At 71.3% G+C, this 57,671-nt stretch carries 47 protein-coding genes and 2 pseudogenes (2 of these 49 running past the window's edge); 28 read left to right on the top strand and 21 right to left on the bottom strand.

Annotated features, from left to right (window positions below):
• On the top strand, nucleotides 1-38 hold the end of the coding sequence (locus PV682_RS15150; RefSeq protein WP_319729852.1) for an NPP1 family protein. It extends 769 nt beyond the left edge of the window; 38 of the gene's 807 nt are visible here — the last part of the coding sequence; its start codon lies off the left edge, out of view; its stop codon occupies nucleotides 36-38.
• Between the two features lie 73 nt (nucleotides 39-111).
• On the opposite strand, the gene PV682_RS15145 is transcribed toward PV682_RS15150, so the two are convergent.
• The 3 genes from PV682_RS15145 to PV682_RS15135 form a co-directional block, all read right to left on the bottom strand.
• Nucleotides 112-879 carry a mechanosensitive ion channel family protein gene (locus PV682_RS15145; protein WP_319729849.1) on the bottom strand — a complete coding sequence of 256 codons (768 nt, stop codon included), beginning with the start codon at nucleotides 877-879 and terminating at the stop codon, nucleotides 112-114.
• Between the two features lie 299 nt (nucleotides 880-1,178).
• Nucleotides 1,179-2,735: a hypothetical protein gene (locus PV682_RS15140; protein WP_319729847.1), complete on the bottom strand. Its 1,557-nt coding sequence runs from the start codon at nucleotides 2,733-2,735 to the stop codon at nucleotides 1,179-1,181.
• Between the two features lie 103 nt (nucleotides 2,736-2,838).
• Nucleotides 2,839-3,996 carry a PP2C family protein-serine/threonine phosphatase gene (locus tag PV682_RS15135; protein ID WP_319729844.1) on the bottom strand — a complete coding sequence of 386 codons (1,158 nt, stop codon included), beginning with the start codon at nucleotides 3,994-3,996 and terminating at the stop codon, nucleotides 2,839-2,841.
• Between the two features lie 122 nt (nucleotides 3,997-4,118).
• Here PV682_RS15135 and PV682_RS15130 point away from each other — a divergent pair, with 122 nt between their 5' ends.
• A complete protein-coding gene (locus tag PV682_RS15130) occupies nucleotides 4,119-4,541 on the top strand; it encodes a hypothetical protein (RefSeq protein ID WP_319729842.1) in 423 nt (140 codons plus the stop codon).
• Between the two features lie 111 nt (nucleotides 4,542-4,652).
• Here the strand turns inward: PV682_RS15130 and PV682_RS15125 are convergent, their stop codons facing one another.
• Nucleotides 4,653-5,225 carry an SH3 domain-containing protein gene (locus PV682_RS15125; protein ID WP_319729839.1) on the bottom strand — a complete coding sequence of 191 codons (573 nt, stop codon included), beginning with the start codon at nucleotides 5,223-5,225 and terminating at the stop codon, nucleotides 4,653-4,655.
• A gap of 187 nt (nucleotides 5,226-5,412) precedes the next feature.
• Here PV682_RS15125 and PV682_RS15120 point away from each other — a divergent pair, with 187 nt between their 5' ends.
• A complete protein-coding gene (locus PV682_RS15120; RefSeq protein WP_319729838.1) occupies nucleotides 5,413-6,342 on the top strand; it encodes a hypothetical protein in 930 nt (309 codons plus the stop codon).
• A gap of 395 nt (nucleotides 6,343-6,737) precedes the next feature.
• Here the strand turns inward: PV682_RS15120 and PV682_RS15115 are convergent, their stop codons facing one another.
• Nucleotides 6,738-7,751: an endonuclease/exonuclease/phosphatase family protein gene (locus PV682_RS15115; protein ID WP_319729836.1), complete on the bottom strand. Its 1,014-nt coding sequence runs from the start codon at nucleotides 7,749-7,751 to the stop codon at nucleotides 6,738-6,740.
• Nucleotides 7,696-8,049: a hypothetical protein gene (locus PV682_RS15110; protein WP_319729834.1), complete on the bottom strand. Its 354-nt coding sequence runs from the start codon at nucleotides 8,047-8,049 to the stop codon at nucleotides 7,696-7,698. Before PV682_RS15110 ends, PV682_RS15115 begins: the two co-directional genes overlap by 56 nt.
• A gap of 111 nt (nucleotides 8,050-8,160) precedes the next feature.
• Here PV682_RS15110 and PV682_RS15105 point away from each other — a divergent pair, with 111 nt between their 5' ends.
• Nucleotides 8,161-8,652 carry a hypothetical protein gene (locus PV682_RS15105; protein ID WP_319729832.1) on the top strand — a complete coding sequence of 164 codons (492 nt, stop codon included), beginning with the start codon at nucleotides 8,161-8,163 and terminating at the stop codon, nucleotides 8,650-8,652.
• On the opposite strand, the gene PV682_RS15100 is transcribed toward PV682_RS15105, so the two are convergent.
• The gene (locus PV682_RS15100) at nucleotides 8,649-10,736 is read right to left on the bottom strand and encodes a PhoX family protein (protein ID WP_319729830.1); all 2,088 of its coding nucleotides are present in this window, start codon (nucleotides 10,734-10,736) and stop codon (nucleotides 8,649-8,651) included. The genes PV682_RS15105 and PV682_RS15100 overlap by 4 nt on opposite strands.
• Nucleotides 10,737-11,048: 312 nt before the next feature.
• On the opposite strand from PV682_RS15100, the gene PV682_RS15095 reads away from it, so the two are divergent.
• On the top strand, nucleotides 11,049-13,061 hold the full coding sequence (locus PV682_RS15095) for a VWA domain-containing protein (RefSeq protein ID WP_319729827.1): 2,013 nt from the start codon (nucleotides 11,049-11,051) through the stop codon (nucleotides 13,059-13,061).
• A 140-nt stretch (nucleotides 13,062-13,201) separates the two neighbouring features.
• Nucleotides 13,202-14,917, top strand: coding sequence for a methionine--tRNA ligase (gene metG / locus PV682_RS15090; protein ID WP_319729824.1), 1,716 nt, complete (start codon nucleotides 13,202-13,204; stop codon nucleotides 14,915-14,917).
• Nucleotides 14,918-15,164: 247 nt separating this feature from the next.
• Here the strand turns inward: metG and PV682_RS15085 are convergent, their stop codons facing one another.
• Nucleotides 15,165-16,508: a pectate lyase family protein gene (locus PV682_RS15085; protein WP_319729822.1), complete on the bottom strand. Its 1,344-nt coding sequence runs from the start codon at nucleotides 16,506-16,508 to the stop codon at nucleotides 15,165-15,167.
• 303 nt (nucleotides 16,509-16,811) lie between these two features.
• Here PV682_RS15085 and PV682_RS15080 point away from each other — a divergent pair, with 303 nt between their 5' ends.
• Nucleotides 16,812-18,623 (top strand): prealbumin-like fold domain-containing protein, encoded by a 1,812-nt coding sequence (locus PV682_RS15080; RefSeq protein ID WP_319729820.1) that lies wholly within the window; start codon nucleotides 16,812-16,814, stop codon nucleotides 18,621-18,623.
• Between the two features lie 170 nt (nucleotides 18,624-18,793).
• On the opposite strand, the gene PV682_RS15075 is transcribed toward PV682_RS15080, so the two are convergent.
• Both PV682_RS15075 and aspS read right to left on the bottom strand, forming a co-directional pair.
• On the bottom strand, nucleotides 18,794-19,018 hold the full coding sequence (locus PV682_RS15075) for a hypothetical protein (RefSeq protein WP_319729817.1): 225 nt from the start codon (nucleotides 19,016-19,018) through the stop codon (nucleotides 18,794-18,796).
• 118 nt (nucleotides 19,019-19,136) lie between these two features.
• Nucleotides 19,137-20,900 carry an aspartate--tRNA ligase gene (aspS, locus tag PV682_RS15070; protein WP_319729815.1) on the bottom strand — a complete coding sequence of 588 codons (1,764 nt, stop codon included), beginning with the start codon at nucleotides 20,898-20,900 and terminating at the stop codon, nucleotides 19,137-19,139.
• A gap of 164 nt (nucleotides 20,901-21,064) precedes the next feature.
• On the opposite strand from aspS, the gene PV682_RS15065 reads away from it, so the two are divergent.
• Nucleotides 21,065-23,167 (top strand): ATP-binding SpoIIE family protein phosphatase, encoded by a 2,103-nt coding sequence (locus PV682_RS15065; protein ID WP_319729812.1) that lies wholly within the window; start codon nucleotides 21,065-21,067, stop codon nucleotides 23,165-23,167.
• 39 nt (nucleotides 23,168-23,206) lie between these two features.
• On the opposite strand, the pseudogene PV682_RS15060 reads toward PV682_RS15065, so the two are convergent.
• From PV682_RS15060 to PV682_RS15045, 4 genes and pseudogenes are all read right to left on the bottom strand, one after another.
• A pseudogene (locus PV682_RS15060) lies at nucleotides 23,207-23,290 on the bottom strand (phosphotyrosine protein phosphatase); the annotation flags it as partial.
• 103 nt (nucleotides 23,291-23,393) lie between these two features.
• Nucleotides 23,394-23,652, bottom strand: a pseudogene (locus PV682_RS15055) (aquaporin); the annotation flags it as partial.
• Nucleotides 23,649-23,801, bottom strand: a complete 153-nt coding sequence (locus tag PV682_RS15050; RefSeq protein WP_319729809.1) for a hypothetical protein — start codon at nucleotides 23,799-23,801, stop codon at nucleotides 23,649-23,651. The pseudogene PV682_RS15055 and the gene PV682_RS15050, both read right to left, overlap by 4 nt.
• 98 nt (nucleotides 23,802-23,899) lie before the next feature.
• On the bottom strand, nucleotides 23,900-24,871 hold the full coding sequence (locus PV682_RS15045) for a pirin family protein (protein WP_319729806.1): 972 nt from the start codon (nucleotides 24,869-24,871) through the stop codon (nucleotides 23,900-23,902).
• Between the two features lie 309 nt (nucleotides 24,872-25,180).
• On the opposite strand from PV682_RS15045, the gene PV682_RS15040 reads away from it, so the two are divergent.
• Nucleotides 25,181-25,384: a cold-shock protein gene (locus tag PV682_RS15040; RefSeq protein ID WP_007502648.1), complete on the top strand. Its 204-nt coding sequence runs from the start codon at nucleotides 25,181-25,183 to the stop codon at nucleotides 25,382-25,384.
• Between the two features lie 122 nt (nucleotides 25,385-25,506).
• Nucleotides 25,507-27,243 (top strand): DEAD/DEAH box helicase, encoded by a 1,737-nt coding sequence (locus PV682_RS15035; RefSeq protein ID WP_319729780.1) that lies wholly within the window; start codon nucleotides 25,507-25,509, stop codon nucleotides 27,241-27,243.
• 113 nt (nucleotides 27,244-27,356) lie between these two features.
• On the opposite strand, the gene PV682_RS15030 is transcribed toward PV682_RS15035, so the two are convergent.
• Nucleotides 27,357-27,833 (bottom strand): SseB family protein, encoded by a 477-nt coding sequence (locus PV682_RS15030; RefSeq protein WP_319729779.1) that lies wholly within the window; start codon nucleotides 27,831-27,833, stop codon nucleotides 27,357-27,359.
• A gap of 201 nt (nucleotides 27,834-28,034) precedes the next feature.
• Here PV682_RS15030 and PV682_RS15025 point away from each other — a divergent pair, with 201 nt between their 5' ends.
• From PV682_RS15025 to PV682_RS15005, 5 genes are all read left to right on the top strand, one after another.
• Nucleotides 28,035-28,904 carry a dioxygenase family protein gene (locus tag PV682_RS15025; protein WP_319729778.1) on the top strand — a complete coding sequence of 290 codons (870 nt, stop codon included), beginning with the start codon at nucleotides 28,035-28,037 and terminating at the stop codon, nucleotides 28,902-28,904.
• Between the two features lie 132 nt (nucleotides 28,905-29,036).
• Nucleotides 29,037-30,863 (top strand): acyl-CoA dehydrogenase, encoded by a 1,827-nt coding sequence (locus PV682_RS15020; RefSeq protein ID WP_319729777.1) that lies wholly within the window; start codon nucleotides 29,037-29,039, stop codon nucleotides 30,861-30,863.
• A gap of 257 nt (nucleotides 30,864-31,120) precedes the next feature.
• Nucleotides 31,121-31,489, top strand: coding sequence for a hypothetical protein (locus PV682_RS15015; RefSeq protein ID WP_319729776.1), 369 nt, complete (start codon nucleotides 31,121-31,123; stop codon nucleotides 31,487-31,489).
• Between the two features lie 212 nt (nucleotides 31,490-31,701).
• Nucleotides 31,702-33,435: an ALF repeat-containing protein gene (locus PV682_RS15010; protein ID WP_319729774.1), complete on the top strand. Its 1,734-nt coding sequence runs from the start codon at nucleotides 31,702-31,704 to the stop codon at nucleotides 33,433-33,435.
• 142 nt (nucleotides 33,436-33,577) lie between these two features.
• Entirely contained in the window at nucleotides 33,578-34,876 is a 1,299-nt protein-coding gene (locus tag PV682_RS15005; RefSeq protein ID WP_319729771.1) for a M18 family aminopeptidase, read from the top strand.
• Nucleotides 34,877-34,945: 69 nt separating this feature from the next.
• Here PV682_RS15005 and PV682_RS15000 read toward each other — a convergent pair whose 3' ends face one another.
• Nucleotides 34,946-36,328, bottom strand: a complete 1,383-nt coding sequence (locus PV682_RS15000) for a GH1 family beta-glucosidase (RefSeq protein WP_319729768.1) — start codon at nucleotides 36,326-36,328, stop codon at nucleotides 34,946-34,948.
• Nucleotides 36,329-36,765: 437 nt separating this feature from the next.
• On the opposite strand from PV682_RS15000, the gene PV682_RS14995 reads away from it, so the two are divergent.
• From PV682_RS14995 to PV682_RS14955, 9 genes are all read left to right on the top strand, one after another.
• Nucleotides 36,766-37,878 (top strand): radical SAM protein, encoded by a 1,113-nt coding sequence (locus tag PV682_RS14995; protein ID WP_319729766.1) that lies wholly within the window; start codon nucleotides 36,766-36,768, stop codon nucleotides 37,876-37,878.
• A gap of 169 nt (nucleotides 37,879-38,047) precedes the next feature.
• Entirely contained in the window at nucleotides 38,048-40,396 is a 2,349-nt protein-coding gene (locus PV682_RS14990; protein WP_319729764.1) for an NAD(P)-binding protein, read from the top strand.
• The gene (locus PV682_RS14985) at nucleotides 40,393-41,796 is read left to right on the top strand and encodes a sugar efflux transporter (protein ID WP_319729762.1); all 1,404 of its coding nucleotides are present in this window, start codon (nucleotides 40,393-40,395) and stop codon (nucleotides 41,794-41,796) included. Before PV682_RS14990 ends, PV682_RS14985 begins: the two co-directional genes overlap by 4 nt.
• Nucleotides 41,793-42,752 (top strand): glycosyltransferase, encoded by a 960-nt coding sequence (locus tag PV682_RS14980; protein WP_319729760.1) that lies wholly within the window; start codon nucleotides 41,793-41,795, stop codon nucleotides 42,750-42,752. Before PV682_RS14985 ends, PV682_RS14980 begins: the two co-directional genes overlap by 4 nt.
• Nucleotides 42,749-43,558 (top strand): PIG-L deacetylase family protein, encoded by an 810-nt coding sequence (locus PV682_RS14975; RefSeq protein ID WP_319729757.1) that lies wholly within the window; start codon nucleotides 42,749-42,751, stop codon nucleotides 43,556-43,558. The genes PV682_RS14980 and PV682_RS14975 overlap by 4 nt, the downstream gene beginning before the upstream one ends.
• A complete protein-coding gene (locus PV682_RS14970; protein ID WP_319729755.1) occupies nucleotides 43,555-46,131 on the top strand; it encodes a glycoside hydrolase family 3 protein in 2,577 nt (858 codons plus the stop codon). Before PV682_RS14975 ends, PV682_RS14970 begins: the two co-directional genes overlap by 4 nt.
• A 70-nt stretch (nucleotides 46,132-46,201) precedes the next feature.
• Nucleotides 46,202-47,218 (top strand): NAD-dependent epimerase/dehydratase family protein, encoded by a 1,017-nt coding sequence (locus PV682_RS14965; protein WP_319729753.1) that lies wholly within the window; start codon nucleotides 46,202-46,204, stop codon nucleotides 47,216-47,218.
• Nucleotides 47,219-47,241: 23 nt separating this feature from the next.
• On the top strand, nucleotides 47,242-47,700 hold the full coding sequence (locus PV682_RS14960; RefSeq protein WP_319729751.1) for a cupin domain-containing protein: 459 nt from the start codon (nucleotides 47,242-47,244) through the stop codon (nucleotides 47,698-47,700).
• Nucleotides 47,697-48,920 (top strand): class I SAM-dependent methyltransferase, encoded by a 1,224-nt coding sequence (locus PV682_RS14955; RefSeq protein WP_319729749.1) that lies wholly within the window; start codon nucleotides 47,697-47,699, stop codon nucleotides 48,918-48,920. Before PV682_RS14960 ends, PV682_RS14955 begins: the two co-directional genes overlap by 4 nt.
• Nucleotides 48,921-48,923: 3 nt before the next feature.
• Here the strand turns inward: PV682_RS14955 and PV682_RS14950 are convergent, their stop codons facing one another.
• Nucleotides 48,924-50,741 (bottom strand): thioredoxin-like domain-containing protein, encoded by a 1,818-nt coding sequence (locus tag PV682_RS14950; RefSeq protein WP_319729746.1) that lies wholly within the window; start codon nucleotides 50,739-50,741, stop codon nucleotides 48,924-48,926.
• Nucleotides 50,742-50,771: 30 nt separating this feature from the next.
• Nucleotides 50,772-51,164, bottom strand: a complete 393-nt coding sequence (locus tag PV682_RS14945) for a cupin domain-containing protein (RefSeq protein ID WP_055718480.1) — start codon at nucleotides 51,162-51,164, stop codon at nucleotides 50,772-50,774.
• 53 nt (nucleotides 51,165-51,217) lie between these two features.
• Here PV682_RS14945 and PV682_RS14940 point away from each other — a divergent pair, with 53 nt between their 5' ends.
• Together PV682_RS14940 and PV682_RS14935 are read left to right on the top strand one after the other, a co-directional pair.
• Nucleotides 51,218-52,225: a helix-turn-helix domain-containing protein gene (locus tag PV682_RS14940; RefSeq protein ID WP_319729743.1), complete on the top strand. Its 1,008-nt coding sequence runs from the start codon at nucleotides 51,218-51,220 to the stop codon at nucleotides 52,223-52,225.
• Entirely contained in the window at nucleotides 52,222-52,716 is a 495-nt protein-coding gene (locus tag PV682_RS14935) for an LURP-one-related/scramblase family protein (RefSeq protein WP_319729741.1), read from the top strand. Before PV682_RS14940 ends, PV682_RS14935 begins: the two co-directional genes overlap by 4 nt.
• A 42-nt stretch (nucleotides 52,717-52,758) precedes the next feature.
• Here PV682_RS14935 and PV682_RS14930 read toward each other — a convergent pair whose 3' ends face one another.
• Nucleotides 52,759-53,553: a carbon-nitrogen family hydrolase gene (locus PV682_RS14930; protein WP_055721813.1), complete on the bottom strand. Its 795-nt coding sequence runs from the start codon at nucleotides 53,551-53,553 to the stop codon at nucleotides 52,759-52,761.
• A gap of 188 nt (nucleotides 53,554-53,741) precedes the next feature.
• On the opposite strand from PV682_RS14930, the gene PV682_RS14925 reads away from it, so the two are divergent.
• Complete coding sequence (locus PV682_RS14925) at nucleotides 53,742-54,566, top strand: maleylpyruvate isomerase family mycothiol-dependent enzyme (protein ID WP_319729738.1); 825 nt, start codon at nucleotides 53,742-53,744, stop codon at nucleotides 54,564-54,566.
• Between the two features lie 65 nt (nucleotides 54,567-54,631).
• Here PV682_RS14925 and PV682_RS14920 read toward each other — a convergent pair whose 3' ends face one another.
• Both PV682_RS14920 and PV682_RS14915 read right to left on the bottom strand, forming a co-directional pair.
• Complete coding sequence (locus PV682_RS14920) at nucleotides 54,632-55,873, bottom strand: MFS transporter (RefSeq protein ID WP_319729736.1); 1,242 nt, start codon at nucleotides 55,871-55,873, stop codon at nucleotides 54,632-54,634.
• A gap of 50 nt (nucleotides 55,874-55,923) precedes the next feature.
• Nucleotides 55,924-56,586, bottom strand: a complete 663-nt coding sequence (locus PV682_RS14915) for a GntR family transcriptional regulator (RefSeq protein ID WP_319729734.1) — start codon at nucleotides 56,584-56,586, stop codon at nucleotides 55,924-55,926.
• Between the two features lie 222 nt (nucleotides 56,587-56,808).
• Here PV682_RS14915 and PV682_RS14910 point away from each other — a divergent pair, with 222 nt between their 5' ends.
• Nucleotides 56,809-57,671: the 5' portion of a D-alanyl-D-alanine carboxypeptidase family protein gene (locus tag PV682_RS14910; RefSeq protein WP_319729732.1), read on the top strand. The gene runs 37 nt beyond the window's last position; only the first 863 of its 900 coding nucleotides appear in the window; it begins with the start codon at nucleotides 56,809-56,811; its stop codon lies off the right edge, out of view.

Here is a 57,671-nt window from a genome sequence, read left to right as displayed (position 1 = left end):
CGAGCGGGATCGCCTTCGACCCGTACGGCGCCGGCTGAGCACAGCGCCGAGGGCCGGACGGTACCGGTACTACCCGGGTAGTACTCAGGTACGGTCCGGCCCTCGGCCGTCTCACATGTCCTGGTCGGTGCGCTCCCGCACCGGCTGGTTGCTCATCGCGTCCTGCCGGCCGGCCTGGTACGCGGTGACGCTGTCCCGTGCCCTCGTCGTCTCACGCTCGGCGGTCGCCAGGAGCCGCTCCATCCGCTGGCGCATCGGACCGATCAGCCCGCCGCCCACACCGACGATCAGGATCCCGGCGCCGGCCGCGAGCGCCGCGTACAGCACCGGCTGGGTGACCGTCGTCGCGATGCCCGCCTGGCCGAGCGCGGCGATCACGCCGAGCGCGAGGATGCAGGCCCACACGACCGTCGCGAGCGTACGGCCGTACGACATCGAGGACAGCGCGCTGCCGACGATCGAGCGCACCGCGTTGGCGATGGCCATCGCGACGACCACGAGGACGACCGCGACGATGCCGCGCGGCAGCCAGCCGACGATGCTGTTGATCATCGTGCTGACCGGGTTGGTGCCGAAGACGCCGAGTGCGAGCTGGAGCGTGATCAGCATCAGCGCGTAGTAGACGATCTTGCAGATGATCCCGGTCATGTCGTACTTCGAGTCGCGCAGGAAACGGTCCGCCCCCGCGCGGTCCGCGAGCCGCTCCGAACCGACCTTGCGCAGCACGCGGTCGAGGACCCGGGCGATCATCTTCGACACGAACCAGCCGATGGCGAGGATGATCAGGAAGCCGACGAGTTTCGGCACGAACTGCGCGACCTTGGACCAGGCGTCGTTCAGTCCCTGGGTGAAGTTGATGGCGAGCGTGGTGGTGGCCATGGGCGGCACATCCTTCGTTCGATTTCCCGAAGCTCGGACCAGCGGTGCAACGCCCCCCTCCCTCCGTGGATAGCAGGACGGGGTGGAGGGGGCCCGTGGGGTGGGGCTGTACGGGTGATACCGAGGGGGTAGCGGGGTACGCCCTCGGGGCGGCCCTGGCGGGGGCGGCCCGAACACGGTCCGGAGCGGGGACTACACGGGGGACCGCCCGGTGGCAGGGCTGGGCGCAGGACGCGAAGGGAGTCGCTCGGGTGCCTGTTCCTCGGTGCCGGGTCAGGAACAGCCCCGTGGCTGTTCCGTCAGCGTCCCGCCGGAGTCGCCCGCGCCTCGGTCTCCAGGTGCTTGAGCTGCTGGCGGATGTGGTCCAGCGCGCCCTCCCGGCGCCCGGGGACCCGGGTACGCAGCGCCGTGAGCGCGGGGGCCAGCTCACGTGCCGGGGTCAGCGCGTCGATACGGCCCCACTGGTGGTGCGCCCGGTCCACGGCCGCCTCGACGGCGGGCGCGTCCACCGGCTGCCCGGCGGCCAGCCTGAGCGACGCCACCGACAGCCACGTACGGCAGCTGCGCTCCGCGTCCCCCGCGAGCATCGCGAGGTCGGCGCGCACCTCGGCCCAGTGCAGCGCCTCGTCCGAGCCGGGGCCGTACGCCTCCACGGCGGTCTCCTCCTGCCGGGCCGCGAGCACGTCGGCGTCGCCGTGCCGCCCGCCCTGGACGGCCGCGGTGATGGCGGCGTGCGGGTCGTCGGCGGGGGCGCGGGGGGTGTCGCCGGGTACGTCATGAGGGCTGGGCGTGTCCCCGGGTACCTCTTGGGGGCCAGCCGCCGCATCGCCGGGCGCCTCCCGGGGGCCGACCGCATCCCCGGGTACCTCCCGAGGACCAGCCTCCGGATCACTGGGCGCCTCGCGAGGGCCCGCCGCATCCCCGGGTACCCCCTGAGGACCAGCCGCCGCACCCCCACGCTCCGGCCGAGAGGCGACCGCATCCCCAGGTACCCCCTCAGAGGTAGGGGGAGTGAACAGGTGCGCAGGAAGCTGCGACGGGATGCGGGGGGCGCCCTTCGGGGGTGGGGGTACTACGACCGGGGCAGCGGGGTGGGGTTCGCCGTGGGTTCGGGGGCCCGTCGTACCTGTACCAGCCGGACCCGGGCGCGCCATACCCGTACCCGCCGGACCCGTCATACCCGTAGTACTCGCGCCGTACGTACCGGCCGCACCGGCCCCCCACCCCGTACCCGGCCCGATCACCAGATCCGCGCTCTCACCGTCACCCCGTACCCGCGCCAGCGCGGCGCCGTGCAGTTGCTCGATGTCCGGTCGGCCGCCGCTGCGCAGGATGGTCCCCACGGCCTTCATGTACGCCGGTGTCCCCGTGCCCCGGCGTCCGCCGGGCGGGACGACGCGGCCGTAGACGGTGACGTCGGGACCGCAGCCGAGGGGGTTGTCGCGGAGCCACGCCCAGGTGTCGGCGTCGGCGTGGAGGTCGAGGAGGACGGTCGTAGTACCCGTAGCCCGCAGGCGCAGCTCCTCGCGGAACCAGTGCCAGGGGAACCCGGTGTAGCGGACGGTCGCGGGGGTGGTGCGGGCGAGCGCGAGGTGCGGCAGGCGCTGGCGGCGGTCGAGCTGGAGCTGGCCGGCGACGAACAGGGTCAGCGGCCCCGGCGACGCGGCGGCGGCCCGCAGCCGGGTCAGGACGGCCTGCGGCTCCAGCGGGTCGGCGAGTTCGACGACGTTGGCGGTGTCGGTGCCGGCCAGCACGGCGGGCGGCACCGCGGCCAGCACCGGAAGCACGGACGCGGCATCCACCAGGCACCCCTTGCCGACGGGCGAAGCCGCCAGCAGCAGCACGGTTCCGGGCATGGGTCCCTCCCCCTGATGGATCACTTACGTCAGCACCGTAACCGCTACGACCGCGAAGGGGAGCCCCGGAGCGGCAAACCCCCGTCCCCCCGCCGGCCCCCGCTCACCCCCCGGGCACCATCCGCACGGCGAAGACCGTCGTGTCGTCCCCCGGTCTCCCCCCGCTGTGCCGCAGCGCGCCTTCCCGGACGAACGCCACCAGCCGGTCCGGCTCCGCGAGCCCTGCGTCCCTGGTCAGGGCCTTGCTCAGCTCCTCCGGCAGCGGATAGAACCGGCCCTGCGCGTCCCGTGCCTCGGTCACTCCGTCCGTCACAAGGAGGACGGTCTCCTCCTCGCCGACCTCGACCCGTAGTACCTCAGGGGTACCTCTCAGGTCCCCCAGGTCCCCCGATACCCCCAGCTCCCCCAAGTCCCCCAGCCCGAGCGGTAGCCCGCCCCCGGCCTCGTCCCCCAGTACCCGTACCCCTCCAGTACCCACCACCATGGGCGGCTCGTGCCCGAACAGCACCACCTCGACGACCGCCACACCCCCGACCGCCCCTTTGGGGGGATACCCGAGGAGTACGGCGGTGGCGAACCGGTCGCCCTCGTCGCGCCCGACCGCCGCCGCGTGCGCCCGGTGCCGCAGCATCCGCGTCTCCAGCCGCGCACCCACCACCCCGAGGTCTGCCTCGTGGTACCCGGCCTCCCGGAAGGTGCCGAGCAGCGCCGCCGCGGCCTCGACGGCGGCGAGCCCCTTCCCCTGGACGTCCCCCACTAGTACCCGGGTCCCATGCGGGCCGGGCTGGATGTCGTAGAAGTCGCCGCCCACCCGGGCGTCCGCGTCGGCGGCGAGGTACACCTCGGCGTGCCGCAGCCCGCCCCAGTCGGCGGGCAGCGGGCGCAGCACCGTACGCCGGGTGGTGTCGGCGGCGTCCGTCATGCGCACCATGCGCCGCTCGGCCCGCAGCCGCGCCGCGCACGCCAGGACGGACAGGCCCCCGCCGACGGCGACGAGCACCAGGTCGACGGTGCCCGCCTTGTACTGGTCCGGCTCGCGCAGCTCGGTGAGGACGAACGCGGCGAGCGACAGCACAGCGAACAGCGCGGTCGTCCGCACCCCGCACAGCACCGCCGTGATCGCGACGACGAACACGCAGAACGACTCGATGTGGAACCGTACGTCGGTCCCCACGTCCAGCAGCGTGATCCCGGTCAGCAGCAGCGCCGGCACCAGCCAGGTCACCCTGCGCCCCCGTACGCCGAAGAGCCCGAGCCGCATGGGGCGAGAGAAGCACGCGGCGCTGTCGTCCGCATCCCCGCGCAGACCGACTTGCCACCGTCCCTCCCTGGGTGTGCCCTGGAGGTCAGGGGGTGGGGGATACCCGGAGAGGAGTACTCCAGATGGCTCACGCGGCACCCGCACCACATGATGCGCACCACGTCTTCAGCGCCCGCACCCACCGGATCGCGGCCTGGGCGGGTCCGGTGGTACTAGGACTCGTGTACGGGTACTGGGTGGCGGCCGTCCGCCGCTCGGGCGGCCCGATCACCGGCTGGAACCTGCTGCTCGGCTTCGTCAGCGCCCTCGCGGTCGCGGCGGCGTACGTCGCGGTGCGCGCTCTGGCCCCGCGCCTGAAGCGCGAGCTGCACGCCGTGCTGTGGGCGTCCTTCGCGGGGTGCGCCTTCGGCTTCGTCTACAGCCAGACCGGCGCGACGATCTGGCGCTCCGTGATGATGTCCCTCGGAGTGGCGGCGGGCTTCTTCGTCGTTCTCTTCTACCGGTACTACACCCATGAGGACGGCGAGGGGCATCGCGTCCGCTGAGGCGGCGCCCCCAGTACTACCCGGGTAGTACCTGAGGCCGACAGGGCCGGGCCCCGGCGAGGTGGTCGTCCACCCGCCGGGGCCCGGCCCTGTCACGGTCACGCCATCCGCTCACCACCAGCCCGAGGATCCGGCCGAACTCCAGCTCCACGAGCCCGACGCGCTCCACGAGCCGGAGCCCGCGGCGCTCCACGAGGTGTCGTAGGGGTCGTACGCGTTGTTCCAGCCGTAGGGGTTGTCCCAGTTGCTCCAGCTCCCGTTCTTCCACTGCGGGCAGGGGTCGGAGCAGGTGGGCACCCAGGCGCCCCCGGTGTTCACGAACGCGGCGCTGGCCCAGCCCTGGGCGCCGACGAGCCAGTACCAGTAGGGATTCCCGTTGACGCTCTGCCCCTGGACCATGCACTGCACGCGGTCCTGGCTGCCGGGGGAGAGCGCGGTGACGACGCCCGCGTGCGTGGTGGGCGCCGACCGTACGTTGAGTTCCGTGCCCGAGACGACGGTGCCCCAGATCGGGCCGCCGCCTCCGCCGTGCCCGCCGCCGCGTCCCTCGGCGAAGGCGGGTGAGGTGGTCGCCGGCGTGGTCGAGGGTGCTGCCGCCGCGTGGGTGCCCGCCGCGGCCACGGCCAGCGTGCCACCGGTGAGCAGGGCCGCGGCCAGGGTCCGCAGGACCGGAGTACTGCGCATGATTCGGCCTCCTTCTCCCCTGAACGTCCCCGTTTCTCCCCAGCACCAGGAAACACCCGTTCGGGTGAACCCTCCACCGGAGAGGGAGGGGGCGGAGGGCCGGTACGGGGCCGGTGCGGCAGGGGCCGCGCACCCACATGGCGGCAACCCACTGGCGTACCCCTCAGGTACCCCCTTGCCTGGAGGCGTGGCCCTTACCAGCGTGACCCGTAGTACCCGTACTACCCGTACGACCGTCTCCGCCGCGTTCGTCGCCCTCGCCTGCCTCCTCGTCCCCCTCGCGACCCTCGCGGCCTGGGCGTCGTACGACCTACGGGACCAGGAGCGGTACGTCCGGGCGCTCGCGCCGCTGGCCACGGACGCGGCGGTCCGGCGGACCATCGTGGAGGGCGTCGCCCGGGACGCGCCGGGCGTACCGCGGCGGGTCGTCGAGGACGAGGTACGCCGGTTCACCGCGACGGCCGCGTACCGCGCGGCGTGGGACGAGGGGAACCGGGAGGCGTACACGGCGGTGATGCGGGCGTTGGAGGAGCCGGGGAGGGAGGTGGTTGCCGGGGTGACGGGGCTGGAGCCGGCCGGCGTAGCACCGGCGCGGGAGGTGGTTGGCGTAGTACCGGGGAGGGAGGGAGCCGTCACAGCGCCGGGTGGGGTGTCCGCTCGCGAGGTGGGCGGCGTGCGATCAGGAGGCACCTCGGGGCGTCAACTCGCCGTCGGGAACGGCTCGTTCGCGTCTTCCCCGGTGACCCTGCTGCCCCGGCAGAACCTGGACGCCCTACGCCGTGGGTATCACGTGCTGGACGTCGCCGGGTTCTGGCTGCCCGTCGCGGCCGTGGTGTTCGCCGGGGCCGGCATCGCGGTCGCCGGGTGCCGGCGGCGGGCGTTGACGGCGACCGCCCTGGGTACGGCGCTCGGTGGCGCGCTGCTCGGGCTCGCGGTCGCGGTCGCCCGTCACCTCACCCTCGACGGCCTCACCGACCCGGCCCACCGGCTCGCCGCAGCGGCCGTGTACGACGCGCTGACCGAGACCTTGCGCACGGCGTCGTGGCTGCTGCTGGCCGGGGGGCTGGTGGTCGCGGGGGCTACGTGGGTGACGCGGGTGGTGCGGACCCGGGTATGAGGGGGCGAGGCTGGACCGGGGGGCTGCCCCTCCCCGCCGAGGACCAGCGACGTCCGCGCAGGACTCGCCGCCGGACGCGGTCAGCGGCGTCCGTGAAGGACCAACCGCACAGGGGCCAGCTTCGGCCGTACGAGCCCCGTCGCCGCACGGAGATCAGCTGCGGTCGTGGAGGACTCGTCGCCGCACGGGCATCGGCCTCGGCCGTACAGGCGGCGCCCCTCGCAGAGCTCGGCCTCTCCCCCGTACAGAGCCCACCCCGCTCGTACGAAGCTCGGCCACGCGCACAGAGCCCGGCCACGCGTACAGAGCCGGCTGCTCGCGCGAAGTCCGGCCCGCTCGCTCGGAGTTCGCCCCGTCCCCCACCCGTCGCCCCCACACAGAGCCCCGGATGCTGTTCAGCCCCGTCGGTGCAGGGCGATGTTCACCAGCAGCGCGCGATGGTCCGTGCCCGGCAGGTCGAGGAAGCGGGCGCGTGACGTCGAGAAGTCGTCGCTCAGCAGGACGTGGTCGATCTGGGTGCCGAACATGGGGGTAGTACTTGAGGGCCAGCTCGGCTCGTGGCTCTTTCCGGTGAGGCGGGCCGCGTCGTGGAGGCCCGTGCCGAGGATGCGGCGGAAGGCGGCGTGGTCCTGGGAGGCGTTGAAGTCCCCCGCAAGTACCACGGGTCCGGTCTGCCGGGCCGCCCATGCCTGGATACGTCCCAACTCGCGCTTCCACAGGCCCACTTGACCGGGCAACGGCGGCTTCGGATGGGCTAGCTGGAGGCGTACGGCGGTGCCGTCGACATCGGCCACCGCGCCCGGCATGCCCATCTCGGCGGGGATCGTCGCGGCAGGGGTGAGGGGGTAGCGACTGAGGATGACGGACCCTACGGAGGTATCCCCCTCGACCGCCTGGCGGTACGGGTAGGGGGTCGCGAGTTCGCGGCGCAGGGTCGCCTGGCAGCCGTACTCGCACTCCTGGACGAAGACGATGTCGGGGTTCTCGCGGTGTACGGCCCTCAGGAGGGCGTCGGTGGCCCAGCCGAACTCGACGTTGGAGGTCAGCACCTCCAGGCGGGCGGCGACCGGGCCGCCCGGTTCGCGAGCCGTGCCGTACGGCTGGAGGAACCAGGCCAACGAGCCGAGGACGACGGCGGCCCAGAGCAGGCCGGGCCACCAGCGGGCGAGGAGGGAGAGGAGGGCGGCGGCGGTCGCGGGGACCAGCAACCACGGGAGGAACGCGAGGAGTTGGGGCACCGGGGTGACCGCGTCGGTGCCGGCGGCCCGGCAGCCGGCGATCACGCTCACCCCGGCCAGCACCAGGCCCGCGCACCAGGCGCCGGCCGTCCTCCCCCAGGGCCGTGCGGCCGGGTCAGTGGAACTCCCGGACGACCTCGATGCGTCCGACGATGTGCTCGTTGAACTCATCCAGCTCCTCCGCGGGCACCCACAGCTCCAGAATGGTCTTCCCACCAGCCTGCCGCACGGGATACCGCGCCAAGAACGCGCTCTCCACCTCGAACCGCGTCACATATCCCACCCCCGACGCCGGCACGTTCCAGTCCCGCGCGATCCGTACGGCGTAGTCCTCATTGAGTACGGGATAGAAGATCGGCTGCTCCGCCAGCCGAGGCGGCCACGCCGTCCACCCACTCGCCTCGACCAACGCGAGCTCCTCGGGGCCGGTGGGACGCCAGAGGGTGGTGGTGGGAGTCGTTGTACTCATGAGTGACGACCGTAGTCGTACCCCTCTGGGGTGAGCGAGGCGGTTTCCGTAGCTCTGAAGTTGCTCATACCCCCTTGACCAGGCCAGAGACCGGGAACGAGTGTTCGCCTCATGACCAGGACGAAGGTATGGGGGACGGCCGCCTCGGTGGCCGCGTTGACGCTCGCCGGTTGCAGCACGGGAGGTGCCTCGCAGCCCGCGGAACGACCGGCGGCGAGCGCGGCGGCGCCGGTGAAGCCTGCCGGGGCCGGGCGCGCGGCGGCCGTGGTCGGGGTACCTGAGTTGGGGGGTATTACGGCCGTAGCCAAGGGAGCCGTACAGACCGGGAACGCGGAGTACCCGCTTCCCGGCGGTATGCGCGCGGGCGGCACACTCGCCGTCGCGTTCGAGTGCGAAGGCGTGGGGCGGCTCACCGTCGATGTGGTGCCCGGCGGCGCCTCTTTCTCCGTTCCGTGCGAAAAGGGGCAAGTGACGCCGATGATGAACGAGGTTCCGGTGGACCGGAGTGCCCCCGCCGGGATGCTGCGGTTCTCGGCGGGGGCGGGGGTTGTCTGGGCGTTCGCGGCCGGGTGGGACAAGTCCGGTCGCGGGCACGGGAGTTAGATGCCGATGTCGCGGCCGTCCGTGCGCCAGACCGAGACGACCGCGGGGCGGACGATCTTGCCGCGGCCGTCGGGCCAGGTGGAGGCCGGCTTCTCGACCGAGGCGCCGTCGACCTCGCCGGGGTGCTGGACGGAGACGAGGACGCGGCGGTCCTGGATGAGCGGGCCGCAGGTCTCCGCGCCGGTCGGCACCGTGAGGAACTGCTTCAGCTCACCCCGGCGCGGTCCCTTGGTCGCGACGCCGAACAGGCCGTCGTGGGAACCGAGTTGGTTGCCGTCGGTGGAGATCCACAGGTTGCCGTGCGGGTCGAAGGCGACGTTGTCCGGGCAGGAGATGGGGCTGACGGCGGACTTGGGGAATCCGGCGAAGTAGGTGTTCGGGTCGTTCGGGTCACCGGCGACGAGGAACAGCGTCCAGCCGAACTTCAGCGACTCGGGACGGCCCCGGTGCTCGGTCAACTCCAGTACGTGGCCGTGCTTGTTGGCGTTGCGCGGGTTCGCCTCGTCCGCCTTCGCGTTCGAACCGACGCCCCGGTTCGAGTTGTTGGTGAGCGCGACGTACACCTTGCCGGTGACGGGGGAGGGTTCGATGTCCTCGGGCCGGTCCATCTTCGTCGCGCCGACCTTGTCCCCGGCGAGGCGCGTGAAGACGAACACCTCCTCGGCGGTCATGCCCTCGACGTGCGAGACGGCGCCCTTCGCGGTCGCCGTCGCCAGCGGGATCCACTCGCCGCTGCCGTCGAACTCCCCGTCGGCGGGCAGCTTTCCGGTCCCGTCGATCTCGATCGCGGGCGAGTCGCCGGTCAACTTCGCGACGTACAGGGTGCCTTCGTCGAGCAGCGAGAGGTTGTGCTCGCGCACGGCACGCGACGAACCGCGCTTCATCCGCTTGCTGCCGACGAACTTGTAGAAGTAGTCGAAGCGTTCGTCGTCGCCGGAGTAGATGACCGGGCGCCCGTCGGCGGTGAGGCGGACGGTCGCGGCCTCGTGCTTGAACCGGCCGAGCGCGGTGTGCTTGCGCGGCGTGGAGGAGGGGTCGTACGGGTCGAACTCGACGACGTACCCGAACCGGTGGACCTCGTTCGGCTCCTGCGCGATGTCGAACCGCTTGTCGAAGCGTTCCCACTTGCGCTCGGTGGCGCCGGTGCCGATGCCGTACCGCTTGTCGGTCGCGCGCGAGGAGTTCGCGAAGTACTGGTTGAAGTTCTCCTCGCCGTGCAGCGTCGTACCCCAGGGTGTCGTACCTCCGGAGCAGTTGTTCAGCGTCCCGTACACCTTGCGGCCGGTCGGGTCGGCGGAGGTCTTCAGCAGGTCGGACCCGGCGGCGGGCCCGGTCAGCCGGAACTCGGTGGTCGCGGTGACCCGCCGGTTGAGGTGGTGGCGGGGTACGACGGTGAGCTTGCCGGTCCTGCGGTCCTCCTGGACGACGACGGCCGCGAGGCCGTGCGCGGCCCAGGCGACCTCGACCTGCTGACGCGTCGGGTTCGCCGGGTCGTAGCCCCGGAACATGAGGATCTCGTCGGTGTACTCGTGGTTGGCGACGAGGAGCTGGCGGTCGCACTCGCCCGGCAGGGGGAGAAGGGCGAGGAAGTCGTTGTTGTACCCGAACTGGCCCGCCTGCGCGGCACCGGTCTGGTTCTCCGGGTCGAACGCGGGGGCGCCCTTCACGATGGGCTCGCCCCAGCGGACGACGACGTTCTGCCCGTAGCCCTCGGGTATGACGACCGCGTCGGTGCGGTTGGGGGCGACGGCGCCGTACCGGAGGCCGCGGGCGGCCTGCCCGGACGGGTTGCCGTGGCTCCCGGGTACTACCGGTTTAGCCGCGAGGGGGGAGGCGTCGGCCGACGGCGCGTTCGTGACCGTGGCCGTGCCGGCCGCTGCGGCGACGGTGACCACGGCGGCGGCCCGCACCATCGCGCGGCGGCTGAGCGCACCGGCGATCACGTCTCCGACGTACTCGTTGTCGCTGGTGTTGGGCACCTCGTGGAAGCAGGCGTCACCACACCGGAAACGGCAGGTCAGGGCGGATCGGCCGCCCGGATGGGAACCGGTCTGCGTGGTGATGATCGGCAGCAGCTTGCGCACTTTGCTCTCCCCTTGCGTGCCCTTGGTGTCAGCGTGACGCTAGGGGGGTCTTTGTGCCGGAGTGGGGCTGGTGAGTGAACGGTGGATGAACGGGTGGGGGACGGGCGGGGTGTTGCCGGGCCCTTCGGTGAACACCCTTGTGGAGACGTGGAGTTGGCCGGTTTACGTGGCCTCCGGTCGGTGGTGGGTGTTTGACACCCGGCCCCTTTTCCCGCTCACCCCTGCCCATGATCGTCATGTGGGGCCGCTAACCTTACGTGTCCGTCCTGGCCAGGGATTGACGGGCTTCAACTCACGCGAAGGGTTGCGCACATGGGTATTCTCACTCTCCTGCGAAACGCGTTCGGCAGGTCACGCAAGGAGCGTGCCGCCGAAGCAGAGGGTGCGGACCAGGTCCCTTCCCAGCAGGAGCCTGCGGCGCAGAGCCCGGTCGAGGACCCCACGCCGGCACCCGCTCCTTCCCCAGCGCCCGCGTCCTCCTCGGCCCCCGCGCCTTCGCCCGTCCCCGAACCCCGCCAGTCCGACTCGTCCGAGCACGACCTCGTCGCGGCGGCCTTCGACAACGTGAAGGTCCCGACACCGACGCGGTCCCCGGAGGGGGCGGCCGAGGGCGAGATTGAGACGGCGGGAGTCTCGGCCGAGGCCGAGGCCAAGGCGGAGACCGAGGCCGGGACCGACGCCGGCGCCGAAGCGCCGACCGAGGCCGAGTCGGTCGCGGGAGCTACGGGTACCACCGGTACCGCTGAGGTATCGGAGGAGGCCAACGCCGGTACTACCTCCGCCGTAGGGGCTGTGGAGGTCCCCCAGGAGACCGAGGCGGACGAGGCGCCCGCGGCTGCGGCCGAGGTCACGGAGACGCCGGAGGCCGAGGCGGCGGACGAGGCCGAGACCGAGCCCGTCGAGCCGCCGGCCGCCACGGAAGCCCAGGCCAAGGCCGAGCCCGAGGTCACCGAAGCGCCGATCGCCGAGGAGCCCGCCGCCGAAACGGAGGCCGTGGACGCGGCGCAGGCCCCGGAGGAGACCGAGCCCGAGTCGGCGGAATCCACGGAGACGCCGGCCACCGAGTCGACGCCGGAACCGGCGGCGGAAACCGAGACCTCCGCTGCGGAGATCCCGGCACCCCCCGTAGTACCGGTACTCCCTACGGCCACCACCGAGGAGCCCGAGACCGAGCCGGAGCCATCGGCCCCCACCGACGGCGTAACCCCCGAGGCCGAGCCGCTCACCACCGAGCCCGCCCCCGAGGCCCCCGAAGCAGAGACCCCCGCCTCCACCGAGCCCACCGAGGAACCGGCCGCCGAAGTAGAGGCCACCCCCTCCCCTGAACCCACCTCCACCGAAACCGCCGAGCCCACCCCCGAAGCCCCGGTCACCGAGGCGGAGCCCGAAGCCCCCTCGACCGAACCCGTGGGCAAGACCCCCGAGGCAGAGGACCAGGTCACCGAGGCCCCGACCGCCGATACCTCCGAGGCAGCCCCGGAACCCACGGACGGCGTAACCCCCGAGGCCGACACCCCCGCCGAACCGGACGTCGAGACCGACCCCGCCCCCTCCCCGGCCCCCGACCTCGACGCCTCCCCCGAGCCCGCCACCCCCGAAGCCGAGCCGGCGTCGGCGGCCCCCGCCCCGACCCCCGCCTCCGGAGAACCCGCCGCCTCCGGCGGAGCCGCCGAGCCCCCCGCCATCCCCCCGCACCTCACCACCGCCCACACCTCCGCCGCCCTCACCCTCGCCCACCTGGGCCTCACCACCGCCCGCGCCGCCACCTACCTGGTCCTCGACCGCTCCGCGTCGATGCGGCCGTTCTACAAGGACGGCTCCGTGCAGGCCCTCGCCGATCAGACGCTCGCGCTGGCCGCGCACCTCTCGCCGGCGGACCCGACCGTGCACGTCGTGTTCTTCTCGACGGAGGTCGACGGGACGACGGACCTCGCGCTGACGGACGAGGACGCGAGCACGAAGGTGGACGACGTGCACGCGGGCCTGGGCCGCATGGGCCGTACGACGTACCACGCGGCGGTCGAGGCGGTCACGAAGCACCTGGACGCGTCGGCGGACCCGGACGCCCCGGCGCTGGTGGTGTTCCAGACGGACGGCGCCCCGGACGCGAAGACCCCGGCGACGCAGTCCCTGACGGAGGCGGCGAAGACCCACCCGCGCCTGTTCTTCTCGTTCGTCGCGTTCGGCGAGCACGAGAACAAGGCGTTCGACTACCTCCGCAAGCTGAAGACGGACAACACGTCCTTCTTCCACGCGGGTCCTACCCCCAAGGGACTCACGGACGACGAGCTGTACGAGGGCGTCCTGAAGAACTGGCGCCCGTAATACCCGTAGCCCCGTAATACCCGTAATACCCCGGTATGCCGCCCGCGCTCCCCCAGAAAAAAGGGGCGCGGGCGGCATACACACGTCAGCTACGATTTCAAGAACCCAAAGAACCAAAACCGACCTGGGAGCAGCCCCCGATGGCTCGACACCTCATCACCAGCGCCCTTCCGTACATCAACGGAATCAAGCACCTGGGCAACATGGTGGGGTCCATGCTCCCGGCGGACGTCTACTCCCGCTACCTGCGCCAGCGCGGCCACGACGTCCTCTACATCTGCGCGACGGACGAGCACGGCACCCCCGCCGAACTCGCCGCGAAGGAGCAGGGCCTCCCGGTCGCCGAGTTCTGCGCCCAGGCGCACGACGCGCAGAAGGCCGTGTACGACGGCTTCGCGCTCGCCTTCGACTACTTCGGCCGCAGTTCGAGCGAGCAGAACGTCGAGATCACCCAGCACTTCGCGCGGAAGCTGAACGAGAACGGCTTCATCGAGGAGCGCGCGATCCGCCAGGTCTACTCCCCGGCGGACGGCCGCTTCCTCCCGGACCGGTACGTCGAGGGCACCTGCCCGCACTGCGGGTACGACAAGGCGCGCGGCGACCAGTGCGAGAACTGCACGCGCGTCCTGGACCCGACGGACCTGATCGACCCGCGCAGCGCGATCTCCGGCTCGACGGACCTCGAAGTCCGGGAGACCAAGCACCTGTTCCTCCTCCAGTCGAAGCTCCAGCGCGAGGTCGAGGAGTGGGTCGCGGCGCACGAGGAGGAGTGGCCGCACCTCTCCTCGTCGATCGCCCGCAAGTGGCTCACCGAGGGTCTGCACGACCGCGCGATCACCCGCGACCTCGACTGGGGCGTGCCCGTCCCGGCGGACACCTGGCCCGAACTCGCCGCCGAGGGCAAGGTGTTCTACGTCTGGTTCGACGCGCCGATCGAGTACATCGCGGCGACGAAGGAGTGGTCGGACCAGGACCCGGCGAACCGCGACTGGAAGTCGTGGTGGTACGAGTCCCAAGACACCGTCCGTTACACGGAGTTCATGGCGAAGGACAACGTCCCCTTCCACACGGTGATGTTCCCGGCGACCGAACTCGGCGTCCGTGAACCGTGGAAGATGGTCGACTACGTCAAGTCCTTCAACTGGCTGACGTATTACGGCGGGAAGTTCTCAACGTCCCAGAAGCGCGGGGTCTTTACGGACCAGGCGCTCAGCATCCTCCCCGCCGACTACTGGCGCTACTTCCTCATCGCCAACGCGCCCGAGTCGGACGACTCCTCGTTCACCTGGGAGCACTTCACGGCGACCGTGAACAAGGACCTCGCCGACACGCTCGGCAACTTCGTCAACCGCGTCCTGTCCTTCTCGAAGAAGCGGTTCGGCGATGAGGTCCCGGCGGGCGGCGAGGCGGGCGAGCCCGAGGCGCGGCTCGGCGAGGAGATCGCGCGGCTGCTCGCGGAGTACGAGGAGCACATGGACGCGCTCCAGTTCCGCAAGGCCGCGTCCGCGCTGCGCGCGCTGTGGTCGGCCGGCAACTCCTACTTGGAGGAGAAGGCGCCCTGGCTGGAGATCAAGACCAGCCCCGAGGGCGCGGCCCTGACCCTCCGTACGGCGATGAACCTCATCCACCTGTACTCGGTGGTCTCGGAGCCCTTCATCCCGGCGACGTCGAAGACGATGCGCGAGTCCTTCGCGCTCGCCGACGACACGGCGGCCTGGGTCACCCCGGACGCGGCGAAGGCCCTCGCCGCCGTCCCGGCCGGCACCCCCTTCACCGTCCCGCCGGTCCTGTTCGCGAAGCTGACGGACGAGGACCTGGAGACGTACAAGGAGCGGTTCGGCGGGCAGCCGGCGTAATACTGGCGGGCGGCTCCGGCGTAGTACTCCGGAGCTGCCCGGAGTACTACTGCGGAGCTACGTACGAGAGATGGCCGGCCGGCCCCGGGAGAACACCCGGGCCGGCCGGCCACCTTCGTTGCGCGGCTCCCGTGTCCCTCCACCCGGTGGCCGCGCGACCAGCCGGGGTCAGCGTCTCCAGGGGCGGTATGAGGTACCCGCTGCTGGAGGAGACTCCGGCCGGTGGCTCTGAGGTACTACACGGGGACTACTTGAGGGTGCCCGCGCCGGTGGTGGAGGCGAGGGCCGCAGGGAGGTTCCTGGCGGTGGATTCGAGGCCCGCCGTCAGCGTCGGGACCCAGTTCACCGTCGCCTTCACGTCCTTGGACGCCGCCGCGTTGTAGAGGGAGACGAGGTCGGTGGAGGCGCCGTTGACGAGGTTGCCGGTGCTCTTGACCGAGCCGGTGCCGTCGCTGGAGAGGAGCTTGGAGAGCTTGGTGCCCGCCGGGACCTTCCAGTAGTTGTTCTCGGCGACGACCTGCGCCTTGGCGCGCGCGTTGATGCTGTACTGCGGGGTGTAGCCGTTCAGCGTGGTGATGTCGTAGAAGTTGTTGTAGATGTGCACCTGCCCGAGCCGGGCGAGGGGCGCCCGCTGGACGACCCCCTTCCACACGTTGTGGTGGATGGAGACCCGCAGCTTCCCGGTGCTGTCGGTGTCGCTCGCCCCGATGAGCATCGTCTTGTCGTGGCAGGTGAAGACGGAGCGGGAGACGGTGACGAGGTCGGAGCCCTTGGTGATGTCGAGCGCCCCGTCGTGGATCTGGTACTCCCGCCCGTAGTACTTGGGGTTGGCCCCGTCGAAGTGCGGCGCGTCGGTGAACGTGTTGTGGTCCGCCCATACGTGGGTGGCACCCCGCAGGGTCACCGAGTCGTACTGGCTGTTCCAGTTGCCGGTGCTGCCGTCGGTGGGGTCCCACTGCGGGAAGCAGTCCTCGGTCGCCGAGAGCGTCAGGTTGCGGACGATGACGTTGTCGACGTTCTGGATCTGGAGGCTCCCGCCGGTGATCCCGGCCTTGGAGCCCGGCACACCCACGATCGTGGTGTTCGCGGGCACCTTGAACACGATGTTCTTGGCCTGCTTGGCCTGCGCCGCGGCCCGCGCCTTCTCCTGCGTGCCCGACGGCAGCTTCTTGCGCCCGTAAGTGGAGGGGTCGTACGCCCTCAGGTACGACGCCAGCGAGTACCCCGTACCTGAGGCGTACTCCGCGCAGGTGAGCTTCTTGCCCGCGTCGTTCGTGTTCGCGTCGATGGTGCCCTTGATCTTGATGATCCGGGGCGCCTTGTCCGCCGCCGACCCCAGCGCCTTCACGAGCTGCGCCCGGGTGGAGACGGTGAACGTGTGCGCGGCGTCGGCCTTGGCCCCGCCCGTGGTCCCGCTCCCGTACGACGCCCAGCCGTCCTTCGCGGCCAGCGTCTGGTGGTACAGGTCCGCCGCCCCGGCGTTCGCGGTCAGCACGAACACCCCGGCCCCGACCCCGGCGGCCACGACTGCGGCGGACACCACGAGGGTGCGGCGCTTGCGAACGGACCGGCGGTGAGAGGAAGTTGCCACGAAGGAAGTCCTTACGGGTCTGCTGTGCAGCGGGTGCGCTGCGGCTTACGACCCGTCAGTGGTCGCCGGGTGAAGGAAGGTTGCCGCACGACCAGACTTTTTTCGCACGGCCCTCACAGCTACCTCCGGCACCTCGCGATGAACCTCGCCCCACCCACCTCAGGTATGACACCGCCCCGCCCTGCCCCTCTCAGGTACGAGCCCCCGGCCTCCCCCTTCAGGGTTACGGCGATCAGATGATCATCGGCGTCGCCCCGGGAGTGGCGTCCGCCCGCCCCACCCCCGCACCCCCAGCCTCGTCCCGTGAGGAGACGACACCTGAGCCCCCTGCACCTGACGGCATCCGTCCTGCTGGCGACGTCGGCCACCTGGACCCTGACCGCCGCCCAGAGCCCACCCCCGGCCGCACCCGCCCCCGCCCCGGCGCCCACCGGCACCCCAGCGACAGCGCCCGCCGGCACTCCGGCCCACACTCTGGCCCACACCCCGGCCGACACCCTCGATGGCACCCCCGGCAACGCCCCCGACGACGCCAAGTCGGCGCACACAAAAGCCGATTCGGCCGACGCGTCCCCCAAGTCGGCCCGCGCTGACGGTTATTGGCTCACCCTCGCCGCCCGCGTCTGCGACGACTACTCCGACATCATGTCCAACCTCCTCCGCGACAACAATCAGCAGTCCCTGCGCGACCTCGGCAAGGACTCCGTCTACACCCCGGGCCGGCCCGTGGACCCGACGACCGAGCAGGACAACGACCCCAACTGCCGCCCCCTGACCGGCTGGAGGTTCACCCTGGGCCGGGGGATCAGCGGCGAGGTGGACGGCCTCTCCACCGTCGTCCCCAGTACCTCGGGCGTACGCCCCGTGACGGAGTCCTCCGCCCCGCTCCTCGACGACGCGGGCGACCCCACGGGCGGCACCCTCGCGGGCGCGGTCAACGTCGAGCTGGACTCCACGGACCAGGCCCTCGCCCTCGCGCGCCGCCTCCAGATCCAGGGCGGCACCCCCACCGACCCGCTCAACACGGCGGAGCTGGGGGCGACTTACGCGTTCGGCGCCCTGCGCTGTGCCGTCGACAACCAGAAGAACGACAACGTGGACCGGGCCGCGTTCCCGGCCGGCTCGCACCACGTGTACTGCTACTACTACACGGTCACCCCGTCCCCGGGCGCCGGCAGCATCGTCGTACGCAAGGAGCTCAAGGGCAGCGGCGCGACCCGTACCTTCGACTTCACCGGGAACATCTCCTACACCCCGGACCACGGCTTCTCGCTCGCCGTCGCGAACGGTGCCGCCGCCGAGCAGACGTTCCGCCGGTCGGCGACGAAGGGCACGAAGTACCCGGCGTGGAGCTTCGCCGAGACGGTCCCCGATGGCTGGACGCTGGCCGGCCTGACCTGCGCCTCCGCGAACGGGACGAGCACCACGACGACGAGCGTCTCCGGCGCCGCGACCGTCGACCTGGCCGACGGCGACACGGTGACCTGCACCTACACCGATACCCCGAGGTCACCCTCAGGTACTACGGGTACCCTCGCGCTCCGCAAGCGGACCCTCGGCCGCGCCGGCGGCCCTTTCGCGTTCACCGCCGACACCACCACGTCCCTCGGCTCGGCGACCACCACCGCCGAGGACACCCCGGTCGCCCTCGGCTGGCACGAACTGCCCACGGGCCGCCACACGATCACCGAGTCCCTCCCCGCCGCCACGCCCGAGGGCTCCTGGCGATTCGACAGCGCGGTCTGCGGCGGTACGACGATCCGGCCCACGTCGTCCGACGCCCGCACCGTCTCCTTCCCGGTCGACCTCCCCGAGGCGGGCCTGGACTGCACGGTCACGAACCGCTGGCTCCCCGCACCGAGCCCGAGCCCCACACCGACCCCGACCCCCAGCACCTCACCCACCCCCACCCCGACACCCAGCACCTCGCCCACTCCGACGCCAACCCCCACACCCCCTACCCCCTCCCCCGTACCCACCCCGACCCCCAGCCCCTCCCCTCAGCTCCCCTCCACCGGCCCCACCACCTCCCCCGCCCTCCTGGCCGTCCTCTCCGCCGCCCTCATCCTCACCGGCACCACCCTCCTGGTACTACGCCGCCGCCTCCGCCGCTGACGTCACCCCGACCACCCCCCGCACCCCCCTGACCTCCCCCGGCCCAGCGTCACCCCCAGGCGTAACCCCATCCCCCGACCCGAGCCCACCCCTGACGACAGAGGCCACCGCCCCCACGATCGGCAGCACGGACAACCCGATCAGGTACTCCCTGGCAGTGGCCTCCTCGTTCACGCGGCGGAACACCCGCCCACCCCCATGACACGGCTGACCGCTGTGCGCCCCCCCTCGGGACTGCTGTGCGCATCCGATGACCCGCCCGCGAGCCCGATGGCGGCGAGCCCGGACCAGGGACTGCCGAGCGTCGCGAGGTACGTCCCCACCGCGCCCCAGGTGATCATGATCCGGATGGGCCGGACGCGTGCGCCGAACCGCTCCAGCGGCGGCTGGACCATGCAGGCCCCCGACCGAAGGCTGTCACCGCCGTGGACCCCGGCTGTGGGTACCGGAGAAAGCCGAGGGGGCCGGAGATCGCCCTGATCTCCGGCCCCCTACTCAGGTACTACCCGGGTACTACTTCGGCTGCGGCTTCCTGATCGTCAGGTGCAGCTCCCGCAGCCGCGACTCCTCCAGCTCCGTCGGCGCGCCCATCATCAGGTCCTGGGCGTTGCCGTTGAGCGGGAAGGCGATGGTCTCGCGGATGTTGGGCTCGTCGGCCAGCAGCATGACGATGCGGTCGACGCCGGGGGCGATGCCACCGTGCGGCGGGGCGCCGAAGCGCAGCGCGCGCAGCATGCCGGCGAACTCGCGCTCGACGGTCTCGGCGTCGTACCCGGCGATGCTGAACGCCTTCAGCATGATGTCGGGCTCGTGGTTGCGGATCGCGCCGGACGACAGCTCGACGCCGTTGCAGACGATGTCGTACTGCCAGGCGAGGATATCCAGCGGGTCCTGGTTCTCCAGCGCGTCCATCCCGCCCTGCGGCATGGAGAACGGGTTGTGCGAGAAGTCGATCTTGCCGGTCTCCTCGTCCTTCTCGTACATCGGGAAGTCGACGATCCAGCAGAACCGGAAGACGTCCTCCTCGAAGTGCCCGGCGCGCTTGGCGGCCTCGACGCGGACCGCGCCCATGATCTTGGAGACCTCGTCGAACTCACCGGCGCCGAAGAACACGGCGTGCCCGGCGGCGAGCGAGAGCCGCTTGGTCAGCTCGGCGACGTTCTCCTCGGTGAGGAACTTGGCGATCGGGCCGGACAGCGTGCCGTCCTCGCCGACGCGCACCCAGGCGAGACCCTTCGCGCCCTGCGAGATCGCGAACTCGCCGAGCTGGTCGAAGAACTTGCGCGGCTGGGCGGAGACGTCCGGCACGGGCAGCGCGCGCACGTGCTTGCCGGCGAACGCCTTGAACTCGGAGCCCTCGAAGATGTCGGTGATGTCGACGAGTTCGAGCTGGGCGCGCAGGTCCGGCTTGTCGGAGCCGTACTTGAGCATCGACTCGCGGAACGGGATGCGCGGGAACGGCGAGGTGACCTCCCGGCCGCCGCCGAACTCGGTGAACAGCTCGGTCATGAGCTTCTCGATCGGCTGGAAGACGTCCTCCTGCTCGACGAAGCTCATCTCGACGTCGAGCTGGTAGAACTCGCCGGGCGAGCGGTCGGCGCGGGCGTCCTCGTCGCGGAAACACGGCGCGATCTGGAAGTACCGGTCGAACCCGGAGATCATCAGCAGCTGCTTGAACTGCTGCGGCGCCTGCGGGAGCGCGTAGAAGCGGCCCGCGTGCAGGCGGGAGGGGACGACGAAGTCGCGCGCGCCCTCGGGGGAGGTCGCGGTGAGGATCGGGGTGGCCATCTCGTTGAAGCCGAGTGCGACCATCTTGTGCCGGATCGCGGAGATCACGGCCGTACGCAGCATGATGTTGCGGTGCATGCGCTCGCGGCGCAGGTCGAGGAAGCGGTACTCCAGGCGGCGCTCCTCGTTGACGCCGTCCTCGGCGTTGATGGTGAAGGGGAGCGGCTGAGCGGCGCCGAGGAGTTCGACCTCGGCGACCTCGACCTCGATCTCGCCGGTCGGCAGGTCGGGGTTCACGTTCTCTGTTCCACGTGAAACAACGCGGCCGTCGACGCGGACGGTCGACTCCTTGCTGACCTTGTCGAGCGCGTCGTACGCGGCGGTGCCGGGCCGGGCGACGAGCTGCGTGATGCCGTAGTGGTCGCGCAGATCGATGAAGAGGATGCCGCCCAGGTCGCGCCGATTGTGCAGCCAGCCGCTCAGCCGGACGTCGGTGCCGACGTCAGAGGCGCGGAGCTGGCCGCAGGTGTGGGACCTGTACCGATGCATCTTCGTTCATCGTCCTTACGTGGATTTCGGTCACGCGTGTTGCGATCCTCGGTCGCCTCAAGGGTACCGGCCGCCTTGAAACCACCCTTCCGAATAAGGGCGGCAGGACAGCGGTCGTACGACAACACTGGCATCCTGGCCGAAAATCTTCTTAAAGTAGGGCAATGCGCACTGGTGAGCCCCTGCCCGCGGTGGAGCAGGTCCTCGCCGCTCTCTCGACCGGCGTCTGGCACTGGTCCACGGCGTCCGGCCTCGTCACCGTCGACGCCGAGGCGGCCCGGCTGCTCGGGCTGCCCGCCGAGGAAACGGTTCTCACGGAGGCCGGGGCCCGGGCCCGGCTGCACCCCGTCGACTGGAACGAGATCACCGGCGTCATCCAGCTCGCCGTCGCCGAGCAGACCCTCGCGGAGGTCCGGATCCGGGTCATGGACGACCGGGGGCGGGTCGTCCGGGTCGTCCGCAGCCGCTCGAAGCCGTCGTTCGATCCGGAAAAGCGCGCGTACGAACTGATCGGCACCCTCCAGGAGGTGACCGAACCGGCGCCGGGCACCCCGGCGGGGCGGCGCGCGGTCACCGGGGACTGGCGGCGCTCGCGGGAGGCGTTCCTGCTGGACGCCGGACGCGCGCTGGCGGAGGCGCGGTCTACCTCTGAAGTACTACGGGTGGCAGCCGGGCTGTCGATGCCGGGGTTCACCCCCGACGGGCTCGCCGTCTTCGGGGTGGAGGGCGACCGGCTGACGGTGATCGGACACCACGGGCAGCAGCCCGGCGAGGAGGCGCCCTTCACGCACCTCTCGGTGCAGACCGACTATCCCGCCGCGGAGGTAGTACGTACGGGGCGCGCGGTGTACCTCTCCTCCCCGGAGAAGTACGAGGAGCGCTACCCCCTCACCTGGCCGCTCGCCGCCCACTTCGGCCGCCGGTCCTGGGCCTTCCTGCCGCTGACCGTCGCCGGGCGGACGATGGGCGCGTGGATGGCCGCGTTCACCTACCCCGTCGCCTTCACCCCCGACGAGCGCTCGGTCCTGACGACCGTCGCCCGTATGCTCGCGCAGGCCCTGAGCAGGGCGGGAGCCGCCGAGACCCAGCGCGAACTGACCGACGGCCTCCAGCGCTCGATGCTGCCGACGCTGGGCGAGATACCCGGCATGACCCTGGCCGCGCGCTACATCCCGACCGGGGGCGGCCTTCAGGTAGGGGGTGACTGGTACGACATGATCCCGCTGCCGCGCGGCGGGTTCGCGCTGGTCATCGGGGACGTCCAGGGCCACGACGTACGCGCCGCGGGTCTCATGGGCCAGCTGCGCATAGCTCTCAGGGCGTACGCCTCCGAGGGGCACCGGCCCGACGCGGTCCTCTCCCGCGCGTCCCGTTTCTTCTACGGCCTCACCCACACGGACGACTCCCCGCGCTTCGCGACCTGCTTCTACGTCGAGGTCGACCCGGAGACCGGCGTCCTGGAGACGGCCCGCGCCGGCCACCTCGACCCGGCGGTCCGCATGTCCGACGGCACGGTCCTGCTGCGCTCCACCGCGGGCGGCCTCCCCCTCGGGATCGACCCGGATACCGACTACCCCACGTCCCGGCTCACCCTGGACCCCGGCGAGACGCTGATGCTGTGCACGGACGGGCTGCTGGAGACCGGCGGGCACGACCTGGAGACGGGGTGGAAGCGGATCAGGGAGACCCTGGAGTCGTACCCGGGGACACTCGAAGGACTACCGGGGACCCTGGAAGGACTAGCGGACGCCCTCGTCCAAACCGTCCTCGGCCCCTCCTCCCACCACACCACCGGCCCCCTCGCCGACCGCCGCGAGGACGACATCGCCCTCCTGCTCCTCTCCCGCACCCCCGCCGGCCCCGGCGCCCGCACGCTCCCGCGCCGTACGGTCCTGACGATCGCCCAGTCGGAACCCGAACGCGTCGCCGAGGCCCGCCACCAGCTCCGCGCCCTCCTCCACGACTGGCCCTCCCCCGACCAGCTCGACTCCGCCGTCCTCCTGCTCTCCGAACTCCTCACCAACGTCCTCGTCCACACCGACGCGGACGCGCTCCTCCTCGCGGAGATCACCGGCCCTCCTGGCGCCCGACGCCTCCGCGTCGAGGTCACCGACACGAGCGACGACCTCCCCCACAAACGCCGTCCCGGCGAACTGGCGTCGTCCGGGCGGGGGTTGGTCCTCATGGACCTCCTCGCGGACGCGTGGGGGGTCGATCCGCGGGGCGAGAGCAAGAGCATCTGGTTCGAGCTGTTCGAGACGGGGTGAGCGGGGGCGCGGACGAGGTCGGCGGGAGGCGTGGGGTGCCCCGAGGTGGGTGAGGAAGGCGGCGGCCAGCTGGGAGCGCCCGGCGTCGTGGACGCGGACGAACAGGACGGACGGGGTGGTCACGGCGGGTGCCTTTCCGGTCAAGGCCGGTCAGGGCGCGGCGAGTTCGGGTTCGCCGTCCGAGACACCCGAGGCACCCGCCCCGCCCCCTCCGGGACGCGCGGGTCGGCCCGCCGGGCGTACGGCGGTCGGCGGGCCGGACCGCGAGCGTCACGGGCCGGGTTGAAGTACGCACCGGAGACGGGCCCGAACAGCACGACGGGGACGCCGGGGCCGAACACGGTGGCCAGCGAGTTCGCCGGCAGCTGGACGCCGACGTCGTCGGTCGGCTCCGTCGCCTGGATGCCCGAGCCGACCACGACCGCGACGAGGGCCGCCGTCCCGACCGCCTCGGCGAGAGCCCGGCGTCCGAGGGGCGCGTTCACGGAGGCGCCTCGGAGATCCGTACCGTGATCAGGAACGCGGCCAGCCGGACCGGGTCGCCGAGCGCCTTGAAGATCCTGGCCAGGTCGGCCGCCTGCGCGTCGCCCAACCGCGCCGCCGTCAGCCCCCCGTACAGCGGACCCGGGGCCACCGGCGACGGCTGCTGCGCCGGCCCGGCGGCCTCGGGATGCGGGTGCAGTACCCGTACGACCTGAGAGCTACGGCCGCATACCCCCTGCCCCCGGAGAGCTACAGCCCGCCCTCGGACATCCCATGGACCGCCGGGATCGTCCCCAGCCGCCCCTTCTGGAAGTCCTCGAACGCCTGCTGGAGTTCGGCCTTGGTGTTCATGACGAAGGGGCCGTAGTGGGCCATGGGCTCCCGGATGGGACGGCCGCCCAGCAACACCACTTCCAGGTCGGGGGTGTTGGAGTCCTGGCGTTCGTCCGCGCGGACGGTCAGCGAGGATCCCGTACCGAAGACCGCCGTCTGGCCGAGCTGGATCGGCCGGCGTTCCGTGCCGACGGAGCCGCGCCCCGCGAGGACGTACGCGAGGCCGTTGAAGTCCTCCCGCCAGGGGAGGGTGAGCTCGGCGCCGGGGGCGACGGTGGCGTGGATCATCGTGATCGGCGTGTGCGTGACGCCGGGACCCTCGTGGCCGTCGAGCTCGCCCGCGATGACCCGGAGCAGCGCGCCGCCGTCGGGGGTGGTCAGGAGCTGGACGTTGCCGCCGCGGATGTCCTGATACCTGGGAGCCATCATCTTGTCCCGCGCGGGGAGGTTGACCCAGAGCTGGACGCCGTGGAAGAGGCCGCCGGACAGGACGAGGGACTCCGGCGGCGCCTCGATGTGCAGGAGGCCCGAGCCCGCCGTCATCCACTGGGTGTCGCCGTTGGTGATGGTCCCGCCGCCGCCCTGGCTGTCCTGGTGGTCGAAGATCCCGTCGATGATGTAGGTGACGGTCTCGAAGCCGCGGTGCGGGTGCCAGGGGGTGCCCTTGGGCTCGCCCGGCGCGTACTCCACCTCACCCATCTGGTCCATCATGATGAACGGGTCGAGGTGCCGGTAGTTGATCCCCGCGAACGCCCGACGTACCGGGAATCCCTCACCCTCGTAACCGCTCGGCGCGGTCGTGACGGCGAGCACGGGGCGCGCGACGGCATCGGCCGGCGCGGTGACACGGGGGAGCGTCAACGGGTTCTCGACGGTCACTGCGGGCATGTCGGTTCCTCCTCGGACGTCGTACGACACGGCGTCGTACGGTGTCGTACGTCGATTTTAGTTGAACGGTGAACTTCTTGCCACCCTCTGGAACAGCGGGTGCGCGACGGGCATTCCCGGGGCTCCCGGGGCCGTATCCCGCCGGCAAAAGTCGATCGTGTATCGCGCGCAGGGTGTGTTACGGTTCCTGTGTTGCAGTTGCGGTACCCATGGACTTATGTGCGCCTGACGGGATTGCATCCTCAAGGGCGCATTATTTGTTTTCCGGCATCTCCGGATGGGGCCTCTGCCTACCTGAAGGAGATCGTCATGGCACAGGGAACCGTCAAGTGGTTCAACTCTGAAAAGGGCTTCGGCTTCATCGAGCAGGACGGCGGCGGCCCCGACGTCTTCGCCCACTACTCGAACATCGCGACCCAGGGCTTCCGTGAGCTCCAGGAGGGCCAGCGCGTGTCCTTCGACGTCACGCAGGGCCAGAAGGGTCCGCAGGCGGAGAACATCGTCCCCGCCTAGTCGCCGGACGTAACACAAGCTCGCCGGGGTTCGCACCGTCTGGTGCGGGCCCCGGTTTGCGCTGTTTCCGGGAAGACCGCTTCCGGGAAGCCATGACTGTTTCCAGGAAGGTGGACCCCCGTATGTCCCGCAGACCCCAGAGGCCGAACCGGCGCGCCTCGTCGTCCTCGTCGTCCTCGCCGTCCGGCTCCTCCCGGTCGTCCCGGTCGTCCGCCGCGCCGGCCGCCTCCCGGCCGCGGGAGTTCCGGCTGCCGGAGAGTACGACGCCGGCGCTGCCGCCCGTCGCGGACTTCGCCGACCTGGACATGCCGGCCGCGCTGCTGAAGACGCTGGCCGCGCAGGGCGTCACCACGCCCTTCCCGATCCAGGCCGCCACCCTGCCCAACTCCCTCGCCGGACGCGACCTGCTCGGCCGTGGCCGCACCGGCTCCGGCAAGACCCTCGCGTTCGGCCTCGCGCTCCTCGCGCGCACGGCGGGCCTGCGCGCGCAGCCGAAGTCGCCCCTCGCGCTGGTACTAGTACCTACGAGGGAGCTGGCACAGCAGGTCACCGACGCGCTGTCGCCGTACGCGACGGCCGTCAACCTGCGGGTTGCCACCGTGGTAGGGGGTCTGTCCATCACCCGGCAGGCCGACACCCTGCGGCGCGGCGCCGAGGTGGTCGTCGCGAGCCCCGGGCGCCTCAACGACCTCGTCGAGCGCGGGGACTGCGTCCTGGACGACGTCCGGATCACGGTCCTCGACGAGGCCGACCAGATGACCGACATGGGGTTCCTGCCGCAGATCACCAAGCTGATCCAGAAGGTACGGCCCGACGGGCAGCGGATGCTGTTCTCGGCGACCCTCGACCAGAACATCGACCGGCTGGTCCAGCGCTTCCTCACCGACCCGGTGACGCACTCCGTCGACCCGTCGGCGGGCGCGGTGACGACGATGGAGCACCACGTCCTGCACCTCGCGGACGAGACCGACAAGAAGGCCGTCACCACGCGGATCGCCGCGCGCGACGGGCGCGTCATCCTCTTCCTCGACACGAAGCGCTCCGCCGACCGGCTCGCGAAGCGGCTCCTGGCGGTGGGGGTGCGGGCCGCCGCGCTGCACGGCGGGCGCTCGCAGCCGCAGCGCAACCGTACGCTCGACCAGTTCAAGAACGGGCAGGTCACGGCGCTCGTCGCGACGAACGTTGCGGCCCGTGGCATACACGTCGACGACCTCGACCTCGTCGTCAACGTCGATCCGCCGACCGACCACAAGGACTACGTCCACCGGGGTGGCCGCACCGCGCGCGCGGGCGGCTCCGGGACCGTCGTCACGCTGGTCCTGCCGGAGCAGAAGCGGGAGGTCACGCGGCTGATGTCGGACGCGGGGATCCGGCCGCGGACGTCCCGCATCGTGTCGACGGACCCCGAGCTGTCCACGATCACCGGTGCCCGTGAGCCGTCGGGGGTCGCGGTGACCATCGAGGTGCCGCAGCCGGTGGCTCCGCAGCGGGGTACGGGTACCGGGTCCGGGTCCGGGTCCGGCGGATCGTCCCGGCGTCGGCGCCGGGGTGGCGGGGGCGGTGGGGGCGCGGCCTCCGCCGGGGCTCCGGCCGGGGCACCGGGCAAGGGTGACGGCCGGGGCGGCGAGCGCCGGGGCAGGGGTGGTACGACGTCCAGGAACGGCGGGGCGGCCAGGGGTGGTACGGCGTCGGCGAGCCCGTCGGCCTCGGGTGCTGCGGCGTCCGGCGGGCGGGGGTCCGGTGGGCGTCGGTCCGGGGGTGCGGCGGCTTCAGGTACTACGGGTACGGGTGCCGGCCGGGGTGGCCGGGGTACCGGGGGTACGGGGCAGCGGGGCGGCCGGCGGACGTCTGCTACCTGAGAGGGACGGGTACGGGGCCCCTGCCTGAGAGCTACGGGTACGGGCCCCTACCTGAGAGGGACGGGACTTGAGGGGTACGGGTATGTCAGCCCCGTACCCCTGCGGAGCCACCCTCAGCCGTACATCCGGCGCATCGCGAACTCCACCATCTGCTCGACCGCCTTCGCGTCGAACACCATCCGGTGCTCGCCCTCCATGTCGAGGACGAAGCCGTACCCCGTGGGGAGCAGGTCGATGACCTCGGCGCCGGTGATGACGAAGTACTTGGACTCCTTGCCGGCGTACCGGCGCAGTTCCTTCAGCGAGCTGAACATGGGGATGACCGGCTGCTGGGTGTTGTGCAGCGCGAGGAACCCCGGGGTGTCCCCGCGCGGGCAGTACACCTTCGACGTCGCGAAGATCTGCTGGAAGTCCTCGGCGGCCATCTGCCCCGTCGTGAACGCCCGCACCGCGTCCGACAGCGACGGAGGCGACGGTTCCGGATAGAGGGGCGGCTGCTGACCGTACCCACCGACACCGCCGGGCTGCTGCGGCGGCGCGTACTGCTGCTGGGCGGCACCGTCACCCATGGGCTGGCCGTATCCGTACATGGTTCCCAGCCTATCGAGAGTCAGATGCGGGGTGGGGGGCGGGCGAGTTTTGCGTAGGCCCCGTCCGGGACCGGTCCTCGCCGTCCCTCTCCAGAGCCACGCGGAAACCGACAGCCGATCGACAGCCCCTGGCCTGGCCCGAGACCGCCCCTCGCTCATAGCGTCTGACTAGGCAGAGAACGGATCGGCAGAGGGACGGCCATGCAGCGACGTGACGACGAGCGCGACCAGCACGCCGGCGAGGAGGCGCACGAGCACGACCGGGGGTTGTCGTACGACCTTCCCGTGCTCGCCCGGCGGCGGATGATCCGGTTGATGGCGGGGGTGGGGCTGGTGCCGGTCGTGGGGTGCAGTGTGGAGGGGGAGGACACCCCGGCGGCAGCGCCGGCTTCGTCGGCTTCGTCAGGGAGCCCGGCGTCGAGCGGTGCCGGTTCCGCCGAGTGTGCCGTGATTCCCGAGGAGACCGCTGGGCCGTATCCGGGGGACGGGTCGAACGGGGTGAACGTGCTCAAGGAGAGCGGGGTCGTGCGCAGCGACATCAGGACGAGCTTCGGGGACTCGGCGGGGGGTACCGCTGAGGGCGTACCTCTCAAGGTCACCCTGACCGTCGTCGACTCGGACTCGGGGTGTAGTACCCCCAAGAAGGGGGCCGCCGTATACATCTGGCAGGCCGACCGGGCCGGGGGCTACTCGCTGTACACCGAGGGGGTGACGGACGAGAACTACCTGAGGGGGGTGCAGGAGACGGACGAGAAGGGGCAGGTCACGTTCACCAGCGTCTTTCCGGGGTGCTACCCGGGGCGCTGGCCGCACATCCACTTCGAGGTGTACGGGTCTCTCGCGGACGCGACCGCCGCGACGGCGATCACGAACACCTCGCAGCTGGCCTTCCCGAAGGACGTGTGCGACACGGTGTACGCGACGGAGGGGTACGGGAGCAGTGTCGCCAACCTGGCCCGGCTCAGCCTGGAGAGCGACATGGTCTTCCGGGACGGTCACGAGCAGCAGATGGCGTCCGTGCAGGGGAGTCCGGAGAAGGGGTACACGGCCACGCTGACCGTCGCGGTGTGACCAGTCACAGTTGGCCGGATCGGGGTTGCGGCTTATTACCGACGGGTAGCATCATCGTAGCTACTAGCTGGTACGTGAAACCACCGCGCGAGGAACACAGTGCCTCGCCGACCTCTTGACGGAGCCATCACCATGGGGCACTACAAGTCGAACCTCCGCGACATCGAGTTCAACCTCTTCGAAGTCCTGGGCCGCGACAAGCTGTACGGCACGGGCCCGTTCGAAGAGATGGACGTGGACACCGCGAAGAGCATCCTCTCGGAGATGGCGCGGCTGTCCGAGAACGAGCTGGCGGAGTCCTTCGTGGACGCCGACCGCAACCCGCCGGTCTTCGACCCGGAGACCAACACCGCGCCGGTCACGCCGTCGTTCAAGAAGTCGTACAAGGCGTTCATGGACTCCGAGTACTGGCGGCTCGGCCTGCCGGAGGAGATCGGTGGGACGACCGCGCCGCCGTCCCTGCTCTGGGGGTTCGCGGAGCTGATCCTCGGCGCGAACCCGGCTGTGTGGATGTACTCCTCCGGTCCCGCGTTCGCGCGCATCCTCTTCGAGGAGGGCACCGAGGAGCAGAAGAAGTGGGCGACGATCGCGGTCGAGAAGACCTGGGGTTCGACGATGGTCCTCACCGAGCCGGACGCCGGTTCGGACGTCGGCGCGGGTCGTACCAAGGCGGTACAGCAGGAGGACGGCTCCTGGCACATCGAGGGTGTGAAGCGGTTCATCACCTCGGGTGAGCACGACATGGAGGAGAACATCCTCCACTACGTCCTCGCGCGTCCCGAGGGTGCCGGTCCCGGTACCAAGGGACTGTCCCTGTTCCTGGTCCCCAAGTATCACTTCGACTCCGAGACCGGCGAGCTGGGCGAGCGCAACGGCGTGTACGCCACGAACGTCGAGCACAAGATGGGCCTCAAGGCGTCCAACACCTGCGAGATGACGTTCGGCGACCGCCACCCCGCCAAGGGCTGGCTGATCGGCGACAAGCACGACGGCATCCGCCAGATGTTCCGGATCATCGAGTTCGCCCGCATGATGGTCGGCACGAAGGCGATCTCCACCCTCTCCACCGGCTACCTCAACGCCCTGGAGTACGCCAAGGAGCGCGTGCAGGGCACGGACCTCGCGGCGTTCGGCGACAAGGCCGCGCCCAAGGTCACCATCACGCACCACCCCGACGTACGGCGCTCGCTCATCACTCAGAAGGCGTACGCCGAGGGTATGAGGGCCCTGGTCCTCTACACCGCCTCCGTCCAGGACGCGATCACGGTCAAGGAGGCGAACGGCGAGGACGCGAAGGCCGAGCACGCGCTGAACGACCTGCTCCTGCCGATCGTCAAGGGCTACGGGTCGGAGAAGGGGTACGAGCAGCTCGCGCAGTCGCTCCAGACCTTCGGCGGCTCCGGGTTCCTCCAGGAGTACCCGATCGAGCAGTACATCCGGGACGCGAAGATCGACACCCTCTACGAGGGGACGACCGCGATCCAGGGCCAGGACTTCTTCTTCCGCAAGATCGTCCGCAACCAGGGCGCCGCGCTGAACGGCCTCGCCGAGGACATCAAGAAGTTCCTCGCGCTGGGCACGGGCGGCGAGGAACTCTCGGGCGCGCGGGAGCACTTGGCGAAGGCGGCCGTCGAGCTGGAGGCCATCGTCGGGCTGATGCTGACCGACCTCGCGGCGACCGAGCAGGACGTCAAGAACATCTACAAGGTCGGGCTCAACACGACCCGCCTGCTGATGGCGTCGGGTGACGTCGTCGTGGGGTACCTGCTCCTCAAGGGCGCGGCCGTCGCCGCCGAGAAGCTGGAGACGGCCTCCGCGAAGGACAAGCCCTTCTACACCGGCAAGATCGCCGCCGCGAAGTTCTTCGCCGCGAACGTCCTGCCCGGCGTGACGCTGGCCCGCAAGGTCGCCTCCGGGGTGGAGCTGGACCTGATGGAGCTGGACGAGGCGGCGTTCTGAGAGATCGCCGGTCTCGCCAACGGGCAGTGCGCTGACGTCTGTTGAGCTGCGTGCGAGTGGGTTCCGTCCGGGGTCGGGCGGGGCCCACTCGTGCGTTCGGCGCATCCCGGATGATCAGCCTTTTCCGGACGTTCTCCGAATCGTGCGCCGGAGCCATGCCTTCCGCCTCCTCCCGCCCTTAGCTTCATGGCTGCACCAAGTTCAGCAAGCGACTCGTCCACCGCTCATGGAACCCACGCGTTCCATCAGGAGGAAACGTGAAACGCTACTTGGTACTGGCAGCCGGCGCGCTGCTGTTCGCGGCGGGAACCACCTCCGCCGTGGCCGCGCCGACGGACGCGGCAGCGAAGCCGATGCAGGCACCCACCGGCGCGGTGAAGATCGTCAAGGGTGACAGCAGCGCGAGTCCGTCGATCAAGCACGTGAACTACTGCAACAACTTCGTCAACCACGGCACGTGGTGGGAGGCGGACTGCAACGTCGACTACGGCCGGTCCGGTTCGTACACCCAGTGCTCGGACTTCACCCAGATCTGGGGCCCGCTGGTGGGCGTCGGCTACTGGCACTTCGTCGGCAACTGTTCCGGCCACGGAACGGTACGGAACTGGGGCGTCTACGACGGCTAGGCCGTAAGCCGGACCCGGTGTTCCGGTCCACGCCCCGCGCCCCGACGCTCGCGGCGCGGGGCGTGGAGCCGTTGCCGCTCCTGCGGGCACTTCATCCGGTTTCATCGCGAAATTACCGTAATTGCATTCAAGTTGCTTGTGCGCAGATACGGCTTTACTGTCACGGTCGACCACTTACTTTGCTTTATGTCTGTGCACGAGAAGAGTTCGCAGTGACCTTTCCACGACGCGCGCTGTGTCTGAGCCTGCTGCCCGGCGCGCTCGTCCTGGGCCTGCTGGGAGCAGTTCCCAGCCCCGCCCGAGCCGATGACTCGGCACCGGAGACCGACCGGGCCAAGGCGGTCCGGCTGTGGGAGACGGGCGGTCCGGGGGTCAAGGAGGCCGCGGAGGCCGCGCTCGTCGGCGGTGACGACGCCGTCGGGACGTTCCTCTCCCAGGCTGCCGACCTGTCGTACTCGGACGATCGGGTAGCCGCCTCCCGGTTCTACAACCTCGGCGGCTCCGCCCTCCGGGAGGCCGTCCGCAACGCCCTCAAGAGCAATGCGCCGGACACGATCAGGGCGTTCCTCAAGGACGGATGGCAGGCCCCGCTCCTCCAGGACCAGCGGGTACAGGTCGCGCAGATCATCAACGCGGGCGGCCCTGAGGTCCGGAAGGCGGGCATCGCCGCGCTCGACAGCGGTTCGCCCGACAAGATCCGGGAGTTCCTCACCACCGGGCAGTACGACCGGCGCCGCCAGGACGAGCGCGTGCAGGTCGCGCAGCTCTTCCACGGGGCCGGCGCGAATGTGGGGGCCGCGGCCCGGATCGCGCTGGACGGCTCGCCGGCGGACGTCCACGCGTTCCTCCAGGTCGGCAGGTACGTGGCCCGTGCCCACGACCAGGAACGCGCCACGATCGCCCAGCTGGACGCCCGGGCGGCGAAGTCGGGCAAGGCCGCCGCCGCAGCGGCCCGCGCCGCACGGGCCGCGACCACCGTCAAGCAGGCCCGTATCCACGCCGCCGCGGCGCAGAAGGCCGCCAAAGCGGCCGGCGCGGACGTCACCGAGGCGAAGAAGGTCCACGACCTCGCCGTCCGTACCGACGCGGGGAAGCTGGCCGCACGGACCAACGAGGCCATCACCCGCGCCAGGGACCTCAAAGCCCAGGAAGACCAGCGCACCGCCCGCCGACAGGCCGCCGTCCGGGCGGCCGAGGACCTCCGGGCCGAGGCGGACAAGCTCGCGCGACAGGCCGCCGAACCCGGCACCGACCCGGCGGAGATCGCGCCCGAAGGCCGCGCCGTGGCCCTCGCGACCGCGAAGACCGGCCGCCCCCGGAGCCGGTCCGCGGCCCTCGCGGCCCTGTCCGGCAGTGACACCGACGTCGTCGCCTACCTCCGCACCGGCCGCGCGGACGCCGACGCCCAGGACGACCGCGCGGACGTCGGAACCCTCGCGGAAACCGCGGACTCTCCCGACGTCCGCGCTGCGGCGGCGAAGGCCCTGCGGGGCGACGGCGCGACGGTGAGCGCGTTCCTGGCGACGGGGCAGTACGAGGTGGTGAAGCAGCAGATGCGCCTGCGCGTCGTCCAGGCGCTCACCGGCGCGGGTCCGATCGAGACGGAGGCCATCGGCAAGGCACTGGACGCCGACACCGCCGACGCGCTGCACCAGTTCCTCACCACCGGCCAGGCTCTCGCACGCACCCAGGACGAACGCGTCCGCGCCGCCCAGCTCTTCGACAGCCCCGGCGCCGAGGTCCGAGCCGCGGCACGCGTCGCCCTGGAGGGCCCCGCCGATCTGCTGCACGCCTTCATCACCACCGGCCAGTCCCAGGCCCGGCGTCAGGACCAGCTCGCCGCCACCCACGCGGCCCAGATCCGGCAGCTCATCGCCCACGCCGCCGGCATCGCCGCCACCGCCCGGAAGAACGCGGCCGAAGCGGGCAGAGCCACCGGCCGCTGACCCGGTCGGCGACCTGACGTCGCCGCGGTGACACGGGACGTGACGGGCGAGGTGGGGAGGGCGGTTCGGGGTCGTAATACTGGAGAGGTACCCCTCTCATACCGCCCCGCCTCCCCGCCCCGCCCGTAGTTAAAGTGACCCCATGACCCAACCCATCCGCTTCGACCGCGGCCACACCGACGATCTCAAGTCATTCCTCACGGCCAGCCCGACGCCGTACCACGCCGTGGCCACCGCAGCGGACCGGTTGGAGAAGGCCGGTTTCCGGCAGCTCGCCGAGACGGAGGCGTGGGAAGGGACGTCCGGCGGCATGTACGTGCTGCGCGGTGGCGCGATCGTCGCCTGGTACGTCCCCGAGGGGGCCCGGCCGCATACGCCGTTCCGGATCGTCGGCGCCCACACCGACTCGCCGAACCTCCGCGTCAAGCCCCTCCCGGACACCGGCGCGCACGGCTGGCGCCAGGTCGCCGTCGAGATCTACGGCGGCCCCCTGCTCAACTCCTGGCTCGACCGCGACCTCGGCATCGCCGGCCGCCTCACCCTGCGCGACGGCTCCGCCCGCCTCGTGAACGTCGCCAGACCCCTGCTGCGCGTCCCCCAACTCGCCATCCACCTCGACCGATCGGTCACCGCCGAGGGCCTGAAGCTGGACAAGCAGCGGCACTTGCAGCCGGTGTGGGGTCTCGGGGACGCGCACGAGGGGGACTTGATCGCGTTCCTGGAGGAGGAGGCGGGGCTCGCGCCGGGCGAGGTGACCGGCTGGGACCTGATGACGCACTCCGTCGAACCGCCGGCCTACCTCGGCCGCGACGAGGAGTTCCTCGCCGGGCCCCGGATGGACAACCTCCTGTCGGTGCACGCGGCGACCGCCGCGCTGGCCGCCGTCGCGACCCACGTCGGCGACGGACTCCCCTACATCCCCGTGTTCGTGGCGTTCGACCACGAGGAGAACGGCTCGCAGTCCGACACCGGCGCGGACGGGCCGCTGCTCGGCGGGGTCCTGGAGCGCTCGGTGTTCGCGCGCGGCGGGTCGTACGAGGACCGGGCGCGGGCCTTCGCCGGGACCGTGTGCCTGTCCTCCGACACGGGGCACGCCGTGCACCCCAACTACGCGGAGCGGCACGACCCGACGCACCACCCCCGGATCAACGGCGGCCCGATCCTCAAGGTGAACGTCAACAACCGGTACGCGACGGACGGTTCGGGCCGCGCGGTGTTCGCCGCGGCCTGCGAGAGGGCCGGGGTGCCGTTCCAGTCGTTCGTGTCCAACAACTCGATGCCGTGCGGAACGACGATCGGGCCGATCACCGCCGCGCGGCACGGGATCCAGACCGTCGACATCGGGGCGGCGATCCTCTCCATGCACAGCGCGCGGGAACTGTGCGGCGCGGACGACCCGTTCCTGCTGGCGAACTCCCTGACGGCGTTCCTGGAGGGCTGAGTCCCACCTGAGGGGTAGCTCCGGGGTACGACATACCTGGGAGCTACCCCTCACGTACTAATACTCGGCTCACTGCTCCCGGCAGGCCCGCGCCGCGTCGCGGAACCACAGCGCGCTCGCCTTCGGGGTGCGCACCTGTGTCTCGTAGTCCACGTGCACCAGGCCGAACCGCTTCTCGTACCCGTAGGCCCACTCGAAGTTGTCCATCAGCGACCAGCAGAAATACCCCCGTACGTCCGCCCCGGCCGCCCGCGCGAGCCCGATCGCGGCGAGGTGGTCGGCGAGGTACGCGGTGCGGTCGGTGTCCTGAATCCGACCCGTCTCGTCGACAGGGGAGCGGCTGTCGTCAAAGGCGGCGCCGTTCTCGGTGATGTAGAGCGGCAGCGCGGGGTACTCCCGGCTGAGCCGGGTGAGGAGAGCCGTCATGCCTTCCGGATAGATCTCCCAGGGCATCGCGGTCGAGGGCCGGTGGGTCTGCGGAACCCCCTCGTACCCGTGCGGCTCATCGGTCGCACGGACCACGTCCCGGAAGTAGTAGTTCACCCCCAGGAAGTCCAGCGGCTGCGCGATGGTCTTCAAGTCGCCTTCCTGGACCGGAAGTTGAGCGTCCTGTTTCGCGAGGTCCGTGAGCAGGTCGGCCGGGTAGCGGCCGAGCAGCACCGGGTCCAGGTAGATCCGCGCGCCGATCGCGTCCGCGCGCCGCGCCGCCTCGACGTCCTCGGGCGCGTCGGAGGCGGGGTGGGCGACCAACGGGTTGAGGGTGATGCCGGCCTGGGAGTCCGGCACGGCCTCGCGGATCCGCTGGACCGCCAGCCCGTGGCCGAGCAGCAGGTGGTGGGCCGCCTTCGTGAAGTCCGGGAAACTCCGCCTGCCCGGCGCGTGGTTGCCGAAGTAGTAGCCCAACATGGCAGAGCAGAAAGGCTCGTTGAGGGTGATCCAGTGCTTCACGCGGTCGCCCAGCGCGTCCGCCGCGAGTCCCGCGTACTCGGCGAACCGGTACGCGGTGTCGCGCTCGGGCCAGCCGCCGGCGTCCTCCAGCGCCTGCGGCAGGTCCCAGTGGTAGAGGGTGGCCCAGGGGGTGATGCCCTTGGCCAGGAGTTCGTCCACCAGACGGTCGTAGAAGGCGATTCCACGCGCGTTGACGGGGCCCGTGCCACCGGGCTGGACGCGCGGCCAGGCCAGGGAGAACCGGTAGGCGTCCAGGCCCAGTTGGGACAGCAGCCCGACGTCCTCGGGCATCCGGTGGTAGTGGTCGCAGGCCACGTCGCCGGTGTCACCCCCGGCCACCTTGCCGGGCGTATGGCTGAAGGTGTCCCAGACGGACGGCGAGCGCCCGTCCTCCGCGACGGCCCCCTCGATCTGGTACGCGGCCGTGGCCACCCCCCAGACGAAGTCGGCCGGCAGCCCTCGCACCGCCTCGCTCCCCACGGGCTCCGTGCTCGTAGCGGTCATCCGTTCCGCCTCCCTGCGACGGTACGACGTACGGCGTACGACGCCTTCCGCTTAGGCGTCCGTCACTCTCAAGTCGTACCGCACACGACGTACGCATCCCCTTGTGGGAGCGCTCCCAAGCAGGCTTGCTCAATCCCTCATACCTGTCAAGCACCGTGGCTTTCCGGCCAATCACACACCCTCGCCCGCGGAGCCCGGGCGACCGGTTGACAGGGCCGGAATGCGCCGGAGAAGGTCTTGGGAGCGCTCCCAAGACACTCGCGCAGCGCTCGCATTGCCCTCGAATTCCTCTCGAATTCCCTCACGGTCGACCACGACCGACCACAAACGATCCCGCGCCGTCCGATCCGTCCTTCACATCCAGAGACCGGAAAGTGACCGCACGTATGCCTGACCGCAATTCCGTTCTGCCCGGATCAACCCTCGGAACCCCCTTTGTGGAGCGCAATCTCGACCTGAGAGGCAAGCTCTACCAGCGTTCGATCCATCCGTCCGTCCGCCAGGTCGCTCTGGGGCGACGACTTTCGGCACCCCTCGTGGTCGACCTCGACCCGACGACCGTGTGCGATCTCGCGTGTCCTGAGTGCATCAGCTCGCAGGTGCTGCACCATGGCCAGATCGGGCCGGACCGCATCGTGAAACTCGCACATGAACTGGCCGAATCCGATGTCCGCGCGGTGATCCTCATCGGTGGCGGGGAACCGCTGCTGCACCGGGCCATCGGGGAGATCGTCGAGGTGCTGCACGGGGCCGGCATCAAGCTCGGGCTCGTCACCAACGGCACCCAGATCGACCGGCATCTCGACCGGCTCGCCGAGTGCCTGTCGTGGGTGCGGGTCTCGGTCGACGCCGGGACCGCGGACACGTACCAGTTGTTCCGGCCGAGCCGGGGCAAGCGCAGCATGTTCCCTCAAGTCATCGAGAACATGCGGAAGTTGGCCGAGCGGGGGCGGGGGCGGCTCGGCTACTCATTTCTCCTCATGCAGCGTTTCGACGAGGACGGGAAGGTCACCGAGTCCAACTACGACGAGGTCCATCGCGCGGGTCTGCTCGCCCGGGAGATCGGCTGCGACTACTTCGAGGTCAAGGCGATGCTGGACGAGGACCACTACACGGTCAACCAGCGGGCCGAGGACATCGCGGCGGTCGAGGAGCAGATCGCGGGGCTGCGGGAGCTGGAGAGCGACTCCTTCCATGTCCTGCACTCCTCCAACTGGCAGGCCGTGCGGCGGGGTACGGACCCCGTACAGCCCAAGGACTACCACCATTGCGCGATCACCGAGCTGCGGACGACGGTGACCCCCACCGGGGTATTCGTCTGCCCCTACCACCGGGGTAATCCCAAGGGGCGGATCGGGGACATCCAGCGGTCCGGGTTCGCCGAGCTGTGGGCCGACGCGGATACGTCCGTCATCGACCCCGGCGAGGACTGCCAGTTCGTCTGCGCGCGGCACGGGTCCAACCAGGAGATCGCCCGCATCGGGCGGCGGCCCGAGCCCGACGGGACCGGCTCCGACGAGCTGATCGACGACTTCGACCCCTTCATCTGAGACGGGGCGCCGGACGTACCCCGGACACAGGGCGCCGTCCGCCCGTCGTCCGGGGTGGCTCGTACTTCCGAGGTAGCCCCGGGGTAGCCCCGGAGTACGACGCCGGCCGTCCGGTCCCGCTCCGAGCGCCACTCCCCCGACCGAACCATCGTCCCCAGGAGTCCCCTCCATGCGTCTAGCCGTGATCGGAGCCGGTCCCGCGGGCCTGACCTGCGTCAAGCAGGCCCTCGCCGACGGGCACGACGTGGTCTGCTACGAGAAGCACCAGGACCTCGGCGGCATCTGGAACCCGGCGTCCGGCGGAGCGTACGCCGGGGTCCGGATGCAGAGCTCCCGCATGAGCATGCCGTTCTCCGACCACCCGCCGGGCTTCACGGCGGACTTCCCGACGCAGGCCGAGGTGCAGGGGTATCTGCACGCCTACGCCGCGGAGTTCGGGCTCCTCGACGTGGTGCGGTTCGGGCGGGAGGTCGTGTCGGTGGTGAAGGAGGGGGGCGGTTGGAGGGTCGGCACGCGGGCTTCCGGCGGGCCGATCTGGGCGGGTGGGGGTGACGGGGTCAGTGGGGGTTCCGGGGGGTTCGGCGGGGCCGGTGACGGCGCGGGGAGTTCTCCCGCCGGCCGGCCGCTCGCCCCGGACGAGGCGGACGAGGGCGGCAGGCCCGGCAAGGGTGCCGGCGGCGGTGGCTCCCCCGGGGGGCCGGTGCGCGCCTCGGGCGAAGTGGCCGGGGACGGCCGGATCGGCGGGGCTTCCGGGGGGCCCGGCAGCTTTTCCGGGACTTCCGGCGGCTCCGGCGGCTCCGGCAGCTCCGGCAGCTCCGGCGGTATTCCCGGGACTCCCGACAGCTCCGGCTCCCCCGCCGACTCCGACTCCCGCTCCCCTTCCGGCTCCTCCGGCTCCTCCGGCTCCTCCGACTCTTCCGACTCCGGTGTTTCCCCTGGTTTCGGCAACGCTGTCAACTTCCCGGCGTCGTCCGGCAGTTCGGGGGGCGCCGGGGCCGGTGGACCGCGCGGGGCACGGCAGCTTTCCGAGCCCGCCCCCGTGTCCAACCCCGAGCACTCCGAGCTCTTCGACGCCGTGCTCGTCGCCAACGGCGAGTTGTGGCGGCCTCGGCTCCCGGACAGCGGCCTCCCCGCGCCGGGGAGTGGTGTCCGCGTCCTGACCTCGCCCGAGTACCGGGGGCCCGAGACCTTCGCGGGGAAGCGGGTCCTGGTCGTCGGGGGCGGGGTCAGCGGCGCGGACATCGCGGCCGATCTCGCGCCGTACGCCGCGCGGGTGGACTGGTCGGTGCGGCGGCGGCAGCTGTTTCTGCCGCGGGACATCGGCGGGGACTACAACGACGCGCTGTTCTCGTACGCGGGGCGGGTAGCCGTGGAGGAGGTGCCGTACGACCAGTACCTCTCCTGGCTGACGGAGTGGATGCCGGAGTACATGGGGCAGTACCGGGCCACCGGACTCCTTCCGGGGGACGGGTATCACGGGGCCGTCCACGTCAACGAGAAGATCGTCCCCGCGGTGTACGACGGGGGAGTTACGCCGGTCGCGGCGTTCCGGCGGTTCACCGAGGACGGTGGCGTGGTCCTCGCGGACGACACACTCCAGCGGTACGACGCCGTGGTGCTGTGTCTCGGGTACGAGGCCCCGGACTACGGCTTCCTGCCCGGCCTGCGCCGCGAGGATCTGTACGAGCACCACTTCTGGCGCCACGACCCGACGCTCGCCGTCGTCAACACCCCCGTGGACACGGAGGCGTTCGGCACGGCCTGCCCGTACTTCGAGGCGATCGGCGGCTGGGTGCTGAGCGTCCTCGGCGGCAAGACGACACTCCCCGGCCCCGAGGAGCGGGCCGCGTGGTGCGCGGACCACATGAACGCGCTCGCGGACCGCCGCTACCTGGACTGCTGGCTGGAGACGATCCGCCTCGGCCTCCTCAGCGGCGCCCTCCCCGACCCGGCGGTGCGCTTCCGCGACTACTGGACCCTGATATCGAGCCAGGTCGACCCGGCCAACCTCCGCCCTGGCACGCCGAGTTCGCTACCCGCCGCGCACGACGACCGGTTCGACCTGGACGCCGTACGCCACCGGATCCTGGCCTCGCTGCCGATCGCGACCCGGCAACGGCTGCTGGCGGAGGGGGAGATCGAGGCGGCGGACGTCGAGGCGGCGGCGAGGGTGCCCGAAGGGCGGGCGCTGGAACCGTGGTTGCCTTACCGGCAGCGGGAGTCGGGGGACGCGGGCGCCGGGGAGGGCCGTGGCGTCGGCGGACCGGCAGGAAGTCGCCCTGCCCGCACGGACGGTGAAGCGCCGACGGCGAAGACCACCGGCAGCCGCGACACCGACACTCCGCACCACCCCGGCGGCGAAACGCCCACAGCCGCCAACTCCCGCACCCCGCAGGGCGAAACGCCACCAGCCCCCAACTCCCGCACCCCGCAAGGCGAAACACCCACAGCCCCCAACCCCCGCACCCCCCAAGGCTCCACCCCCGCCGACGACACCCCCGCAGGGAGCCCCGCGTGAGTGCCGGTGCCACGGGCGACGCGCCCGCGAAGGGCGGCCGGTGGCGCCTCGTCACCGACCCGGCCGTGCGGAACCTGATCGCGGCCACCGGGGCGGTCGGCGTCGCGGGCGCGTTCCTCGTGCCCACCACCAGCCTCTTCCTCACCGAGGCCGTCGCCGCCACACCCCTGATGGTCGGGCTGTTCTTCGCCGCGCGGTCGATCGCCGAGATCGGTACGGACGTCGTCGTCGGGGCGGTCTCCGACCGGCTCAGGGACCGGCGCGCGATCCTCGTGCTGACCGCGCTGCTGAACGCGTCCGGCGCGCTCTGCTACACGTTCCTGCGGGACTACGCGCTGCTGCTGGTCACCGGCATGGTGCTGTTCGGCCTCGGCGGCGCCTGCTTCGGGCAACTCTTCGCGTACACGAGGGAGTTGGCAGACGACCGAGGCGTGGACGCACCCTTCTTCAACGGCTTCCTGAGGTCGGTGACCTCGCTGGCGTGGGTGATCGGGCCGCCGCTGGCGTTCTGGATCGTCGCGCAGTGGTCGTTCGCGGTGCTGTACGCGGCGACGGCGTGCCTCTCGCTGGTCGCGGCGGTGCTGTGCCGCTGGGGCCTGCCGTACCCGCGCACCACGGAGGCGACGGCGCCGGACGACCAACCCCCGGGCCTGCGCGGCATGTTCGCCGGGGTCGGCCCGCGCACGCTGCTGGTGCTGGGCTCGGTCGTCCTGCTGCTCGGCGCGAACGCGATGTACCAGATCAACCTGCCGCTCTACATCACCGACGACCTCGGCATGAGCGGCCAGTTCGCGGGCCTGCTCCTCGGCGTGAGCGCGGCGCTGGAGATCCCGTTGATGGTGCTGGTCGGCGTCTGGGCGGACCGCCTCGGCAAGCGCCGCCTGCTGATCGCGGCGACGGTCTGCGCGACGGCGTTCTTCGCGCTGCTGCCGGTCGCCGACACCAGCCGGGCGGCGCTGCTGGCGCTCCAGCCCCTCAACGCGGCCTGGGCGGCGGTGGCGTTGAACATCCCGGTCGTGATGCTCCAGGACAGCCTGCCGGGCCGCTTCGGCACCGCGTCGGCGCTGTACTCCAGCGCGTTCAAGGCGGGCATGTTCCTGGGCGGCCTCGCGGTCGGGACGGTCGCGACGTGGACGGGTTACACGCAGGTCTTCTGGGTGTGCGCCGGACTCACCGCGATTGCGGGGGCGTTGGTGCTGCCGCTGCGGGTGCAGGACACGGACCCGATGCTCGCGCAGCGGAACACGCCTGCGGGCGAAGGGGACTTGGCGCAAGGCGCCGCCACCTCTCTTTCGAAGACCGCCCCCGACGCCCCGGCCCCCGCACCCGCACCCACCAACTCCCCTCCCCCACACCCCCCGACCGACCTCACCCACCCCACCGAAGGGAGCCCCGAGTGACCACCACGTCGCCCGCCTGCACGGTCGTCGTACCCACCTACAACCGCGCCGGCCTGCTCGCCCACACCCTCGACTCGCTGGTCCGCCAACGCCTGGACGACGCGTTCGAGGTGGTCGTGGCGGACGACGGCTCCTCGGACGACACCGCCGAGGTGGTCGCCTCCTACCGGGACCGCCTCGACATCCACTACGCCTTCCAGGAGGACGAGGGCTACCGCGCAGCGAAGGCCCGCAACCTGGGCCTGTCGAAGGCGCGCGGCCAGGTGACCGTGTTCGTCGACTCCGGCGTGATCCTCCAATCCGGCGCGCTCGCGGCCCACTTGGACGCGCACCGCGCGGCGGAGGGGCCCACGGCGGTCGTCGGGTACGTCTTCTGCTTCAACGAGGGCAACGAGGACGGCGACGAGATCCTCAAGTCCCTGAACTTCGCCGACCCGGACGCCTCGTTCGCCGAGTTCGCCGCGGAGAAACGCTGGCTGGACATCCGCGAGGACTACTACGAGCGCTACGGCGAGGACCTGGACGCCCTGACCGCGCCCTGGCTGATGTGGTGGACGTGCAACTCCTCGGTGGACACGGCCCTGTTGCGGGAGGTCGGCGGCTACGACGAGGCGTACCGGCAGTGGGGCGCCGAGGACGTCGACGTGAGCTACCGGCTGCGCACGGCGGGCTGCCGTTTCGTCCTGCGCCGCGACGCGACCGCGCTGCACGTCCCGCACCCGAAGGACTACGAGTCCAACATGCGCTCGGCGGCGGTCAACTACCGCTATTTCGCAGCCAAGTACGACACCCCGGTGGCACACCTGGTGGTGGACACGCACTTCCACGAGATCGAGGACGTCCTCCGCTCGCGGGGCCTCGCGGACGGCGAGCCGACCGAGCACCTCGGGACGGTCGTGCGGCCCATCGACCAGCTGGACGCGGAGCGCGCGGCGGCGGCCGGGGGAGAGCGATGATGCCGTTGCTGGGCATGTGGACGGCCGCCGACCGGGACGCGCGCCGCGAGGCACCCCGGGTGCTGGTCTTCTCCCCGCACCCGGACGACGAGGTGATCGCCTGCGGCGGCACGATCGCCCGGCTCGCGGTCGAAGGCGCCCGGGTGGGCGTGGTGTTCGCGACGGACGGCGCGATGTCGCACGCGGCGGTCCTCGGCATCCACACCGACCCGACCCCGGCCGAACTGCGTACGATCCGCCGCGAGGAGGCCCGCCGGGCGGCGAAGGCGATGGGCATCGGCGCCGAGGCGGCCCGCTTCCTCGACTACCCCGACACTCAACTCGCCGAGCACCTCCCGGAGTTCAGGCGGGACGTGCTGGAGATCCTGCGCACGAACCGGGACGTCGCCCAGGTCTATCTCCCGCACGAGATCCGCGAACTCAACGCCGACCACCGCCTCACCGGCGAGACGGTCGTCTCCTGCCTCGCCGAACTCGGCCTGGAACCCCGGGTGTTCCGGTACGTGGTGTGGGACGAGCGCACGGAGGACGAGTTCGGCTTCGTCAACCGCAACCCGGCGGCGGGCCGGAACGACGCGACGGAGCGGCTGGTCTCCTTCGACATCACGCCGTACGTCGCGCGGAAGCACGCCGCGTTCCGCGAACACCGCACGCAGGTCGAGCTGTTCGCCCCCGGACAGACCCGGGCCGTCGTACCGCCGCCGTTCCAGGAGCGGGTGTTCGCGGCACGCACCGAGGAGTTCTGGGTCACCGAAGCCGTCACCGAAGCCGTCACCGAAGCCGAGGCACAGGAGGGCGGCCGATGACGGCATACGCCGACAGCACAGCCGGCGCAGACAGCGCAGCCAGCACGAGCAATGCCGAACTCCCGTCCCTGCGCCCCCTGTCCGCCTGGCCCCGCCTCACCTCCGCGTTCCCGAAGGACCCGGAGATCGAGGCCCGGATCGCCGGGATACTCGGCCAGTTGACGCTGGAGGAGAAGGTCGGCCAGATGATCCAGCCGGAGTTGGCGGAGCTGACCCCGGAGGATGTACGGGACTTCCACATCGGGTCCGCGCTCAACGGCGCCGGGATCTGGCCCGGCGGCAAGCGGCACGCGAGCGTCCAGGACTGGGTGGACACCGTGGACCGCTTCTGGGAGGCGGCCGAAGAGGGCTGGGCCGAAAGGCCGTTCAGGATTCCGTTCCTGTGGGCGACCGACGCCGTGCACGGCCACAACAACGTGTTCGGCGCGACGGTCTTCCCCCACAACATCGGCCTCGGCGCCGCGCACGAACCGGAGTTGATGCGCCGCATCGGCGAGGCCACCGCCCGCGAGGTCGCCGCGACCGGCATGGACTGGACGTTCGCGCCGACCGTGACGACCCCGCGCGACCGCCGCTGGGGCCGCTACTACGAGGGCTACGGCGAGGACCCGGCCCTGGTCCACGCGTACGGCAGGGCGATGGTCGAGGGCCTCCAGGGCGACGTCACCGCCCTGCGCGCGGGCGGCAGGGTCGTCTCCAGCCTCAAGCACTGGATCGCGGACGGCGGCACCGAGAACGGCGGCGACCGGGGCACCGCCCGCTGCTCGGAGCAGGTGCTGCGCGACATCCACGCGCAGGGGTTCATCGCCGGGATCGAGGCGGGCGCGCAGTGCGTGATGGTGTCGTTCAGCAGTTGGTCGAACCCGGCCAACTACGACCACTCGCCGGGGAGTTCGCAGCCGTACAACGACAAGGTGCACGGCAGCCGGTTCCTGCTGACGGACGTCCTGAAGGACGCGCTCGGCTTCGACGGGGTGCTGCTCAGCGACTGGGACGCGCACGCGGAGGTCGCCAACTGCTCGGCGGGGGACGCCGGTTACGCGATCAACGCGGGCATGGACGTCCTGATGGTGGCGGGCCGCGAGGCCTGGCAGGGCGTGCACCGCTCGACCGTCCGGTACGTCCGTGACGGGGTGATCCCGATGTCCCGCGTCGACGACGCCGTCTCGCGCGTCCTGCGGATGAAGCTGCGCCTGGGCCTGTGGGACCGCCCGCGCCCCCGCGACCGCGCCGGAGCCGGTCTCCTCGGCCACCCCGAGCACCGGGCCCTCTCCCGCGAGGCCGCCGCCAAGTCCCTCGTCCTGCTGAAGAGTTCACCCGGCGTGCTCCCCCTCTCCAGGTCCGCGCGCATCCTGGTGACCGGCTCCGCGGCCGACTCCCTGAGCAAGCAGTGCGGCGGCTGGACGTTCAGCTGGCAGGGCGACGACGTCACCCGGGCCGACTTCCCCGACGGCACGACCCTGACGGACGCCGTACGCAACACCCTCGCGCCAGCAGGCCGGTTGACCCTGGACCCGGACGATCCCGCCGGGTACGACGTCGCGTTGGTCGCGATCGGCGAGGACGCGTACGCCGAGATGCGCGGCACCCTGAAGCCCTGGCGCTCCCTGGGATACGCCGACCTGAAGCTGTCGTACGCCGAAGACCTGGCGCTGCTGCGGGAGTTGACGGCGCGAGGCGTCCCCACGGTGACCGTGTTCCTCACCGGCCGCCCCCTGTACTGCACGGAGGAGATCAACCTCTCCGACGCCTTCGTCACCGCCTGGCTGCCGGGCCCTTACGCCGAGGGGATCACCGACGTCCTCTTCGAGGGCGGCCCCGACTTCCAGGGCCGGCTCCCGGTCTCCTGGCCGCGCACCCGCGACTCGGCCGCCGTGAACCGCATCCCGCCCCACCTCCCCGACTACCGCGTCCCCGCGGCGGAAACCGCCCCGGAGGGCCGCCACACCCCGCTCTTCCCGGTCGGCCACGGCCTCCGGATGTACGACGGCCAGACCCCCTCGACCGGTCAACTCCCCCTGGACACCCCGGAACCGCCCCCACCGGCACCTCAAGTCGAAGGCCCGCTGCGCGTGTTGGACGCGGACGGGACGCCGTACGACCTGAAGGTCGGCGGGCACAACACGTGGTCGCGGGAGGCCGTGCCGCTGACGAGGCCGATGAAGTGCCTGATCGTGCACAGCGATCCGGTGCCGGGACCGGCCGACGGCGTCGGTCTGCGCCTGCGTTACACCGGCTACCCCGCCTTCGTGTACGCCGAGTCGCCCACCGGCACCCCGGCCGACCTGCGCGGCTACCTCGGCGGCGAGGTGCGCTTCGCCGTCCGCGTCCTCCAACCCCCCACCGGCCCGCTCTACTTGGCGTGCCACGACGACTACCCGGCCCAGCCGGGCGTCGACCTCGCGCCGCGACTGCGCGAGCTCGAACCCGGGCAGTGGGCCGAACTGGCCGTGCCGCTGGCCGAGTTGGCGGCGGCGGGGATGGATCTTCGGCATGTGGACGTGCCGTTCATGCTCTACACCGAGGGCACGGCGGTGCTGGAGATCGCCGATGTCTCCTGGCGCGTCCCGTAGGCGGACCCTCCGCGCCGACAACTCCCCTTTCCGGAAAGGGAACCACCCCAGATCCCCACGAGGTTGAACTGTGAGAATTCTTCTGGCGGGAAACCGCGGATATCTCGGCTGCGTCCTGGAGCGAGCGCTGCTGCGCGACGGGCACGAGGTCGTCGGTCTCGACACGGGCTTCTTCGATCCGGCGCCGCGCCAGCCCCGCCGGGACGTCCGCCGGGTCACCCGCGAGGACCTGCGCGGCTGCGACGCGGTGGTCAACCTCGCCGCGCTGTGCAACGACGCGTGCGGCGACCTCTCCGCCTCGGCGACCGAGCAGATCAACGCCCACGCCCCGGTCAGACTCGCCGAGTTGGCGAAGTCGCTCGGCATCCGCTCGTACGTCCTGGCGTCCTCGTGCAGCGTGTACGGGGCCGCCCGGGACGGCGAGCTGACCGAGAAGGACGAGGTCGCGCCGGAGACCTCCTACGCCACCAGCAAAGTGACGGCCGAGCACGAGGTGCTGCGGCTGGCCGACGAGTCGTTCGCCCCGGTCGCGCTCCGCTTCGCGACCCTGTTCGGCGACTCGCCGTCCTTCCGCAGCGACCTCATGGTCAACCGCATCGCGCTGACGGCCGCGCGCTGGGGCAGGATCCAGATGAACGGCGAGGGGCTGCTGTGGCGTCCGCTCCTGCACGTCGCGGACGCCGCCCACGCCATCCGACTCGTCCTGGAATCGGGGGAGTCGGGCGGCGAGGTCTTCAACGTGGGCTTCGCCGAGCAGAACCACCGGATCGTCGACGTCGTCGAGATGGCCCGCGAACTCCTGCCGGACACGACGGTCACCCGACAACCCGCGCCGGACAGCCGCAGTTACGCCGTCTGCTTCGACAAGTTCCAGGCGGAGTACGGGGAGTTCAAGTCGACCTGCACCGCCGCCGACGGGCTGCGCGAGGTCCTCGACGCCTACCGGCTGCGGCTGCGCGCCCCGCTCGGCGAGACCGGCGACGGCTGGGCCGGCACCGACCGCCGCGAGTGGCTGCTCGCCAAGCGCTCGGCGGGCGACCTGGACGCCGACTTCCACTGGAACTCACCCTCCAACGCCCTGACTTGACGCCCCATCAGAAGGGAACTCCGATGAACGAGCCGCCGATCCTCCCGCCGGACGCCGTCCACACCGACCCGCGCGGCGCGATCACCGCGCTGCCGCCCTTCGCGACCGCCGGCACGATGGTCATCGAGTCCGAGCGCGGCGCCGTGCGCGGCAACCACTACCACCACGACGAGAGCCACCTCATGTACGTGGTCTCCGGCCGCATGATCTACATCGAGGACGACCCCCAACTGGGTATCTGTGTCGCGGAAGTCGGCCCGGGACAGTCCGTCGTCAGCCCCAAGGGCGTCCCCCACACCACCGTCTTCCCCGAGCGCACCGTCTTCGTCACCCTCTCCGACGTCGACCGCGCCGGCCACAAGTACGAGGACGCGGTCGTGCGCGTCGACCCGCTGGAGGAACGCCCGGAAGTGGCACCGTACTTGACGGGCATCGGCCCGCTCGTGACGGGCGAGCCGCAGCGGCGCCGGAGGCGGGCATGAACCTCGGCCGCTGCCTGCTGTGCACGTCGGGCGCCCTGGAGGACGTCCTCGACCTGCGCCCCACACCCCCCGCCAACGCGCTCGCCGGCACCGCGGCCGAGGCCCGCCGCGCCGCCCGCTTCCCGCTGCGCCTGGTCCGCTGCACGGCCTGTACGCACGTCCAGCTGGCGGATCTCGTGGACCGCGACCTGCTGTTCCGCGACTACAAGTACGCCACCGGCGCGGCCCCCGGCCTGGTCCGCCACTTCGCGGCGCTCGCCGGGATGCTCACAACTCGCCACCGGCCCGCGTCCGTTGTGGAGATCGGCTCCAACGACGGCACGCTGCTGCGGCAGTTCGCCGCGTCCGGCGTCCGCGTGCTCGGCGTCGATCCCGCCGCCGAGCTGGCCCGGACCGCGGAGGAGTCCGGAGTCCCGACGCACGCGACGCACTTCGACGAGTCGGTCGCGGAGAAGATCCTCGCCGAACAGGGCCCCGCCGACCTGGTGCTGGCCAACAACGTCCTCGCCCACGTCGGCGACCTCGGCAGCGTCCTGCGCGGGATACGGCGCCTGCTCGCGCCCGCCTCGCACGCGGTCGTGGAGGCCGCGCACCTGCTGCCGATGGCGGTGACCGGGACGTACGAGTTCATCTACCACGAGCACATGTCCTACTTCTCGCTCCACGCCCTCCAACACGCCTCCCAGCTCGCCGGCTTGGCGGTCGTGGACGTCGAGGAGATCCCCACGCAGGGCGGCTCGATCCGCTGCTGGCTGCGCCCCGCGAACGCCGTCCGCGCATCCGACGTCACCCCCGCCGTCGGTGAACTCCTCACCCGGGAACGGGAGTCGGGCCTCCTCGACGCCACCCTGACCCGGTCCTTCGCGGCCCGCACCCAGCGCGTCAACACCGCGCTGTACGACGTCGTCGAGGGCCTGCGGGCGCGCGGTAAGCGGCTGTCGGGGTACGGCGCCTCGGCGCGGGCCGTGACGCTGATGACGCAGGCGGGGATCGACGACGCGATCGGGCTGATCGTCGACGACAACCCCCGCAAGCACGGCTTCCACATCCCCGGCTCGGGCGTCCCGGTGCTGCCACCGGACGCGCTGAACCGCGAAAGCACCGACTACTGCGTGCTGTTCGCCTGGAACTTCCGGAACGACATCACCGCCGGACTGACGGAGTACGTCGCATCCGGCGGCCTGTTCGTGGTGCCGTTCCCGCACCTCACCGTCGAGTGAGCGCTACTGGTCCATCCCCGCGAGCACCAGCGGCAGCCGGTCCGCCCCGCCCTCGACGAGGCGGACCGGCACACCCCAGTCCTGCTGGTGCACATGGCACGCCGGGTACTCGATCCCGGGGTCGTCGTCGCACGACGCGGCCATCGCGGACACGTGCAACACCCCTTCCGCGACCGCCGGATTCAATTCCAGCACCCGCGAGAGATCCGTACCCGCGCCCTCCCCTGCGAGCAGCAGCTCCGGTGGAGTCGACGACACCAGCAGGCGCGTCGAGGGCCCGTACCGCGTGTCCAGCTTCTGCCCCGCCGGCGCCTGGAACACGACGTCCAACCGGAGCTTCCCGGCGGCCACTTCCGTCGCCGCGCGCCGCGTGCGGTGGGCGACCGCCTCGACCCGCACCGCCTCCTCGGGCAGCCGCAGCCGGGTGAGCCGGTGCCGGGCGGACTCGACGACGACCAGGTCGTCCCCGACGAGCACCGCGTCGGACGGCTCGCGCAGATCCGTCGCGAGGGTCGTCACCTCGCCGCTCGCCGGGTCGTACCGGCGCAGGGCGTGGTTGTACGTGTCGCTGACCGCCACCGACCCGTCGGGGAGGGCCGTCACCCCCAGCGGGTGCTGGAGCAGCGCCTGGCCGGCCGCGCCGTCCCGGTGACCGAAGTCGAAGAGACCGGTCCCGACCGCCGTGGACACGTTTCCGTCCGTGTCGACCCACCTCAGGGCCGACGTCTCGGAATCCGCCAGCCACAGCCGGTCACCCGCCGCCGCGAGCCCCGACGGCTGCGCGAACCACGCCTGCGCGCCGGGCCCGTCCACCAGCCCCTCGTTGGTGGTCCCGGCCGCGACGGCGACGGTCCCCTCGGCGGGGTCGTACGCCCACAGCTGGTGCACGCCCGCCATGGCGATCCACACCCGGCCCGCGAAGAGCGCGACGTCCCACGGCGAGGAGAGGTCGATCTCGCGCGCGGGCCCCGAGGTGGGCGAGCCCTGCCACCACTGCCGCCCGGTCCCGGCGAGCGTCGTGACGCCGCCGGTCGCGAGGTCGACGCGGCGCAGCGCGTGGTTGACGGTGTCGGCGACGACCACCGCCCCGTCGTCCAGCAGCGCGAGCCCCTGCGGCTCGCTGAACGCCGCCTCGGCGGCCGTCCCGTCCGCGAACCCGCGCGCGCCGGTGCCGATCCGGCGTACGACGGTCTCGCCGTCCTGCGCCAGCTCCACGAGCTGATGCCGGGTCGTGTCGCTGACCAGGAAGTTCCCGGACGGCAGGACGAGCGCCTTGCCGGGGAAGCGCAGGGCCGTCGGCTCGGGCTCGGGCGCGACGTACGGGCCGTCCCCGCCCCGCAGCGTGCCCTTCGCGCCGTGCTCGGCCTCCAGCTCGGTCACCAGGCGCTCGATCGCGTGCACATGCCCCTCGCCCGCGTGCTGCGCGACGACGTACCCCTCCGGGTCGATCACCACCAGCGTCGGCCACGCGCGCACCGCGTACTGCTTCCACGTCGCGAGCTCCGGGTCGTCCAGCACCGGGTGCTCCACGCCGTACCGCTCCACCGCGTCCACGACCGCCTGGTGCTCCGCCTCGTGCACGAACTTCGGCGAGTGCACGCCGATCACGACGACCGTGTCCGCGTGCTTCTCCTCCAGCTCGCGCAGCTCGTCCAGGACGTGCAGGCAGTTGATGCAGCAGAACGTCCAGAAGTCGAGGATCACGATGCGTCCGCGCAGGTCGGACAGGGTGTACTGGCGGTCGCCCGTGTTCAGCCAGCCGCCCTTGCCGGTCAGCTCGGGGGCCCGGACGCGCACGCGGCGCGGAGTGGTGTCGCTCATGCCCTCAAGGGTGCCACCGGGCACTGACAGTCACGACAGCGCGTGCCCGGTGGTCGCGTCCACGTGGTCCGGGACCTCGTCGTGCCGGTCGCCGACGGTCGACGTGCCCGTCGGTTCGAGGAGCAGGATGTCGGTCGGGACGGGCGCGTACGGCTTGTGCTCCACCCCGCGCGGGACGGTGAAGACGGACCCCTTCTCCAGGACGACCGTCCGCTCACCGGACGGCTCCCGCAGGGCGATGTGCAGCTCGCCGTCGATCACGAGGAAGAACTCGTCGGTGTGGTCGTGCGTGTGCCAGAGGTGCTCCCCCTCGACGTGGGTCACGCGGACGTCGTAGTCGTTCACCGACGTGACGATGCGGGGGCTCCACCGCTGGTCGAAGGAGGCGAGGGCGGCGGCTAGGGAGATCGGTTCGTTGCTCATGCGGATCATGCTGGCGCTGGTCGGCCGCCCCCGGCGAGTGCTAGGAATCGCACATGCCGCAAGGATTCTCGCACCGGAACCGGCCGCCGCACCGGGTGGCCGTCATCGTCGACGAAGGCACCAATCCCTTCGAAGTGGGCATCGCCACCGAGATCTTCGGCCTGCCCCGCCCCGAACTCGGCCTCCCCGGGCGGCTCTACGAGGTGACCCTGTGCACGCCCACGCGCGCGGTGCGCATGAACCACGGGTTCTTCACCCTGACCGGCGCGGCCGGCCTTGAGGCCGTGGACGACGCGGACACCCTCGTCGTACCGGGCCGGCCGGACAACGTCGTCCCGCGCGGGGAGGACGTTCTCGAAGCGATCCGTCACGCGCACGCGCGCGGGGCACGCGTCGTGAGCCTGTGCACCGGCAGCTTCGCGCTCGCCGAAGCGGGGCTCCTGGACGGGCGCAGGGCCACCACCCACTGGATGTGGGCGGACGCCTTCAGGGAGCTGCACCCGAAGGTGCTGCTCGAACCCGACGTCCTGTTCGTGGACGAGGGCGACATCCTCACCGCCGCGGGGAGCGCCGCCGCGCTCGACCTCGGTCTGTACGTCGTCCGGCGGGACCACGGCGCGGAGATCGCCAACTCGGTGTCCCGCAGGCTCCTCTTCGCCGCCCACCGCGACGGCGGCCAGCGCCAGTTCGTCGAACGCCCCCTGCCCCGCGTCCCCGACGCATCCCTCGCCCCGCTCCTGGAGTGGGCCCAGGAGCGCCTGGACACCCCCCTGACGGTCGCCGGCCTCGCCGCCCGCGCCTGCGTCTCCCCCGCGACCCTCCACCGCCGTTTCCGCGCCCAGCTCGGCACGACGCCGCTGGCCTGGCTCACCGGCGAACGCGTCGCGCTCGCGTGCCGCCTGATCGAACGCGGCGAACAACGGCTGGACGTCGTCGCCGCGCGCGCGGGCCTCGGTACGGCCGCGAACCTCCGCGCGCGCGTACGGCACACGACCGGACTCAGCCCCTCGGCGTACAGGCGGCGTTTCGGACCCGGCGGCGGGGAAGCCGTACCGGCATGAGATTCCTGGTACGCGACCGGCTCCTCGGCTTCGGCGAGGACTACTGGATCGAGGACGACCGAGGGCAGAAGGCGTTCCTGGTCGACGGCAAGGCGATGCGCCTGCGGGACACGTTCGAGCTGAAGGACACGCGCGGGCGCGTCCTCGTCGACATCCACCAGAAGATGTTCGCCCTGCGCGACACGATGGTGATCGAGCGGGAGGGCGAGCCGCTGGCGACCGTCCGCCGCAAACGCCTCTCCCTGCTGCGCAACCACTACCGCGTGTCCCTCGTCGACGGCACCGACCTCGACGTCAGCGGCAAGATCATGGACCGCGAGTTCGCCGTCGAGTACGACGGCGAACTGCTTGCGGTGATCTCCCGCCGCTGGCTGCACGTGCGCGAGACGTACGGCGTCGACGTCGTCCGCGAGGACGCGGACCCGGCGCTGCTGATCGCGGTGACGGTGTGCGTGATCCACCTGGCGGAGAAGGAACGCGAGGACGACTGACCCGCACGCGCGCGACCCGGCGTCACGAACCCCGCCGCACCCTCACCGCTCCGGCGCAGCCAGCCCCAGCACCCGGTCCTTCAACGCCGGAAACACCTCCCGCGTCTCCCCCACCTGCCCCGGCTCGAACTCCACGGTGAGGACCTCCTCACCGTGCCCGGCCTCCCCCAGCACAGCGCCCCACGGGTCTACCACGATCGAGTGACCGGCCTGGGGAACCCCGGCGTGCGTCCCGGCCGTTCCACAGGCAAGGACGAACGCCTGGTTCTCGACAGCCCGCGCCTGAGCCAGCAGCGTCCAGTGGGACCGGCGGCGCTCCGGCCAGCCCGCCGACAGCACGAGGGTCTCGGCGCCCAGGTCGACGAGACCGCGGAACAGCTCGGGGAAACGGAGGTCGTAGCAGGTGGCGACACCGACGACGGTGTCGGGCAGACGGACGGCGACCAGGTCCTGACCCGCCCCCATCAGCACGGCCTCGCCCTTGTCGAAGCCGAACCGGTGGATCTTGCGGTAGGTCGCGGCGAGGTCACCGCTCGGTGAGAAAAAGAGGGAGGTGTTGTAGAGGGCTCCATCGGCCCCGCGCTCGGGAATCGACCCGGCGTGCAGCCAGACCCCCGCGTCGGCGGCGGCCTTCGCCATCACGTCGTACGTCGCCCCCCGCAGCGCCTCGGACTCGGCCGAGAACAGCTCGTACGCGAAGGCGCCGGTGGTCCACAGCTCGGGGAGGACGACGAGATCGGAGTCACTGCACGCGCGTACGAGAGCGGCGACCCGCCCCCGCCGGGCTTCGACCGATTCGCCCTCGTCCACGGCGACTTGGATCAACGAGGCGCGCACACTACCACCGTCCTGGCATTCGAGCAGTCCACATCGGCCTACGATCGTCACACGAAAGCACTGCCGGGGGCGACCGCAGCAGCGTAACTTAGCGTGCTAAGACGCCCGCCGACAGCAGCCGACAACCTCCGCTGGCAACGCCGCCACCGACCGCCGCCCGTGTACCGACCGCCGAGGGGTCCCGTTCCGTGAGTCTGCATCCCACCCTCCAGCCCTACGCCGACGCCTGGACGCACTCCATAGAAGCGATAACCGAGCTGGTGGAGCCCCTGGTGGAGGCGGACTGGAACCTCCGTACGCCGTGCCCCGGCTGGTCGGTGAGGGACGTCGTCTCGCACGTCATCGGCCTGGACTGCGAGATGTACGGCGACCCGCGCCCGATCCACTCCCTCCCGCGCGACCTCTTCCACCTGTCGACCGACCTCCAGCGGTACATGGAGGTCCAGGTCGACGTCCGCCGCCACCACACGGCCCCGGAGATGACGGCGGAGCTGGAGTACACGATCATCCGCCGCAACCGCCAGCTGCGGAACGAGAACCGCGACCCCTCGGCGAAGGTCCGCGGCCCGCTGGGCACGGAGCTGACCCTCGAAGAGTCGATGCGCTCCCACGCGTTCACCATCTGGGCCCACGAACAGGACCTCCGCACCGCCCTCGGCCGCCCCGGCAACCTCGACTCCCCCGGCGCGCACATCGCCCGGGACGTCCTCCTGGACGCGCTCCCCGCGATCGTCGCCGACAAGGCGAACGCCCCCCGCAGTTCGGCGATCGTCTTCGACGTCACCGGCCCGGTCGAGTTCCTGCGCACGATCCGCGTCGACATCCAGGGCCGCGGCACCCTGGAGACGGTCCCCGCGCTGGGCCCGGCCGCGTCCTTCGTCCTCGACTGGGAGACGTACGTCCGCCTCGCGTGCGGGCGCGTCACGCCGGAGGCCGTCGCCGACCGCGTCAAGGCCGAGGGCGACCCGGAGCTGACGGCGGCGATCCTCAGGAACTTCACGGTCACGCCGTAGCCGTAGCCGTAGCCGTAGAGAATGGGGGCCGGGGCCGACCCGGCATCCCCCTCACGAAACGCCCCCTACGCGGGAACGTGCACCGTCTCCACCCGGGACGCCACCAACCGCTCCCGCTCCCTGCGCGCCGCCCTCTTGCGCAGCCGCAGCACCTGACCGACTCCGATCGCCTGAAGGACGAAAACGACCGAGAACGCGATCCCGTAGTTGTCGTCGGTGGCGTCGAGCAGGACGCCGATCGCGAACAGAGTGAACATCGACGCCGTGAAGCCGCCGATGTTGGTGATCCCGGAGGCGGTGCCCTGCCGCTCGGGCGGGTTCGCCGGGCGGGCGAAGTCGAAGCCGATCATCGAGGCGGGCCCGCAGGCGCCGAGGACGACGCAGAGCAGCACCAGCACCCAGGTCGGCGCGTGATCGCCGGGGTAGCCGATCGCGAGGGCCCACGCCGCGGCCGTGGCGAAGACGGTCCCCAGCGCCAGCGGCAGCCGCGCCTCGTGGTGCCGGGCGATGAGCTGGCCGTACACCACCCCGAAGACCATGTTGGACAGGACGACGAGGGTCAGCAGCCCGCCCGCCTCGCCCCGCGTGAGCCCCTGGCCCTGGACGAGGAACGGCATCCCCCACAGCAGCAGGAACACCATCGCCGGGAACTGGGTCGTGAAGTGCACCCACAGCCCCAGCCGCGTCCCCGGCTCGCGCCAGGCGGTGGCGATCTGGCGGCGGACGTACGCGGCGCCCTGATGCGGCATCGGGTCGGGCTCGTACCCGTCCGGGTGGTCCCTCAGGAACAGCACCAGCAGGACGAGGACGACGACCCCGAGCCCGGCGCTGCCCGCGAACGCGGCCGTCCAGCCGACGCCGTGCAGGAGCCGGGCGATGACCAGCGTGGACACCAGGTTCCCGGCGACCCCCGCGAGCCCGGCGAGCTGCGCGACCATCGGGCCGCGCCGCGCGGGGAACCAGCGGCTGCCGAGCCGCAGGACGGAGATGAACGTCATGGCGTCGCCGCAGCCGAGCAGCGCGCGCGAGGCGAGGGCGGTGCCGTACGACGGTGACAGCGCGAACCCGAGCTGTCCCGCCGTGAACAGCACGACCCCGATGGTCAGCACCCGCTTCGTGCCGAGCCGGTCGACGAGCAGGCCGACCGGTATCTGCATCCCGGCGTACACGAGGAGCTGGAGGATCGAGAACGTCGACAGCGCGGAGGCGCCGACGTGGAAGCGGTCGGCGGCGTCGAGGCCGGCGACCCCCAGCGACGTACGGAAGATGACGGCGACGAAGTAGACCGACACTCCGATGGACCACATGACGACAGCTCGGCGCCCGCCGGGCGGGTCACCCGGGAGAGTGGAGTTCCTCACCGGACATCGCCCCGGGCGAGGTGCGCGAACCAGTCGACGTGCCGGCGGACGATCGATACGGCCGCCTCGGCGTCGCCGGACCGCAGCGCGTCGAGGATCTGCTCGTGCTCGACGAGGGACTTGGCGATCCGGTCGGGGTGGGAGTGCATGATCGCGACGCCCATCCGCAGCTGCCGGTCGCGGAGTTGGTCGTAGAGCCGGGTAAGAATCTCGTTGCCGCCGCTGCGGACGATCTCGGCGTGGAAGCAGCGGTCGGTGACGGCCGCCGCGGCCAGGTCGCCGCGCCCCGCCTCCTCCTTCTGCCGCTCCAGCAGCTCGGCGAGCCGCTCGACCAGGCCCGCGGGCGCGGGGACCGCCTTGCGGACGGCGTGCTCCTCGATCAGCAGCCTCGTCTCGACGACGTCGGCGATCTCCTGCGCCGACACCGGCAGGACCAGCGCGCCCTTCTTCGGATACAGCCTGATCAGGCCCTCGACCTCCAGGCGCAGCAGCGCTTCCCTGACCGGGGTCCGCGAAACCCCTACGGCGTCGGCGAGTTCGCCTTCGGTGAGGAGGGTGCCGCCTTCGTAGCGGCGGTCCAGGACGCCCTGCTTGACGTGGGCGTAGACGCGGTCGGCGGCGGGTTGTCGGGTCGGTGCGGGGGCGGGGGCCGGTGGCATGTCCACAGGATAGATACAACACGTACGCAAGGGCGGGAACGTTTCACCATGCGGACGGTGATCTTGTCCGAAAGCCCCACCTTCCCCAAGAGATTCAAAATTCCCGGAACCGGACGCACAACTTTCTGTGCTAGGTACGTGTCACAGGTGTGCGGCCACGTTCTTCCCCCCACCCAACCAGGCCGCATTCAGGGGCATTTCAACGCAATCGGGGTATTTCAGTTGATAACCGCACTCAAGGGCAAGCCCGTCCGCAGAGCCGCCGCCGTCACCGCCACGGCCGTCGCGATGCTCGCGACCGGCGCCCTCGCCGCGGCTCCCGCGCAGGCCGCCGCCGCGCCATCGATCGCGGCCAAGGCCGGCTACGTGATGAACAACGCGAGCGGGAAGGCGTACGGCAAGGCCGCCACCACCAAGCTCTCCACCGGCTCCACCACGAAGATCATGACCGCCGCCGTCGTCCTGTCTCAGCCGAAGCTGAACCTGAACGACAAGGTCACGATCCAGATGGCCTACAGCGACTACATCGTCAAGAACAACGCGTCGTCGGCACGGCTCATCGTCGGCGACAAGGTCACGGTCCGTCAGCTCCTCTACGGGCTGATGCTGCCGTCCGGCTGCGACGCCGCCTACGCGCTCGCCGACAAGTACGGCACGGGATCCACCCGTGACGCGCGCGTCAAGAACTTCATCTCCAAGATGAACGCCAAGGCGAAGGCGTTCGGCATGACGAACACCAAGTTCGACTCCTTCGACGGCATCGGCAACGGTGCCAACTACTCGACCGCGAAGGACCTCACCGTCCTCGCCAAGAACGCGCTGAAGGACGCGAACTTCCGCGCGGTCGTCAAGACCAAGTCGTACACGGCCACGACCATCACCAAGACCGGCACCAGCCGCAAGATGGCCGCCTGGACCAACACGAACACGCTCCTGTCCAGCTACAGCGGCACCATCGGCGTCAAGACCGGCTCCGGTCCCGAGGCCAAGTACTGCCTCGTCTTCGCCGCCACCCGGGGTGGCAAGACCATGGTCGGCACGGTCCTCGCGTCCACCAACGCGACGGTCCGCGCCCAGGACGCGAC

The sequence above is a fragment of the Streptomyces niveiscabiei genome, from assembly GCF_033794345.1.
Classification (GTDB): domain Bacteria; phylum Actinomycetota; class Actinomycetes; order Streptomycetales; family Streptomycetaceae; genus Streptomyces; species Streptomyces niveiscabiei.
Note: the sequence above shows the minus strand (reverse complement) of the source record. Positions and strands in the feature narration are given on the sequence as shown.

Coding starts and splice junctions, on each gene's coding strand:
- PV682_RS15145 (WP_319729849.1), bottom strand. CDS start 879: ATGGCCACCACCACGCTCGCCATCAACTTCACCCAGGGACTGAACGAC.
- PV682_RS15140 (WP_319729847.1), bottom strand. CDS start 2,735: ATGCCCGGAACCGTGCTGCTGCTGGCGGCTTCGCCCGTCGGCAAGGGG.
- PV682_RS15135 (WP_319729844.1), bottom strand. CDS start 3,996: ATGCGGCTCGGGCTCTTCGGCGTACGGGGGCGCAGGGTGACCTGGCTG.
- PV682_RS15130 (WP_319729842.1), top strand. CDS start 4,119: ATGGCTCACGCGGCACCCGCACCACATGATGCGCACCACGTCTTCAGC.
- PV682_RS15125 (WP_319729839.1), bottom strand. CDS start 5,225: ATGCGCAGTACTCCGGTCCTGCGGACCCTGGCCGCGGCCCTGCTCACC.
- PV682_RS15115 (WP_319729836.1), bottom strand. CDS start 7,751: ATGAGTTCAACGAGCACATCGTCGGACGCATCGAGGTCGTCCGGGAGT.
- PV682_RS15110 (WP_319729834.1), bottom strand. CDS start 8,049: ATGAGTACAACGACTCCCACCACCACCCTCTGGCGTCCCACCGGCCCC.
- PV682_RS15105 (WP_319729832.1), top strand. CDS start 8,161: ATGACCAGGACGAAGGTATGGGGGACGGCCGCCTCGGTGGCCGCGTTG.
- PV682_RS15095 (WP_319729827.1), top strand. CDS start 11,049: ATGGGTATTCTCACTCTCCTGCGAAACGCGTTCGGCAGGTCACGCAAG.
- metG (WP_319729824.1), top strand. CDS start 13,202: ATGGCTCGACACCTCATCACCAGCGCCCTTCCGTACATCAACGGAATC.
- PV682_RS15075 (WP_319729817.1), bottom strand. CDS start 19,018: ATGGTCCAGCCGCCGCTGGAGCGGTTCGGCGCACGCGTCCGGCCCATC.
- aspS (WP_319729815.1), bottom strand. CDS start 20,900: ATGCATCGGTACAGGTCCCACACCTGCGGCCAGCTCCGCGCCTCTGAC.
- PV682_RS15065 (WP_319729812.1), top strand. CDS start 21,065: ATGCGCACTGGTGAGCCCCTGCCCGCGGTGGAGCAGGTCCTCGCCGCT.
- PV682_RS15045 (WP_319729806.1), bottom strand. CDS start 24,871: ATGCCCGCAGTGACCGTCGAGAACCCGTTGACGCTCCCCCGTGTCACC.
- PV682_RS15040 (WP_007502648.1), top strand. CDS start 25,181: ATGGCACAGGGAACCGTCAAGTGGTTCAACTCTGAAAAGGGCTTCGGC.
- PV682_RS15035 (WP_319729780.1), top strand. CDS start 25,507: ATGTCCCGCAGACCCCAGAGGCCGAACCGGCGCGCCTCGTCGTCCTCG.
- PV682_RS15030 (WP_319729779.1), bottom strand. CDS start 27,833: ATGTACGGATACGGCCAGCCCATGGGTGACGGTGCCGCCCAGCAGCAG.
- PV682_RS15025 (WP_319729778.1), top strand. CDS start 28,035: ATGCAGCGACGTGACGACGAGCGCGACCAGCACGCCGGCGAGGAGGCG.
- PV682_RS15020 (WP_319729777.1), top strand. CDS start 29,037: ATGGGGCACTACAAGTCGAACCTCCGCGACATCGAGTTCAACCTCTTC.
- PV682_RS15005 (WP_319729771.1), top strand. CDS start 33,578: ATGACCCAACCCATCCGCTTCGACCGCGGCCACACCGACGATCTCAAG.
- PV682_RS15000 (WP_319729768.1), bottom strand. CDS start 36,328: ATGACCGCTACGAGCACGGAGCCCGTGGGGAGCGAGGCGGTGCGAGGG.
- PV682_RS14990 (WP_319729764.1), top strand. CDS start 38,048: ATGCGTCTAGCCGTGATCGGAGCCGGTCCCGCGGGCCTGACCTGCGTC.
- PV682_RS14975 (WP_319729757.1), top strand. CDS start 42,749: ATGATGCCGTTGCTGGGCATGTGGACGGCCGCCGACCGGGACGCGCGC.
- PV682_RS14970 (WP_319729755.1), top strand. CDS start 43,555: ATGACGGCATACGCCGACAGCACAGCCGGCGCAGACAGCGCAGCCAGC.
- PV682_RS14960 (WP_319729751.1), top strand. CDS start 47,242: ATGAACGAGCCGCCGATCCTCCCGCCGGACGCCGTCCACACCGACCCG.
- PV682_RS14955 (WP_319729749.1), top strand. CDS start 47,697: ATGAACCTCGGCCGCTGCCTGCTGTGCACGTCGGGCGCCCTGGAGGAC.
- PV682_RS14950 (WP_319729746.1), bottom strand. CDS start 50,741: ATGAGCGACACCACTCCGCGCCGCGTGCGCGTCCGGGCCCCCGAGCTG.
- PV682_RS14945 (WP_055718480.1), bottom strand. CDS start 51,164: ATGAGCAACGAACCGATCTCCCTAGCCGCCGCCCTCGCCTCCTTCGAC.
- PV682_RS14940 (WP_319729743.1), top strand. CDS start 51,218: ATGCCGCAAGGATTCTCGCACCGGAACCGGCCGCCGCACCGGGTGGCC.
- PV682_RS14935 (WP_319729741.1), top strand. CDS start 52,222: ATGAGATTCCTGGTACGCGACCGGCTCCTCGGCTTCGGCGAGGACTAC.
- PV682_RS14920 (WP_319729736.1), bottom strand. CDS start 55,873: ATGTGGTCCATCGGAGTGTCGGTCTACTTCGTCGCCGTCATCTTCCGT.
- PV682_RS14915 (WP_319729734.1), bottom strand. CDS start 56,586: ATGCCACCGGCCCCCGCCCCCGCACCGACCCGACAACCCGCCGCCGAC.